Source organism: Micromonospora chaiyaphumensis (genome assembly GCF_900091435.1).
Taxonomy (GTDB): domain Bacteria; phylum Actinomycetota; class Actinomycetes; order Mycobacteriales; family Micromonosporaceae; genus Micromonospora; species Micromonospora chaiyaphumensis.
In genome coordinates this window covers 459,464-502,072 of the sequence record NZ_FMCS01000005.1, presented here as the reverse complement: position 1 = coordinate 502,072, position 42,609 = coordinate 459,464, and the positions used below count along the sequence as shown (strand labels likewise).

The 42,609-nt window shown below is 74.1% G+C and carries 46 protein-coding genes, 1 rRNA gene and 1 riboswitch (1 of these 48 running past the window's edge); of the genes, 10 read left to right on the top strand and 37 right to left on the bottom strand.

The features are described 5' to 3' along the window. Positions 1–113 (bottom strand): 16S ribosomal RNA (locus GA0070214_RS16935); the annotation flags it as partial. Positions 114–728: 615 nt separating this feature from the next. Beyond that, positions 729–2,018, bottom strand: a complete 1,290-nt coding sequence (tyrS, locus tag GA0070214_RS16930; RefSeq protein ID WP_377463717.1) for a tyrosine--tRNA ligase — start codon at positions 2,016–2,018, stop codon at positions 729–731. A 91-nt stretch (positions 2,019–2,109) separates the two neighbouring features. Here tyrS and GA0070214_RS16925 point away from each other — a divergent pair, with 91 nt between their 5' ends. The 4 genes from GA0070214_RS16925 to GA0070214_RS16910 all read left to right on the top strand — a co-directional run bounded on the left by GA0070214_RS16925 (position 2,110) and on the right by GA0070214_RS16910 (position 4,493). Continuing rightward, entirely contained in the window at positions 2,110–2,502 is a 393-nt protein-coding gene (locus GA0070214_RS16925; RefSeq protein ID WP_091263900.1) for a PaaI family thioesterase, read from the top strand. 83 nt (positions 2,503–2,585) lie between these two features. Continuing rightward, positions 2,586–3,812 carry an NRAMP family divalent metal transporter gene (locus GA0070214_RS16920; protein ID WP_091263898.1) on the top strand — a complete coding sequence of 409 codons (1,227 nt, stop codon included), beginning with the start codon at positions 2,586–2,588 and terminating at the stop codon, positions 3,810–3,812. Then, the gene (locus GA0070214_RS16915; RefSeq protein ID WP_091263895.1) at positions 3,809–4,189 is read left to right on the top strand and encodes a hypothetical protein; all 381 of its coding nucleotides are present in this window, start codon (positions 3,809–3,811) and stop codon (positions 4,187–4,189) included. Before GA0070214_RS16920 ends, GA0070214_RS16915 begins: the two co-directional genes overlap by 4 nt. Continuing rightward, positions 4,176–4,493 carry a hypothetical protein gene (locus GA0070214_RS16910; protein ID WP_091263891.1) on the top strand — a complete coding sequence of 106 codons (318 nt, stop codon included), beginning with the start codon at positions 4,176–4,178 and terminating at the stop codon, positions 4,491–4,493. The genes GA0070214_RS16915 and GA0070214_RS16910 overlap by 14 nt, the downstream gene beginning before the upstream one ends. A 3-nt stretch (positions 4,494–4,496) precedes the next feature. Here GA0070214_RS16910 and GA0070214_RS16905 read toward each other — a convergent pair whose 3' ends face one another. The 3 genes from GA0070214_RS16905 to GA0070214_RS16895 all read right to left on the bottom strand — a co-directional run bounded on the left by GA0070214_RS16905 (position 4,497) and on the right by GA0070214_RS16895 (position 7,095). Next, on the bottom strand, positions 4,497–5,828 hold the full coding sequence (locus GA0070214_RS16905; protein WP_091263889.1) for a hemolysin family protein: 1,332 nt from the start codon (positions 5,826–5,828) through the stop codon (positions 4,497–4,499). 126 nt (positions 5,829–5,954) lie between these two features. Continuing rightward, a complete protein-coding gene (locus GA0070214_RS16900; RefSeq protein WP_091263887.1) occupies positions 5,955–6,581 on the bottom strand; it encodes a hypothetical protein in 627 nt (208 codons plus the stop codon). Positions 6,582–6,591: 10 nt separating this feature from the next. Continuing rightward, positions 6,592–7,095 carry a GNAT family N-acetyltransferase gene (locus GA0070214_RS16895; protein WP_091263885.1) on the bottom strand — a complete coding sequence of 168 codons (504 nt, stop codon included), beginning with the start codon at positions 7,093–7,095 and terminating at the stop codon, positions 6,592–6,594. 155 nt (positions 7,096–7,250) lie between these two features. Between GA0070214_RS16895 and GA0070214_RS16890 the strand changes: the two genes are divergently transcribed. Beyond that, positions 7,251–7,505: a hypothetical protein gene (locus GA0070214_RS16890; RefSeq protein ID WP_091263883.1), complete on the top strand. Its 255-nt coding sequence runs from the start codon at positions 7,251–7,253 to the stop codon at positions 7,503–7,505. Here the strand turns inward: GA0070214_RS16890 and GA0070214_RS16885 are convergent. Further along, positions 7,475–7,951, bottom strand: coding sequence for a cyclic nucleotide-binding domain-containing protein (locus GA0070214_RS16885; protein WP_091263882.1), 477 nt, complete (start codon positions 7,949–7,951; stop codon positions 7,475–7,477). The two genes, GA0070214_RS16890 and GA0070214_RS16885, sit on opposite strands and share 31 nt — an antisense overlap. Positions 7,952–8,242: 291 nt before the next feature. On the opposite strand from GA0070214_RS16885, the gene GA0070214_RS16880 reads away from it, so the two are divergent. Beyond that, the gene (locus GA0070214_RS16880; RefSeq protein ID WP_091263880.1) at positions 8,243–9,133 is read left to right on the top strand and encodes a universal stress protein; all 891 of its coding nucleotides are present in this window, start codon (positions 8,243–8,245) and stop codon (positions 9,131–9,133) included. 23 nt (positions 9,134–9,156) lie between these two features. On the opposite strand, the gene GA0070214_RS16875 is transcribed toward GA0070214_RS16880, so the two are convergent. The 5 genes from GA0070214_RS16875 to GA0070214_RS16855 form a co-directional block, all read right to left on the bottom strand. Next, complete coding sequence (locus GA0070214_RS16875; RefSeq protein ID WP_091263878.1) at positions 9,157–9,783, bottom strand: FMN reductase; 627 nt, start codon at positions 9,781–9,783, stop codon at positions 9,157–9,159. Continuing rightward, entirely contained in the window at positions 9,780–10,919 is a 1,140-nt protein-coding gene (locus GA0070214_RS16870) for an LLM class flavin-dependent oxidoreductase (RefSeq protein WP_091263876.1), read from the bottom strand. The genes GA0070214_RS16875 and GA0070214_RS16870 overlap by 4 nt, the downstream gene beginning before the upstream one ends. 127 nt (positions 10,920–11,046) lie before the next feature. Further along, the gene (locus GA0070214_RS16865) at positions 11,047–11,322 is read right to left on the bottom strand and encodes a ubiquitin-like small modifier protein 1 (RefSeq protein ID WP_091263874.1); all 276 of its coding nucleotides are present in this window, start codon (positions 11,320–11,322) and stop codon (positions 11,047–11,049) included. Beyond that, positions 11,323–12,405, bottom strand: a complete 1,083-nt coding sequence (locus GA0070214_RS16860; protein ID WP_091263872.1) for a WD40/YVTN/BNR-like repeat-containing protein — start codon at positions 12,403–12,405, stop codon at positions 11,323–11,325. It lies immediately after the preceding gene. Between the two features lie 81 nt (positions 12,406–12,486). Next, positions 12,487–13,104: a DNA-3-methyladenine glycosylase gene (locus GA0070214_RS16855; protein ID WP_091263869.1), complete on the bottom strand. Its 618-nt coding sequence runs from the start codon at positions 13,102–13,104 to the stop codon at positions 12,487–12,489. A gap of 92 nt (positions 13,105–13,196) precedes the next feature. Here GA0070214_RS16855 and GA0070214_RS16850 point away from each other — a divergent pair, with 92 nt between their 5' ends. Continuing rightward, positions 13,197–13,622, top strand: a complete 426-nt coding sequence (locus tag GA0070214_RS16850; RefSeq protein ID WP_091263865.1) for a DNA-binding protein — start codon at positions 13,197–13,199, stop codon at positions 13,620–13,622. Between the two features lie 94 nt (positions 13,623–13,716). Beyond that, positions 13,717–14,070, top strand: a complete 354-nt coding sequence (locus GA0070214_RS16845; protein WP_091263863.1) for an MmcQ/YjbR family DNA-binding protein — start codon at positions 13,717–13,719, stop codon at positions 14,068–14,070. Positions 14,071–14,109: 39 nt separating this feature from the next. Here the strand turns inward: GA0070214_RS16845 and argH are convergent, their stop codons facing one another. Genes argH through argC form a run of 8 tightly spaced genes read right to left on the bottom strand, consistent with a single transcriptional unit; the run spans position 14,110 to position 22,475 of the window. Continuing rightward, positions 14,110–15,573 carry an argininosuccinate lyase gene (argH, locus tag GA0070214_RS16840; protein WP_091263861.1) on the bottom strand — a complete coding sequence of 488 codons (1,464 nt, stop codon included), beginning with the start codon at positions 15,571–15,573 and terminating at the stop codon, positions 14,110–14,112. An 8-nt stretch (positions 15,574–15,581) separates the two neighbouring features. Then, positions 15,582–16,793 carry an argininosuccinate synthase gene (locus GA0070214_RS16835; RefSeq protein WP_091263859.1) on the bottom strand — a complete coding sequence of 404 codons (1,212 nt, stop codon included), beginning with the start codon at positions 16,791–16,793 and terminating at the stop codon, positions 15,582–15,584. Beyond that, positions 16,790–17,305: an arginine repressor gene (locus GA0070214_RS16830; protein ID WP_091263857.1), complete on the bottom strand. Its 516-nt coding sequence runs from the start codon at positions 17,303–17,305 to the stop codon at positions 16,790–16,792. The genes GA0070214_RS16835 and GA0070214_RS16830 overlap by 4 nt, the downstream gene beginning before the upstream one ends. Beyond that, positions 17,302–18,225: an ornithine carbamoyltransferase gene (gene argF, locus GA0070214_RS16825; RefSeq protein ID WP_091263855.1), complete on the bottom strand. Its 924-nt coding sequence runs from the start codon at positions 18,223–18,225 to the stop codon at positions 17,302–17,304. The genes GA0070214_RS16830 and argF overlap by 4 nt, the downstream gene beginning before the upstream one ends. After that, positions 18,222–19,424 (bottom strand): acetylornithine transaminase, encoded by a 1,203-nt coding sequence (locus GA0070214_RS16820; protein WP_091263853.1) that lies wholly within the window; start codon positions 19,422–19,424, stop codon positions 18,222–18,224. The genes argF and GA0070214_RS16820 overlap by 4 nt, the downstream gene beginning before the upstream one ends. Then, positions 19,421–20,308, bottom strand: a complete 888-nt coding sequence (argB, locus tag GA0070214_RS16815; protein WP_091263851.1) for an acetylglutamate kinase — start codon at positions 20,306–20,308, stop codon at positions 19,421–19,423. The genes GA0070214_RS16820 and argB overlap by 4 nt, the downstream gene beginning before the upstream one ends. Next, on the bottom strand, positions 20,305–21,477 hold the full coding sequence (gene argJ, locus GA0070214_RS16810) for a bifunctional glutamate N-acetyltransferase/amino-acid acetyltransferase ArgJ (protein ID WP_091263849.1): 1,173 nt from the start codon (positions 21,475–21,477) through the stop codon (positions 20,305–20,307). The genes argB and argJ overlap by 4 nt, the downstream gene beginning before the upstream one ends. Continuing rightward, positions 21,474–22,475, bottom strand: coding sequence for an N-acetyl-gamma-glutamyl-phosphate reductase (argC, locus tag GA0070214_RS16805; RefSeq protein WP_091263846.1), 1,002 nt, complete (start codon positions 22,473–22,475; stop codon positions 21,474–21,476). The genes argJ and argC overlap by 4 nt, the downstream gene beginning before the upstream one ends. A 236-nt stretch (positions 22,476–22,711) precedes the next feature. Between argC and GA0070214_RS16800 the strand changes: the two genes are divergently transcribed. Then, on the top strand, positions 22,712–24,427 hold the full coding sequence (locus GA0070214_RS16800; protein ID WP_244167736.1) for a beta-1,3-glucanase family protein: 1,716 nt from the start codon (positions 22,712–22,714) through the stop codon (positions 24,425–24,427). Between the two features lie 50 nt (positions 24,428–24,477). Here GA0070214_RS16800 and pheT read toward each other — a convergent pair whose 3' ends face one another. The 12 genes from pheT to GA0070214_RS16740 form a co-directional block, all read right to left on the bottom strand. After that, a complete protein-coding gene (gene pheT, locus GA0070214_RS16795; RefSeq protein WP_091263842.1) occupies positions 24,478–27,027 on the bottom strand; it encodes a phenylalanine--tRNA ligase subunit beta in 2,550 nt (849 codons plus the stop codon). Positions 27,028–27,067: 40 nt separating this feature from the next. Further along, a complete protein-coding gene (gene pheS, locus GA0070214_RS16790) occupies positions 27,068–28,141 on the bottom strand; it encodes a phenylalanine--tRNA ligase subunit alpha (RefSeq protein WP_091263839.1) in 1,074 nt (357 codons plus the stop codon). A 171-nt stretch (positions 28,142–28,312) separates the two neighbouring features. Beyond that, entirely contained in the window at positions 28,313–29,197 is an 885-nt protein-coding gene (locus GA0070214_RS16785; RefSeq protein ID WP_091263837.1) for a TrmH family RNA methyltransferase, read from the bottom strand. A 33-nt stretch (positions 29,198–29,230) separates the two neighbouring features. Beyond that, positions 29,231–29,623, bottom strand: a complete 393-nt coding sequence (gene rplT / locus GA0070214_RS16780; RefSeq protein ID WP_091263835.1) for a 50S ribosomal protein L20 — start codon at positions 29,621–29,623, stop codon at positions 29,231–29,233. 32 nt (positions 29,624–29,655) lie between these two features. Next, positions 29,656–29,850 carry a 50S ribosomal protein L35 gene (gene rpmI / locus GA0070214_RS16775; RefSeq protein WP_091263830.1) on the bottom strand — a complete coding sequence of 65 codons (195 nt, stop codon included), beginning with the start codon at positions 29,848–29,850 and terminating at the stop codon, positions 29,656–29,658. A gap of 18 nt (positions 29,851–29,868) precedes the next feature. Further along, complete coding sequence (gene infC / locus GA0070214_RS16770; RefSeq protein ID WP_091263828.1) at positions 29,869–30,519, bottom strand: translation initiation factor IF-3; 651 nt, start codon at positions 30,517–30,519, stop codon at positions 29,869–29,871. Positions 30,520–30,827: 308 nt separating this feature from the next. Further along, positions 30,828–31,301, bottom strand: coding sequence for a PH domain-containing protein (locus tag GA0070214_RS16765; RefSeq protein ID WP_208602799.1), 474 nt, complete (start codon positions 31,299–31,301; stop codon positions 30,828–30,830). Then, on the bottom strand, positions 31,298–32,260 hold the full coding sequence (locus tag GA0070214_RS16760) for a DMT family transporter (protein WP_091263825.1): 963 nt from the start codon (positions 32,258–32,260) through the stop codon (positions 31,298–31,300). The genes GA0070214_RS16765 and GA0070214_RS16760 overlap by 4 nt, the downstream gene beginning before the upstream one ends. Further along, positions 32,257–33,102: an ATP phosphoribosyltransferase gene (hisG, locus tag GA0070214_RS16755; RefSeq protein ID WP_091263823.1), complete on the bottom strand. Its 846-nt coding sequence runs from the start codon at positions 33,100–33,102 to the stop codon at positions 32,257–32,259. The genes GA0070214_RS16760 and hisG overlap by 4 nt, the downstream gene beginning before the upstream one ends. Before the next feature lie 44 nt (positions 33,103–33,146). Beyond that, a complete protein-coding gene (locus tag GA0070214_RS16750) occupies positions 33,147–33,410 on the bottom strand; it encodes a phosphoribosyl-ATP diphosphatase (protein ID WP_091263821.1) in 264 nt (87 codons plus the stop codon). Positions 33,411–33,480: 70 nt separating this feature from the next. Next, positions 33,481–34,152 (bottom strand): response regulator, encoded by a 672-nt coding sequence (locus GA0070214_RS16745; RefSeq protein WP_167364280.1) that lies wholly within the window; start codon positions 34,150–34,152, stop codon positions 33,481–33,483. Between the two features lies 1 nt (position 34,153). Beyond that, complete coding sequence (locus GA0070214_RS16740; protein ID WP_091263820.1) at positions 34,154–36,157, bottom strand: sensor histidine kinase; 2,004 nt, start codon at positions 36,155–36,157, stop codon at positions 34,154–34,156. Between the two features lie 190 nt (positions 36,158–36,347). On the opposite strand from GA0070214_RS16740, the gene GA0070214_RS16735 reads away from it, so the two are divergent. Beyond that, complete coding sequence (locus tag GA0070214_RS16735) at positions 36,348–37,055, top strand: hypothetical protein (RefSeq protein ID WP_091263818.1); 708 nt, start codon at positions 36,348–36,350, stop codon at positions 37,053–37,055. Positions 37,056–37,136: 81 nt separating this feature from the next. Here GA0070214_RS16735 and ribH read toward each other — a convergent pair whose 3' ends face one another. The 6 genes from ribH to GA0070214_RS16705 all read right to left on the bottom strand — a co-directional run. Beyond that, positions 37,137–37,637 carry a 6,7-dimethyl-8-ribityllumazine synthase gene (gene ribH / locus GA0070214_RS16730; protein WP_091263816.1) on the bottom strand — a complete coding sequence of 167 codons (501 nt, stop codon included), beginning with the start codon at positions 37,635–37,637 and terminating at the stop codon, positions 37,137–37,139. Positions 37,638–37,639: 2 nt separating this feature from the next. After that, positions 37,640–38,905 carry a bifunctional 3,4-dihydroxy-2-butanone-4-phosphate synthase/GTP cyclohydrolase II gene (locus tag GA0070214_RS16725; RefSeq protein WP_091263814.1) on the bottom strand — a complete coding sequence of 422 codons (1,266 nt, stop codon included), beginning with the start codon at positions 38,903–38,905 and terminating at the stop codon, positions 37,640–37,642. Then, on the bottom strand, positions 38,902–39,597 hold the full coding sequence (pnuC, locus tag GA0070214_RS16720; RefSeq protein WP_091263813.1) for a nicotinamide riboside transporter PnuC: 696 nt from the start codon (positions 39,595–39,597) through the stop codon (positions 38,902–38,904). The genes GA0070214_RS16725 and pnuC overlap by 4 nt, the downstream gene beginning before the upstream one ends. Continuing rightward, on the bottom strand, positions 39,597–40,208 hold the full coding sequence (locus GA0070214_RS16715) for a riboflavin synthase (protein WP_091263811.1): 612 nt from the start codon (positions 40,206–40,208) through the stop codon (positions 39,597–39,599). Before GA0070214_RS16715 ends, pnuC begins: the two co-directional genes overlap by 1 nt. A 1-nt stretch (position 40,209) precedes the next feature. Continuing rightward, positions 40,210–41,271: a bifunctional diaminohydroxyphosphoribosylaminopyrimidine deaminase/5-amino-6-(5-phosphoribosylamino)uracil reductase RibD gene (gene ribD, locus GA0070214_RS16710; protein WP_091263809.1), complete on the bottom strand. Its 1,062-nt coding sequence runs from the start codon at positions 41,269–41,271 to the stop codon at positions 40,210–40,212. Between the two features lie 170 nt (positions 41,272–41,441). Beyond that, positions 41,442–41,614, bottom strand: a riboswitch (FMN riboswitch). Between the two features lie 81 nt (positions 41,615–41,695). Then, a protein-coding gene (locus tag GA0070214_RS16705) for a GGDEF domain-containing response regulator (protein WP_091263806.1) crosses the window boundary here: on the bottom strand, positions 41,696–42,609 show its 3' portion. The gene runs 43 nt beyond the window's last position; only the last 914 of its 957 coding nucleotides appear in the window; its start codon lies beyond the right edge, outside the window; it ends in the stop codon at positions 41,696–41,698.

Here is a 42,609-nt window from a genome sequence, read left to right as displayed (position 1 = left end):
GTGTTACTCACCCGTTCGCCGCTCGAGTACCCCGAAGGGCCTTTCCGCTCGACTTGCATGTGTTAAGCACGCCGCCAGCGTTCGTCCTGAGCCAGGATCAAACTCTCCAACAAAAATCTTTGTTGAACAATCATCCTGACAACAAAAGTGTTGCCAAAGGAATCCCAACCAGCAGACCCTCCCAAAGAAGAGCCAACCAGTCCGGGGTATAAATCAATTTGGCACTGGCTTATCAAGCACCCTGTTGAGTTCTCAAAGAACAACCACACACCATCCGAAAGCCCCACACCGTGGAGCCCCCAGCCGGGGCATTTCGTCCGTTACACCCGCCGCTCTCGCGCCGGGCACTTTTACTACGTTACCCGGTGGTTTTTGCCGTGTCAAACCGGTGTTTCGCGGTTTGTCGTGCATCCAACCCTTTTGCCGGGCACCACAATTCGACCGGCTCGCGCCGGGCGCTTCGTGGGTTTCGGCAGGACGGCCGCCGCGGTTTCCCGCTCGTTCGTCCGCATCCCTGCCGGCCGTCAACCTTACCCGGTCGGTTCCGCCTCGCCAAATCCGCCTCCCGGCGAATCCGGGGCACCGCCCGTATTCGGTCCTGCGCTCCGGCCTTCCAGGTGCTTCGCCCTGTTTCGTCCGTTCCGCGCTGGCAGAGAGAAAGTTACGCGCCCAGCGGATTGATCGTCAAATCCGCTGGGCGCGTCCCGCGTCACACCGTCGACGTGCGGCTATCCGCCCAGCTCAACGCCGGCGAAGTTGCGCTTGCCCCGCCGCAGCACGAGGTAGCGGCCGTGCAGGAGATCCGCCGGTGACACCGTCGCGTCCACCTCGGCGATGCGCACGTTGTTGACGTAGGCGCCGCCCTCGGCGATGACCCGCCGGGCCTCCTTCATGCTCGGCACCAGGCCCGACTCCTTGAGCAGGCCCGCGACATCGGGCAGCTCGTCGAGGTGCACGAGGCCGGCCTCGGTGAGCGCGGCGCGCAGGGTCTCCGGAGCCAGCTCGTCGAGCGAGCCGCGACCGAAGAGCGCCTGGCTGGCCGCGACCGCCTGGGCCATCTCACGTTCGCCGTGCACCAGCGTGGTCAGCTCCTCGGCGAGGGCCCGCTGGGCCAGGCGCGCCTGCGGCCGTTCGGCGGTGGCCTTCTCCAGCTCCTCCAACTCCTCGCGGGAGCGGAAGCTGAAGTACCGCAGGTAGCGGGTGACGTCGCGGTCGTCGGCGTTGACCCAGAACTGGTAGAACGCGTACGGGCTGGTCATCTGCGGGTCGAGCCAGACGGCGCCCGTCTCGCTCTTGCCGAACTTGGTGCCGTCGGACTTGGTGACCAGCGGCGTGGTGAACGCCTGCACCGGGCCGGCGCCGCGCCGCCGGACGTAGTCCACGCCGGCCGTGATGTTGCCCCACTGGTCGGAGCCGCCGTACTGGAGCTGGCAGCCGTGCCGGCGGTGCAGCTCGAAGAAGTCGTTGGCCTGGAGCAGCTGGTAGCTGAACTCGGTGTAGCTGATGCCGCTCTCCAGCCGGGCCTTGACCACCTCGCGCGCCAGCATCTTGTTCACCGGGAAGTGCTTGCCGACGTCCCGGAGGAACTCCACCACCGACATCTCGCCGGTCCAGTCCAGGTTGTTGACCATCTGGGCGGCGTTCTCCCCGGTGTACGAGACGAACGGGGCGAGCTGGTCGCGGATGCGCTGCACCCAGCCGGTGATGACCTCGGGCGGGTTCAACGTGCGCTCGGCGCTCTCCTTCGGGTCGCCGATCTGACCGGTGGCGCCGCCGACCAGCAGCAGCGGCCGGTGGCCGGCGAGCTGGAGCCGACGGGCCATGACGACCTGCATGAGGTTGCCGACGTGCAGGCTGGCCGCCGTCGGGTCGAAGCCCACGTAGAAGGTCATGCTCCCGCCGTCGAGCAGCTCGCGCAGCTCGTCGAGGCCGGTCGAGTCCTGGATCAGGCCCCGCCACAGCAGGTCTTCGGTCAGGGAGTCCCGCCCCTGCGGGAGGTTGCTGTCGGTCACGGTCACCGATTCTCCCCCATCAGCGGTCCCGGCCCGTACCGGGTTTGCCAAGGACGGGCGACTAGGCTGGCGGCTCCACCGACAGGAGGGGGCCGCCGTGGAGGCGCCGGACGTGACCGGGGGCTTCGTGGCCCTGCTGGGGCTGAAGCTCGACGAGGTGAGCGGTGACCGGGTGGTCATCCGCTGGCAGGTCCGTCCCGAGCTGCAGCAGCCGTACGGGATCCAGCACGGCGGGGTCTACTGCTCGGTCGTGGAGACGGCGGCCAGCATCGGCGGCGCCCTGTGGCTGGGCGACAAGGGCAAGGTGGTCGGCGTCGCCAACCAGACCGACTTCCTGCGCGCCGTGCGTGACGGTGAGCTGACGGCGGTCGGCACCCCGATCCACCGCGGCCGCAGTCAACAGCTCTGGCTCGTCGAGATCACCGACGACAGTGACCGGCTGGTGGCGCGCGGTCAGGTACGGCTGCAGAACCTCACCGCCGCCGGCTGATCCCGGGCTGGTCGATTCGCCCGAGATCGGGGATCTGACGCCGATATCGTCGCGTCGATGAGACCACCCGTTCCCGCCCCGGCGTGAGGAAGCTCTTCGCCGCCACGCTCGGCGTACTGTCCGCCGTCGGCGGCTTCGTCGACATCGGCGACCTGGTGGCGGCGAGTCAGGCCGGCGCCCGCTTCGGGATGGCCCACGCCTGGGTGCTGGTCGTCGGGGTGGTGGGCATCTGCGCGTACGCCGAGATGGCCGGCCGGATCGCGGCGGTGAGCGGCCGGGCGGTGTTCGACCTGGTCCGGGAGCGGCTGGGGCCGCGCGTGGCGCTGCTCAACCTGGTCGCCTCCTGGCTGGTCACGGTGATCACCCTGGCGGCGGAGCTGGGCGGGGTGGCGCTCGCGTTGCAGCTCGCCACGGGGTTGAGCCACCTGCTCTGGGTGCCGGTGGCCGCCGTGGCGGTCTGGCTGGTGCTGTGGCGGATGCGCTTCGAGCTGATGGAACGGGTCTTCGGCCTGGCCGGGCTGGCGCTGCTGATCTTCGTGGTCGCGCTGTTCGCGCTGCCGACGGACTGGGCGGAGCTGGGGCGCGGGGCGCTCCGGGTCGACTCCGCCGGTGCCGGCTGGTCGGTGTACTGGTTCGTGGCGGTGGCCCTGTTCGCGTCGACGGTCAGCCCGTACGAGGTGTTCTTCTTCTCCTCCGGCGGGGTCGAGGAGCGGTGGAGCGCCGCCGACCTGGCGCACGCCCGCTCGAACGTGCTGATCGGTTTCCCGGTCGGCGGTTTCCTGGCGCTGTCACTGATCGCCGTGGCCACGGTGGCGTACCACCCGTCGGGGGCGTCGCCGGACACCCTCGACGCGGTCGCCCGCCCGGTGCTGACCGCGCTGGGCGGGGCCGGGCTGGCCGCCGCGGTGCTGGCGTTCTTCGCGGTGACCTTCGGTGCGGCGCTGGAGACCGGCCTGTCGGCCGCGTACGCGGCGTCGCAGTACTTCGGCTGGCAGTGGGGCAAGCGGGTCAGCCCGCGGGAGGCGGCCCGGTTCCACAGCGTGCTGCTGGTCGGGCTGCTGCTCGGGGTACTGCTGCTCATGACGGCCGTGGACCCGATCCGGCTCACCGAGTACATGCTGGTGCTCAGCGCGGTGGTGCTGCCGCTGACCTACCTGCCGATTCTGGTGGTGGCGAACGACCGCACCTATCTCGGCGACCGGGTCAACGGGTGGTGGACGAACCTGCTCGGGGCGCTGTTCCTGCTGCTCATCGTGGCCGCCTCGGTGGCGGCGATCCCACTGGCGATCATCACGAGGATGGGGCGATGAGGATCCAGCTCGCCAAGCAGGTGCTCGACCGGCAGATCGTCGACGTCGACGGCCGGCTGGTCGGCCGGGTCGACGACATCGAGTTCGCCGTCGACGAGGAGGGCTACCCGTACGTGGAGTGCCTGCTCACCGGTCAGGCGGCGCTCGGGGAGCGGATCGGGGGCCGGGTGGGGCGGCTGCTGGTGGCCGTCGCCGACCGGTTCACCGACGAACCGCCGGTGCCGCCGCTGCGCGTGCTGCTCACCCAGGTCGACCGGGTGGACAGCGTGGTGCGGCTGCGCTGCCCGGTGAGCGACCTGCCGCCCTCGCCCGTGGAGTCCTGGCTGCGCCGGCACCTGATCGACCGGATCCCGGGAGCGCACCGTGCGAGCGGGTGAGCTGCTCGGCCGCACCGCCTACGACCTGCAGGGGCGGCGGTTGGGCCGGGTGGTCGACGTGGTGGTACGGGGCGGCTGGCCGCCGGATCGGCTGCGGATCACCGACCTCATCGTGGCCGGCCACTGGTGGACCCTGGTCACCAGCCGGCTGATCGGGCCGGAGCGGCACCCGTCGGGGCCGTGGCTGCTGCGCGCGATCGCCCAGGTGCTGAAGCGCAGCACCCTCCAGGTGCCCGCCGACTCGGTGCAGTTGCGCCCGCCGGTGCCGGGCTTCCCGTTCGGCCCGCCGGCCGGGCGCCGCTGAGGGTCAGCCGCGGGCCTCGTCGAGCACGGGCGCGTCGGCGTCGGCGTCCTCGGTGCGGTCGCGGCGGCGGTGGCGGTGGACGCGTACCTCGGTGATGGCGTGGTGGTCGACGCCGCCCACCGCCAGGTCCCAGCCGTCGACCCGCACCCGCTCCCCCGCCACGGTGGGGATGTGCCCGAGGCAGATGAGCACGAGCCCGGCGATGGTGGTGTAGTCGCCGGGCGGCCGGTTGGGCAGCTCGACGCCGAGATCGGTGAGGTCGTGCACCGGGAAGGTGCCGGGCAGCACCAGCGTGCCGTCCTCCTCGGTGCGGATCGAGCCCAGGTCCCGGTCGGTCTCGTCGTAGATCTCGCCGACGATCTCCTCGAGGATGTCCTCGAGGGTGACGATGCCGTCCACGGCGCCGCGCTCGTCGACCACCAGCGCGATGTGCTGGCGTTCCGCCTTGAACTGGCGCAGCGCGTCGACCACCGGCAGCGAGTCGGGCAGCAGCATGGGCGGCCGGGCGATCTCGTCCACCGGCCGGTCGTCGGGGACGCCGACCAGGTCGCGCAGGTGGATCACCCCGACCGCCTCGTCCAGGCCGCCGTGCCGCACCACCGGCGCCCGGGAGTGGCCGGTCGCCGCGAGGACCAGCCGGGCGGCCTCCGCGGTCGTCCCGCTGTCGAGGGTGAAGACCTGCAACCGGGGTACGAGCACCGCGCGCAGTTGCCGGTCGGCGATCTCGACGGCGCCGGCGATGATGGTCCGCTGTTCCTTCGTGAAGCCGTGGTTGCCGGCCACGATGTCGCGCAGCTCGTCGGGGCCGATCTCGTCCGGCTCGTGCTTCGGGTTCAGCCCGAACAGGCGGACCACCAGGTCGCTGGTGGCGCCGAGGGCCCAGACCGCCGGCCGGGTGACGCTGGCCAGCAGGTCGAGCGGGCGGGCCACGACGAGAGCCCAGCGCTCGGCGGACTGCATGGCGATGCGTTTCGGGGCCAGCTCGCCGAAGACCAGGGTCACGAAGGTCAGCGCCAGGGTGACCGCGACGATGGCCACCGTCTCGGCGGCGTCGCCGAGCGCCCCGAGCAGCGGGACGAGGGGCTTCGCGAGGGACACCGCCGCCGCGGCGGAGGCCAGGAACCCGGCCAGGGTGATCCCGATCTGGATGGTGGCGAGGAACCGGTTGGGGTCCTTGGCCAGGCGGGCCAGGGTTCGGCCGGCGCGGCTGCCGCGTTCGAGCCGCTGGAGCTGGCTGTCGCGCAGCGACACCAGGGCCATCTCGCTGCCGGCGAAGGCCGCGTTGACGATCACCAGAACTCCGACCAGGGCCAGTTGGCTCCAGTAGCTCTGCACGCCCGCTTCTCTCCCTCGACCCGACCCGGCGGGCCGCCGTGGCCCAGCCGCGCGCCGCCCGGGGTCCGGCCGGCGTAGGCCCCTCAGTGCCCCGCGGGCGGGCCGGTGAATCCTCCGGGCGTGCGGTCAGGTGGTGGCGGGCAGGTCGAGCACGTACGCGTCGCCCTCGGGGCGGAAGCCGAGCCGGTGGTAGTAGGGGGCCACCATGCCGCGAGGGCTGACCACCCGGCGGAAGCCGCGGTCGGTGAACAGCCGGCTGCGCCGGTAGACGAACTCGCCGGGGGTGAAGTCGCGGAAGGGCGGGGTCACGTAGTCCAGGTCGATCTGGGCCACACCGCCGGCCTCGGCGTGCGAGACCACCACGCCGACCACCTCGTCGGCGCGGACCACCAGGAAGGCCGAGCGGTCGGCGGCGGCAGGGTCCCAGCGGAAGTCGGGGTTGAACCGGGCGATGTCGGCGGCGTGCACCCGCAGGGTGTGGGCCAGGAAGGCGTCGCCGGTGCCGACCTCGACCACCTCGTAGGTCTGCGCGTCGTGCCGGGTGGCGAGCATCTTCCGCAGGTACCAGACGTTGATCACGGCGAGCACCACGTTGAGCCCCACCATGGGCCACACGTGCACGGCGGCGTTGTAGCCGATGAGGATGAGGCAGCCGAGAAGGTTGAGCGCGCGCAGCCGCAGGATCCGGGTCTGCAGGAGCGACCAGACCAGCAGCGCGGAGCCGGCCCAGCCGACGAGTTCCAGCCAGTTCACCCCGGGGAGACTAGTGGTCGGCCTGGTCAGCCGCCCCGGCGGGCAGCTCCAGCACGTACTCCTCGACGTCGGTGCCGCGGCCCGCGGCGTATCCCGAGTCCTCGCCGATCACGACGAAGCCGCACTTGCGCAGCACGGCCAGGGAGGCGGCGTTGTCCTTGGCGGCGCGGGCGTGTACGGGCCGCTGCGGCAGCTCGCGCAGCAGCGCGGCGAGCGCGGCCGTGGCGTGGCCGCGGCCCCAGCGGGCCGGGTCGATCCAGTAGCTGACCTCGGTGCGCTCCCCCACCGGGAAGGCGGCCACGCGACCGACCACCGCGCCGTCGACGGTCACCGTGCGGTTGACGATGCGCGGGTCGGCCCGGATGCGGGCCCAGTGGGCGTCGAAGGCGGCCCGGTCGGCCGGGTCCTTCGGGCCGAAGGCGGCCATCCAGGTGGCCTGCGGGTCCTGCTCGTGGGCGAAGAACGCGGGCAGGTCGTCGTCGCGCACCGGGCGGAGCCGGACGTCACTGGTCATCGCCGGAGGATACGCGGGGCCACCGACAGGACCGGGGCGATCACGTCACCCGGCCGGTGGACCGGCGCCGGGATCGCCGCCGGACGCACCGGGTGGGAGCAGACGATCCACGGGTGAACAGGATGCTCCAGCGCCCGCGGAGCCGGGCACTTCCGATGCGTACCGTCCGAGGTCGCGTCGTCGGCCCGACGGCGGCCGGCCCGCGTGCCCTGGGTCCCACGGCGGCCGCGCCGCTGGCGCTCGCCGTGGCGGCGATCGGCGCGGTGGCGATCGGCCGGCTGGTGATCGCCCGCCTGGCCGTCCGCCGCGCGGTGATCCGGGAGCTGCGTATCGGCCGGCTGGAGGTGGACGACCTGGTCGTCCACCGGCACACGGTGGGTCAGCCGGTGGGCGGCAGGGCCGTCGGGTAGCCGTACAGATCCAGGAGCCGCACCCGGGACGCGTGCAGCCGGTCCACCACGACGCTCATGAAGCGGGTGGTGAGCTGCCGGCCGAGGGCGTCGTCGGACTCCATGAGCCGGCGTACGCCCGCGGCGTTGAACTCGACCGCCGTGCTGCGCTGCGCGGCCACCGCCCCGAACTGCCAGCGGTAGGGCGGGAAGAGCCACGACCAGCCGAGCACCCCGCCCGGGCCGATCGTCTCGATTCCCACGTCGCCACGGCGGGGCACCGGGAAGTCCAGCGCCACCTGGCCGCCGCGGACCAGCCAGAACCGCTCGGCCGGCTGCCCGGCCTGGAACAGCCGGTGCCCGGGGTGCCAGACCACCGGGCGGGCGTAGCCGGTCAGCGGGGGCAGCCACTCCTCGGGCAGCCCGGCGAGGAAGGGGTGTGCGCGGAGCATCTCCAGCGGGGTCATCGTCGCCTCCCACGGGACCTGGGTCGTCCCCTACCCCAGTGCACACCCGCCGGGCCCGGAGCGACAGGGCCGTTGGTCCCGGGCCGGCCGGGCGCATCACCTCTGCCGGCCGGCCCCGCACCGGAGCAGCGTGGAGGTGACGAAGGAGGACGTGATGACCGACAGATCCGGCGCCCCCGTCGTGTGGGCGTGGACGCGCCGGCCCTCATCTCCCCTCGGTCGGCGCGGACGGCCGTGTTCGTGCTCGGGCGGCGGGGTCGTCGTCGACAATGGGCGGAGCCGACCGGAGGGATGCCGATGAACCGACCAGTCGTGGTGGGCGTCGACGGATCGTCGACCAGCCTCACCGCCGCCGAGCACGCCGCGCGGGCCGCCGTGGCGCGGTCCCGGCCGCTGCACGTGGTGCACGGCTACCTGCACCCGCTCGGCTACGGCGTGCCGCTGAACCCGTACGACCTCGGGGTGCCCGCGCCCACCGAGGAGTCGCGGAAGATGGTGGAGCAGGTGGCCGCCGATCTGGTCGACCGGCACCCGGGCCTGCGGGTGGAGGTGCGCCAGGTGGCGGGCGGCCCGGGCGTCACCCTCATCGAGGAGTCCCGCCGGGCGGAGCTCGTGGTGGTGGGCAGCCGGGGCGTGGGCGGCTTCACCGGGCTGCTGCTCGGCTCGGTCAGCAACCAGGTGGCGCAGCACGCGCACTGCCCGGTGCTGGTGGTCCGACCGGCGGAGCAGCCGATCCCGGTGCGCGGGCCGGTGCTGGTCGGCGTGGACGGCTCCGAGTCGGCCGGGCACGCCGTGCGGCTCGCCGCCGACGAGGCGGTCCGCCGGGACGCCGACCTGGTGCTGGTGCACGTCCGCACGCCGGAGCGGGGCGCCGTGGCGCCGGACGCCGCGGCGGAGGCCACCGCGGCCGCGCAGGCCGAGTCGGCGGAGCTGCTGGCCGGGGCGGCCGCCCGGATCCGCACGGACCATCCGGTGCTGAGCGTGGTCGAGCGGCCCCTGCGGGGGGAGTCCCCGGAACAGGCGCTGATCGAGGCGAGCGGCGAGGCCGCTCTGGTGGTCGTCGGCTCCCGGGGCCGGGGTGGCTTCGCCGGGCTGCTGCTCGGCTCGGTCAGCCAGGCGCTGGTGCAGCACGCGCACTGCCCGGTGCTGGTGGCCCACCCATACGAGCCGGCCGACGACTGAGGGTCGCCGGCCGGCGTCGGGGGTCAGGCGGGGTCGCGGCCGGCGAGCAGGTCCTCGAAGCTGGTGGTGAGTGCGAACGGGTCGGCCGGGCCGGTCGCCGCCGGGCGGCGGTCCACCTGCTCGGCCAGCTCGATGCCGGCCCGCCGGACCCGGGCCCGCAGCGCGCTGTCGTCGCCGTCGCCGGCCCAGTCCTCGGGCGCGGCGAAGACCGCCGTGGGCACCACGACCGCCCGCAGGTACGCGAACATCGGCCGGACCGCGTGCTCCAGGGCGAGCGAGTGCCGGGCGGTGCCGCCGGTGGCCCCGATGAGCACCGGCCGGCCGGCCAGCGCCTCCTTCTCGACCACGTCGAAGAACGACTTGAACAGGCCGCTGTACGAGGCGTTGAAGATCGGGGTGACCGCGATCAGCCCGTCCGCGCCCGCCACGGCGTCGAGGGCGGTCCGCAGGGCGGCCGGCGGGAAGCCGGTGAGCACGTGGTTGACCACGTCGTGGGCGTACTCCCGCAGGTCCAGCGTCTGGATCTCCACCTCGGCGCCGCGCCGGACCAGCTCGTCGCGGGTGGCCCCGGCGAGCTGGTCGGCGAGCAGCCGCGTCGACGAGGGCTGGCTGAGTCCGGCCGAGACCACGGTCAGCGTGCGGCGGGTCATCGGTCCTCCTCGGGTGCCTTGCCGGTCACGTCGTCGACGGCGTGGACCGTGCTGTCCTTGGCGCCGCCCGCGGCGGCCAGCAGCGAGGCGTGCGTCGGCGCCTCGGGCACGTGCGCCGGGCGCAGCGAGTCGAACTCCTTGCGCAGCACCGGGACGACCTCCTCGCCCAGGAGGTCGAGCTGCTCCAGGACGGTCTTCAGCGGCAGCCCCGCGTGGTCCATGAGGAAGAGCTGGCGCTGGTAGTCGCCGACGTACTCGCGGAAGCCCAGGGTGCGGTCGATGACCTGCTGCGGGCTGCCCACGGTCAGCGGCGTCTCCCGGGTGAACTCCTCCAGCGACGGCCCGTGCCCGTAGACCGGGGCGTTGTCGAAGTACGGCCGGAACTCGCGGACCGCGTCCTGGGAGTTCTTCCGCATGAAGACCTGCCCGCCGAGGCCGACGATGGCCTGGTCGGCGGAGCCGTGGCCGTAGTGCGCGAAGCGCTGCCGGTAGAGGGCGACCATCCGCTGGGTGTGCTCCTTGGGCCAGAAGATGTGGTTGGCGAAGAAGCCGTCGCCGTAGTACGCGGCCTGCTCGGCGATCTCGGGGCTGCGGATCGAGCCGTGCCAGACGAACGGCGGCACGCCGTCGAGCGGGCGCGGGGTCGAGGTGAACGACTGCAGCGGGGTGCGGAAGCGGCCCTTCCAGTCGACCACGTCCTCCCGCCACAGCCGGTGCAGCAGGTCGTAGTTCTCGATGGCGAGCGGGATGCCGTTGCGGATGTCCTGCCCGAACCAGGGGTAGACGGGGCCGGTGTTGCCGCGGCCCATCATCAGGTCCACCCGGCCGCCCGACAGGTGCTGGAGCATCGCGTAGTCCTCGGCGATCTTCACCGGGTCGTTGGTGGTGATCAGCGTGGTCGAGGTGGACAGCAGCAGCCGCTCGGTGCGGGCCGCGATGTAGCCGAGCATGGTGGTCGGCGACGACGGCACGAACGGCGGGTTGTGGTGCTCGCCGGTGGCGAACACGTCCAGCCCGACCTCCTCGGCCTTCTGCGCGATGGCCACCATGGCCTTGATCCGCTCATGCTCGGACGGCGGCCGCCCGGTGGTCGGGTCGACCGTGACGTCGCCGACGGTGAAAATCCCGAACTGCATGACCAGCTCCTCGCGTGGGGGTCCGGGCCCCCCGGCCCGGAATCGCTCCGCACAACATATTTGACGAAGCAACTATTCCACGCGCGGGCGGCCCCCGCGTGGCCCACCTCACCCGCCGGTTCGGGGGTCAGCCGCCCGCTACCGAGGGCAGGATCTGCACCTCGGCGTTGTCGGGGACCGGGGTGTCGAGGGCGCCGGTGTGGCGGCAGTCCTCGCCGTCGACGTAGACGTTCACGTACCGGCGGAGGTCGCCGCGCTCGTCGCGGATCCGGCGGGCCAGCCGGGGCCAGGTGGCGGCCACCTCGTCGAGGACCGCCCGGAGGGTGCCGCCGGCGGCCACGGTCAGCCGGCTCTCCCCGCCCGCCTCGGACCGGAGCGGGCCGGGCAGCAGCACGGTGACCACTCAGACCTCCGCGGCCCGGACGCAGAGCACGTCGGGCAGGTGCGCGGCCACCAGCGACCAGGAGTCGCCCTCGTCGGCGCTGGCGTAGACCTCGCCGGAGCGGGTGCCGAAGTAGACGCCGGCCGGGTCATGGTCGTCGGCGCACATGGCGTCGCGCAGCACCGAGGGATAGAAGGGACCGTCGGGCAGGCCGGCGGTGAGCGGCTCCCAGCTCCCGCCCGCGTCGGCCGAGCGGTAGACCCGGCAGCGCCGGTCGGTGGGAAACCGCTCGCCGTCGGCGGTCAGCGGGAAGGCGTAGACGGTGCCGGGGCGGGACGGGTGGGCGACGATCGGGAAGCCGAAGTCGCTGGGCAGGCCGGCGGCGATCGAGGTCCAGGTGCGCCCGTCGTCGTCGGAGCGGTAGACCCCGTGGTGGTTCTGCGCGTACAGGCGTTGCGGGTCGCCCGCGTCCCGGGCGATCTTGTGGACGCACTGGCCGAACTCGGGCCACTCGTCGGGCAGGAAGTACGCCCGGATCCCGGTGTTGCCGGGCGCCCAGGTCGCGCCCGCGTCCTCGGTGCGGTAGACCCCGCCGGTGGACATCGCCACCGCCATCCGGCCCGGGTCTCGCGGGTGCGGGAGCACGCTGTGGACGGCCTGGCCGCCGAAGCCGGCGCCCCACCGCTCGCGGTGCGGATGGTCCCAGAGCGCCCGGACCAGGCTGAAGCTGCGCCCGCCGTCGTCGGAGCGGAACAGCGCGGACGGTTCGGCCCCCGCCCACACCACGTCGGGCTGGTCCGGGCCGGCCGGCGTGAGCTGCCAGACCCGCCCCAGGCTGGTGCCGGTGTCTTCCGGGAACGCCACCGGGGCCGTTTCCGGCTCCTGCCAGGAGCCGCCGAGGTCGTCGCTGGTGGCCACGCTGGGGCCGAAGTGCGAGCTGGTCATGCCGGCGAGCAGCCGGGGCCGGCCGGGGCGCTTGTCGACGGCGACCGCGTAGACCCCGGTCATCGGGAAGTGCGGGCCGCTCACGGCCCAGTCGCGCCGGTCGGGGCTGGTGGCCAGGAAGAGTCCCTTGCCGGTGCCGATCGCGAGCAGCGTCGTCATGCCGGTCCTCCCTCGTCGACGGGTGCCGTGATTATCGCCACACCCACCGACAGGATTCCCACCCGGCGCGCCGAGCGCGAGTCAGCGTCGCGTCCGGGGCACGTGCCGCCGGTAGGCGCTCACCGTCGGGTCGCCCGTGATCCAGAAACGCCAGGGCACGTCGTGGGCGCCCGTGACGCCGACCCGGGGGCCGGCCGTGACCGCCGCCTCGGCCACCGGCGCGAGCGGGGGCCGCAACCGCACCGGGCCGTCGCCGAGCAGGTCGGCGCCGGAGACGGACCGGTCGATGCCGAGCGCCGCGCAGAGCCGGGCCGGCCCGCGGGCGAGATCCACGTCCCGCCGTACGGCGGGGCGGCGCTCCCGGGCGGCGTCGAGGCCGTCGACCACCTCGCCGGCCCGCAGCAGCACGGCCGAGGCCTCGCCGTCGGGCCCGGTCACCACGTTCACGCACCAGTGCATGCCGTAGGTGAAGTAGACGTAGGCGTGCCCGGCCGGGCCGAACATCACCGCGTTGCGCGGGGTGCGGCCCCGGTGGGCGTGCGAGGCCGGGTCACCGGCGGTGCCCGCGTACGCCTCGACCTCGGTGATCCGGACGGTGACCCCGTGCCCGGTGAGCCGGCAGCCGAGCAACCCGCGGGCGGCGGGAACCACCGGGCCCGCGAGCAGGTCGGAGAGAGCGGAGAGGTCGGTCGTGGTCACCCGGAAACCCTAGCCGGATCGCCGAAGGTGAGCACGAATTGCTTTCAACGGGGTGTTGACAAAATGCCGTTCAAGGGTGTGGGATCGACGGCATGGTCACGATGGACAACGACCCGTTCACCGCTCCGGATGCTGCCCAGGCCCGGGCGCACCGCAACTACGCGGCGCTGCTGCGGATCGCCGAGCGGCACGCCGGCACCGACGCCCGCCGCCGGCGCTACGCGCACCCCGACGTCCCCGACGCCTACGAGGCGGCGACGCTGGTGATGGCGCTCGCGGGCGGGGCGGAGCTGACCGAGGGCGAGGAGCCGGTCGACCAGGCCGACCTGATGGCCGCGCTGACCCTGATCCCGCACGTCCGCGCCGAGGTCGACGCGCTGGAGGCGGGGCTGCTGCAGGTGGCCCGCGGCCGGGGCATGACCTGGCAGGCGATCGCCTTCGGGCTGGGGCTGGGCAGCGCTCAGGCGGCCCGGCAGCGCTACGAGCGGCTCACCGTGCGCACCGGCACCGGCGACTGACCGCGGTCCACCGGGTACCGGCGAGGTGGGGGTGCCCGGCGACTGTCACAGCGACGGGTGAGACTGTGCCGGTGACCGGCACGGGAGGGATGCGATGACGCGCGAGGAGATGCTGTCCTACTGCCTGGCCAAGCCGGGCGCCTGGCTGGACCGGCCATGGGAGGGCGACGAGGTGGTCAAGGTCGGCAGCCGGATCTTCGCGTTCCTCGGCTCACCCGAGGGCGAGGCCCGGGTGGGGCTCAAGTGCGGGCCGTCCCGGGAGGTGGCCGACGAGTGGCTGCACCGGTTCCCCGACGACGCCCGCTCCTCCCCCTACATCGGCCGCTCCGGCTGGAACACGCTGCGGCTCGACGGCGGCATCCCGGACGACGAGCTGATCGAGGCGGCCGACGGGTCGTACGACGCCGTGGTGGCGAAGCTGCCCAAGCGCGAGCGGCCGACGGCCTGACCCCGCGCGGCGGCCGGGCCACCGCGCGGGGCGTCGGGGTCAGCGGGGCACGACCCGCTCGGCGGCCCAGTCCCGCCAGCCGGTCAGCTTGTCCGCGGCGGTGGCGAGCTGGTCGGCCACCGGCCCGGGGCCGGTGGAGCCGGGGGTGGTCCGGGCGGCCAGGGCCGAGCGCACCGAGAGCACGTCCCGCACCGAGGGGTCGAGGTGCGCGCTGACCGCGGCCAGGTCGGCGTCGGAGACCTCGTCCAGGGCGCAGTCGCGAGCCGCGCAGAGCGCCACCAGCCGGCCGGTGATCTCGTGCGCGTCGCGGAACGGCACGTTGCGCCGGACCAGCCAGTCGGCGACCTCGGTGGCGAGCGAGAAGCCCGACGGCGCGGTGGCCACCAGGCGGTCCACCCGGACCGTCATCGTGGAGATCATCCCGGCCAGGGCAGGCAGCAGCAGCTCCAGGGTGTCGACCGCGTCGAAGGCGGGCTCCTTGTCCTCCTGCATGTCCCGGTCGTAGGTCATCGGCAGGCCCTTCAGCATGGTGAGCACGCTCATGAGGCCGCCGACGAGCCGGCCGGACTTGCCCCGGGCCAGCTCGGCGATGTCCGCGTTCTTCTTCTGCGGCATGATCGACGACCCGGTGGCGAACGCGTCGTCCAGCTCGACCCAGCCGAACTCCTGCGACGTCCAGAGCACCACCTCCTCGCCGAGGCGGGACAGGTGCACGCCGATCATCGCGGTGACGAAGAGGAACTCGGCCACGAAGTCCCGGTCGGCCACCGCGTCCATCGAGTTGGCGAAGGACGTGCGGAAGCCCAGCTCCTTGGCGACCGCCACCGGGTCCAGCGGCAGGCCGGAGCCGGCGAGCGCGCCGGCGCCGAGCGGGCTGACGGCGCACCGGTGGTCCCAGTCGCGCAGCCGCTCCAGGTCCCGCAGCAGCGGCTGCACGTGGGCGAGCAGCCAGTGCCCGAAGGTGACCGGCTGGGCGTGCTGGAGGTGGGTCATGCCGGGCGCGGCGGTGTCCACGTGCCGCTCCGCCTGCTCGACCAGGGCCTCGGCCAGCTCGACCAGCCGGGCGGCCACGCCGCGGGCGTGGTCGCGCAGGTAGAGCCGCAGGTCGGTGGCAACCTGGTCGTTGCGGGAGCGGCCGGCGCGCAGCTTGCCGCCGAGGCTGCCGAGCCGCTCCAGCAGGCCGCGCTCCAGCGCGGTGTGCACGTCCTCGTCGTCGACGGTGGGGCGGAACGTCCCGGCGGCGCAGGCGGCCTCCAGGTCGTCCAGCGCGGCGAGGATCCGCCCCAGCTCGTCGGGGTCGAGCAGGCCGGCGCCGGCCAGGACCCGGGCGTGCGCCCGGGAGCCGGCGATGTCGTACGGGGCGAGACGCCAGTCGAACTGGACGCTCACCGACAGCCGTGCGAGCGCCTCGGCGGGGCCGCCGGCGAACCGGCCGCCCCAGAGGCTCGTCCGGTTGGCGGGGGCGCTGTTCTCGGTCAGGCTCTTGTCGTCCACCCCACCCATTGTGAAGGTCAAGACTGCGGCCCGCCGAGCCGGGCGTCCCGCGCGGCGGCCATCTTGCTGGGCAGGCCCCAGAGCTGCACGAAGCCCTTGGCGAGGGACTGGTCGAAGGTGTCGCCGGTGTCGTAGGTGGCCATGCCGAAGTCGTAGAGGCTGGCCTCGGAGCGCCGCCCGGTGACGGTGGCCCGGCCGCCGTGCAGGGTGAGCCGCACCTCGCCGGAGACGTGCTGCTGGGCGTCGTCGATGAACGCGTCGAGCGCCTTCTTCAGCGGCGAGAACCAGAGGCCGTCGTAGACCAGCTCACCCCAGCGCTGGTCGACGCCGCGCTTGAACCGGGCCAGGTCCCGCTCGACGGTGACCGCCTCCAGCTCCTGGTGCGCGGCGATCAGCGCGATGGCGCCGGGGGCCTCGTAGACCTCGCGGCTCTTGATGCCGACGAGGCGGTCCTCGACCATGTCGAGCCGGCCGACGCCCTGGGCGCCCGCACGCCGGTTGAGCTCCAGGATCGCCTGGTACGGGGTGACGGTCTCGCCGTCGACGGCGACCGGCACGCCCGCGTCGAAGGTGATGACCACCTCGTCGGCGTCGCGCTCCTGCGCCGGGTCGGCAGTGTAGGAGTAGAGGTCCTCGATGGGGCCGTTCCAGATGTCCTCGAGGAAGCCGGTCTCGACCGCGCGGCCCCACAGGTTCTGGTCGATGGAGTACGGCGACTTCGCCGACACGTCGATCGGCAGGCCCTTCTCCTCGGCGAAGGCGATCGCCTTGTCCCGGGTCCAGGCGAAGTCACGCGCCGGAGCGATGATCTTCAGGTCGGGCGCGAGGGCGTTCAGGCCGACCTCGAAGCGGACCTGGTCGTTGCCCTTGCCGGTGCAGCCGTGCGACACGATGGTGCCGCCGTGCTTCTGCGCCGCGGCCACCAGGTGCTTGACGATCAGGGGCCGGGACAGCGCGGAGACCAGCGGGTAGCGGTCCATGTAGAGGGCGTTGGCCCGGATCGCCGGCAGGCAGTACTCGGCAGCGAACTCGTCGCGCGCGTCGACCACCTCGGACTCGACGGCGCCGCAGTCCAGCGCGCGCTGCCGGATGGCGTTCAGGTCCTCGCCGCCCTGGCCGACGTCGACCGCCACGGCGATCACCTCGGCGCCGGTCTGCTCGGCCAGGTAAGGGATGGCGACGGAGGTGTCGAGACCCCCGGAGTACGCCAGGACGACCCGCTCGGTCATGGGGTGGTGCTCCCTTCAACGTTCTCTTCCCGGCGGGCCCACGCGGCGAGCTTGTCGCCCAACGCGGCGCCGCCGTCGGCCTCGCGAGCCACGACGAGGATGGTGTCGTCGCCGGCGATGGTGCCGACGATCTCGGACAGGCCTGCCCGGTCCAACGCGCTGGCCAGGTAGTGGGCCGCGCCCGGCGGGGTGCGCAGCACGGCGATGTTGCCGCTGGAGTCGACCCCGTTGAGCAGTTCGCGCAGCAGCCGGACGAGGCGGGCCGGTGCGGCCTCGGCCTCCCGCAGCGGCCGGTGGCCGTCCTCCGGGATCAGGTAGACGCCCCGCCCGTCGCCGCCGCGCGCCGTGACCGCTCCCAGTTCCTTGAGGTCCCGGGAGAGGGTGGCCTGGGTGACCTGGATGCCGTCACCGGCGAGCAGGTCGGCCAGCTCGGTCTGCGAGTGGATGGCCTTGTCGCGGATCAGCTCGACGATGCGGGCGTGCCGGGCCGTGCGGGTGAGCGGGGCGGTCATGATGCCTCCAGGAGAAACGTCAGCAGCGCCTTCTGGGCGTGCAGGCGATTCTCCGCCTGGTCGAAGACGGCGCTGTGCGGCCCGTCGAGCACCTCGTCGGTGATCTCCTCGCCCCGGTGGGCGGGCAGGCAGTGCAGCACGATCACGTCGGCCGCGGCGTGGCCGAGCAGCGCGTCGTTGACCTGGTAGGGCAGGAACGGGGTGATCCGGTCCTGGCCGTCGGACTCCTGGCCCATCGAGGTCCAGGTGTCGGTGGCGATCACGTCGGCGGCGCGGACCGCCTCGACCGGGTCGGTGAACACCCCGACGGAACCTCCGGTGCCCGCGGCGATCTTTTCGGCCCGCGCGACGATCTCGGGGTCCGGCTGGAAGCCGACCGGGCCGGCGATCCGCACGTGCATCCCGGCGGTCGCCCCGGCCAGCAGGTAGGAGTGGGCCATGTTGTTCGCCGCGTCCCCCACGTACGCCAGGGTGCGGCCGGCGGTGGCGCCGAAGCGTTCCCGGACGGTGAGCAGGTCGGCGAGGAGCTGGCAGGGGTGGTAGGTGTCGGTGAGCGCGTTGACCACCGGCACGGTGGCGTGCGCGGCGACCTCGGCGATCCGGTCGTCGCCGTGGGTGCGCAGCACGATCGCGGCGACGTAGCGGGAGAGGACCCGGCCGGCGTCGGCGAGGGTCTCGCCCCGGCCGAAGTGGGTGACCTGGGTGTCCACCACGAGCGGGTGCCCGCCCAGCTCGGCGATGCCCGCGTCGAAGGAGATCCGGGTGCGCAGGCTCTGCTTGTCGAAGAGCACCGCCACCGACCTCGGGCCGGCGAGGGGCTTGTGGGCGTACCGGTCGGCCTTCATCCGCGCGGCGAGGTCGAGCACGGCGGCCTGCTCGGCGGGCGAGAGGTCGTCGTCGCGGAGGAAGTGCCGGGTCATGCGGGAACCTCCGTGGCGGTGGGGACCGCGGCGGGCGCCGCGGCGTCGAGGGCGGCCGGCAGCGCGGCCAGGAAGGCGTCGACCTGGCCGGCGTCGAGGATCAGCGGCGGGGCGAGCCGGACCACGCCCGGCTGCACCGGGTTGACCAGGAAGCCTGCCTCGCGCAGCGCGCCGGCCACCGCGCCGGAGACCGGCGCGTGGAGCACGATGCCGAGCAGCAGGCCGGCGCCGCGGACCTCGGTGACGAGCGGGTGGCCGAGCCCCTCGACGCCGCGCCGCAGCCGCTCCCCGATCCGCTTCACGTGGTCGAGCAGCCCCTCGTTGGCAATGGTGGCGACGACGGCGAGCGCGGCGGCGCAGCTGACCGGGTTTCCCCCGAACGTGGTGCCGTGCGAGCCGGGCGTGAGCAGGTCGGCGGCCCGCCCGAAGGCGAGGCAGGCGCCGAGCGGCAGGCCGCCGCCGAGCCCCTTGGCCAGGGTGACGACATCCGGCTCGACGCCGTCGGCCTGGTGGGCGAACCAGTGCCCGGTGCGGCCGACACCGGTCTGCACCTCGTCGAGCACCAGCAGCGCGCCGTGCGCGGCGGTGATCCGGCGGGCCTCGGCCAGGTAGCCGGGCGGCGGGACGACGACGCCGTTCTCCCCCTGGATCGGCTCGACGATCACCATGGCGGTGGCGTCGCTGACCGCCCCGGCCAGGGCCGCCGCATCGCCGTACGGGACGTGGGTGACCTCGCCGGGCAGCGGGCGGAACGGGTCGGCCTTGGCGGGCTGGCCGGTCAGCGCGAGGGCGCCCATGGTGCGGCCGTGGAAGCCGCCCTGCGCGGCCACCACGTGGGTGCGCCCGGTGAGCCGGGACAGCTTGAACGCGGCCTCGTTGGCCTCGGCGCCGGAGTTGGCGAAGAACACCCGGCCCGACCGGCCGGCCAGCGCCAGCAGCAGCTCGGCCAGGGCCACCGGCGGCTCGGCGACGAACAGGTTCGACACGTGCCCGAGGGTGGCGACCTGCTTGGACACGGCGGCCACCACGGCCGGGTGGGCGTGGCCGAGGGCGTTGACCGCGATGCCGCCGAGGAGGTCGACGTACTCCCGGCCGGTCTCGTCGACCACGACGGCGCCGGAGCCCGCGACGAGCGCCAGCGGCGGGGTGCCGTAGTTGTCCATCATCGTGGCGCTCCACCGCTGCACCAGCGTGCTCATGACGCGATCACCATCGTTCCGAACCCTTCCGAGGTGAAGACCTCGAGCAGCGTGGAGTGGGCGACCCGGCCGTCGACGACGTGCGCGGCGGGCACTCCCCCGCACACCGCCCGCAGGCAGGCCTCCATCTTGGGGACCATCCCCGACTCCAGGGACGGCAGCAGCTTCGCCAGGTCGTCGCTGCTGATCTCGCTGACCAGGCTGGCCGTGTCGGGCCAGTCGGCGTAGAGGCCGGGCACGTCGGTGAGGACGACCAGCTTGCGCGCGTCGAGGGCGACGGCCAGCGCGGCGGCGGCCGTGTCGGCGTTGAGGTTGTGCAGCACCCCGTCGGCGTCCGGCGCGACGGTGGAGATCACCGGGATCCGGCCGGCCGCGATGAGGTCGGCCACCGCGGAGACGTCCACCGACTCCACGTCACCGACCTGGCCGACGTCCACCGGCTCCCCGCCCACGTACGCCGGGCGGCGCACCGCCGTGAACAGGCCGGCGTCCTCGCCGGAGAGGCCGACGGCGAACGGGCCGTGGGCGTTGATCAGCCCGACCAGCTCGCGGCCGACCTGGCCCACGAGGACCATCCGGACGACGTCCATGGCCTCGGGGGTGGTGACCCGCAGGCCGCCCTTGAACTCGCTGGCGATGCCGAGCCGGCCGAGCATGGCGGAGATCTGCGGGCCGCCGCCGTGCACGACCACCGGCTTGAGGCCGGCGTACCGGAGGAACACCATGTCCGCGGCGAACGCCCGCTGGAGCTCGGGGTCGACCATGGCGTTGCCGCCGTACTTGACCACGACGGTGGCGCCGGAGAAGCGGGCCAGCCAGGGCAGGGCCTCGATCAGCGTCTCGGCCTTGACCTGGGCCCGGGTGAGGTCGGCGGTGAGGCTCATGTGGAGTACGCCGAGTTCTCGTGCACGTACGCGTGCGACAGGTCGTTGGTCCAGATGGTCGCCGCCGCCTCGCCGGCGTTCAGGTCGATGCCGATGGTGACGTCCCGGCCGCCGAGGTCGACCTTGGCCCGGTCCTCGGCGGCGGCGCCGCCCCGGCACACCCAGACCCCGTTGACCGCGACGTCCACGCCGTCGGGCTCGAACGCGGCGGCGGTGGTGCCGACGGCCGCGAGGATCCGGCCCCAGTTCGGGTCGTTGCCGAACAGCGCGGTCTTGACCAGGTTGTTCCGGGCCACCGAGCGGCCCACCTCGACCGCGTCGTCCTCGCTCGCGGCGCCGACCACCTCGATGGCGATCTGCTTGGTGGCGCCCTCGGCGTCGGCGATCAGCTGCTGGGCCAGGTCGTGGCAGGCCGCGGTCACCGCGGCGGTCAGCTCGGCCTCGGTCGGCTCGATGCCGGAGGCGCCGCTGGCCAGCAGCAGCACCGTGTCGTTGGTGGACATGCAGCCGTCGGAGTCGACCCGGTCGAAGGTGACCCGGGTGGCGGCCCGCAGGGCGGCGTCCAACGTCTCCGGCCCGGCCACCGCGTCGGTGGTGAGCACGCAGAGCATGGTGGCCATGCCCGGGGCGAGCATGCCGGCGCCCTTGGCCATGCCGCCGACGGTCCAGCCGCTCCCCCGGGCCACGGTGGTCTTGGGCCGGGTGTCGGTGGTCATGATCGCCGCCGCGGCCGGGTGACCGCCGTCGCGGGACAGGCCGCGCACCGCGTCGCGGACGCCCGGGAGGAGCTTCTCCATGGGCAGTCGCTCGCCGATGAGGCCGGTGGAGCAGACCGCCACCTCGCCGGCGCCGACCATGAGCCGGGGGCTGCTGGCGGTGAGCGCCGCGGCGGTGTGCTCGGCGGTGGCGTGGGTGTCCTGGAAGCCGGCCGGGCCGGTGCAGGCGTTGGCGCCGCCGGAGTTGAGCACCACGGCGCGGACCACGCCGCCGCGGACGACCTGCTGCGTCCAGAGCACCGGGGCGGCCTTGACCCGGTTGGTGGTGAAGACTCCGGCGACCCCGGCGTCGGGGCCGTCGTTGACGACGAGGGCGACGTCGCCGGCGCCGCTGGACTTGAGGCCGGCGGCCACACCGGTGGCGCGGAAGCCTCGGGGGCTGGTGACGGTCATGGTGCTACTCCAAACCCGGAGAGTCCGGTGATCTCGGGGTGGTCGAACATGAGGTTGGCGTTCTGCACGGCCTGGCCGGCCGCGCCCTTGCCGAGGTTGTCGATGGCGCTGACCACGATCACGCGACCGGAGTCGGCGTCGACGGTGGCCTGGAGGTGGCAGGAGTTGCCGCCCGCGGTGGCGGCCGTGTGGGGCCACGTCCCCTCGGGCAGCAGGTGCACGAAGGGCTCGTCGGCGTAGGCGGCCGCGAGCACCTCGCGCGGGTCGGCCGCGCCGGTGGGGACGGCGGTGACGGTGGCCAGGATGCCCCGCGGCATGGGGGCCAGGACCGGGGTGAAGGAGAGGCTTGTCGCGCCGGTGGCCTGCTTGATCTCCGGCACGTGCTGGTGGGCGCCGACCTTGTAGGGCGACAGGTCGCCCATCACCTCGCTGCCGAGCAGGTGGGGCTTGGCGGCCCGGCCGGCGCCGGAGGTGCCGGAGGCGGCCACCACCACCACGTCGGTGGGGAGGACGGCCCCGGCGGCGATCAGCGGTGCGAGGGCCAGGGTGGTGGCGACCGCGTAGCAGCCGGTGCTGGCGACCCGGGTGGACGCCGCGACGGCGGCTCGCTGGCCGGGCAGCTCGGGCAGCCCGTAGGTCCAGGCGCCGGCGTGGTCGCCGCCGTAGTAGCGGGCCCAGGCGTCGGCGTCGCGCAGCCGGTGGTCGGCACCGAGGTCGACCACCTTGACGGTGCTGGGGAGGGCGGCGGCGAGGGCCGCCGACTGGCCGTGCGGCAGGGCCAGGAAGACCAGGTCCGCGTCGGCCAGGGTGGCCGGGTCGGTCGCCCCGAAGACCAGGTCCAGCCCGGCGAGCTGCGGGTGCACGGCGGCGACGGGCCGGCCGGCCGAGGCGTGGGCGGTGGCGGCGACCAGGTCGAACTCGGGGTGCCCGGCGAGGAGCCGGAGCAGCTCGCCGCCGGCGTACCCGCTCGCGCCCGCGACCGCTACTCGGATGCCCATACCTACCTCCGCATGACTATGCAACGAAGGCTAGCAGCGATGATCCGCCCCTGCAAGTTCATGCGGTGTGGCGCATGAAACTACACCCGATCGTGTTGCATATTGACAGTCGCTTATGTGTGGCCGATGCTGAGAGAGCGCTCTCACGGGCCGTCCCACCCGCGTCCGCGCGGCTCCACCACGCCCACCACCACCCCGCGCCCGCCGCAGGCCGCGGCGGGTGGAAGGAGTCTCCCGTGCCCACCCCCAGGACACTGCTGCGCGCCCTGCTCGCGCTCGCGCTGGCCACCACCGGCGCGGTGGCGGCCGCCTCGCTGGCGCGCGCCACCGGTCCCGCCCTGCTCCCGCTGACCGTCACCAACGCCACCGGCCGCACCGAGCCCACCTGGCTGTACGTCCTCGGCACCGACCTGGCCACCGGCCGGCTCGGCTACGTCACCGCCGGCGGCGCCTTCACGCCCTGGCCGGCCGGCGGGCTGCCGCCCACCCCCGCACCGGACGTCGCCGTGCCCGGCCCGGCCAACGGTGCGAGCACGGTGCTGCGGCTGCCCCGCAACCTCTCCGGCCGGGTCTACTTCTCCTTCGGTGCCAAGCTCAAGCTCTTCCTCACCCCGGACGGCCTGGTCCAGCCCGCGCCCTGGGCGGCCGGCGACCCCAACCGGGACCTGCTGTTCGACTGGTCCGAGTTCACCTACAACGACGCCGGGCTCTGGCTCAACAGCTCACAGGTGGACATGTTCGCCGTGCCCCACGCGGTGAGCGTCACGGGCGCCACCGGGACCACCCGGCGCACCGGGCAACCGGTCGACGACGGGCGCAACAGGGTCATCGCCGCGATCCGCGCCCAGTCGGGCTGGAGCGGCGCCGTGCAGACCCGTTCCGACGGCACGGTGCTGCGGGTGCTCGCCCCCGGCAAGGCCGCCGACGCCGGTCTGTTCAGCCGCACCTACCTCGACCCGTACATCGCCTCGGCCTGGCAGGCGTACGCGACCCGGACCCTGACCGTCGCGCCCTTCACCGACCAGCCGGGCGTGCGCTACTACGGGCGGACCAGCGGCGACGTGCTGGCCTTCACCGACGGCAGCGGCCGGCAGGTGGCCACCTTCCGCCGGCCGTCCAGCGCGGACGTCTGGGGCTGTGACGGCGCGCTGGCCGCCCCCAACGACCTGGTGGTGGGCCCGATCGCCCGGACCCTGTGCGCCGCCCTGCACCGCTCCACGCTGGGCACCCTCGACCTGCAGCCCTCCGGCGGGCCGGCCGACTTCTACCGCGGCACGCTGACCAACCACTACTCGCGGATCGTGCACGCCAACATGGCCGACGGGAAGGCGTACGGGTTCGCCTTCGACGACGTGCTGGCCCAGGAGTCGCTGGTGCACGACGGCGATCCCCGGTCCGCCGGCATCACGCTCAGCCCGTTCGGCCCCGGCGGCGGTCCCAGCCCCACGCCCAGCCCGTCGACCACGGCCACCCCGGGCCCGTTCAGCGCCACCCGCTACCTGCGGACCGGCGGCGGGCTCGACCCGGCCACCGGCGCGCCCGGCACCGTGAGCCTGGCGGCCGCCGGGGGCAACCACGACGGCACACCCACCAACCCGCACGTCTTCACGGCGCGGGGTGTCACCGCCCGGTGGACGGGCGGGGCCACCGCCTTCGACCTCTCCGTCGACGCCGGCACGGCGGTGGGCGACGGTGTCCAGGTACGGGTCTCGTACGACCGCACCGGCGACGGCGGCTGGGACCGGGTGGAGACGTACGCCTACTTCGCCACCGACCCGGTGCCCGGCTGGGAGCACTACCGGCAGACCCAGGGGCTGCGCTCGGCCACCGGCACCCTCGGCGACCTGACCGGCGGCACGGTACGGGTCGAGGTGTGGAACGCCATCGGCGGCACCCCGACCACGCTGGGCGTCGGCGACTCCTCCCGGATCACGCTGCCGTACACCGGCTGAGCGCGCGGACGGGCCCCACCCGTAATGGGTGGGGCCCGTCCGTTCCGTCGTCAGGCGCCGCGCAGGGTCGCGCCGAAGCGGCGGGCCGCCTCGGCCACCGCCGCGTCGCGGGCGGCCACCGCCTCCTCGCCCGCGAGCGTCCGGTCCGGGGCCCGGAACGTCAGCTTGTACGCCAGCGACCGGCGGCCCGCGCCGAGCTGTTCGGACGCGTAGACGTCGAAGAGCCGGACGTCCTCCAGCAGCGGGCCGGCCCCCTCGGCGAGGGCCCGCTCCACCTCGGCGGCCGGGACCGACTCGTCCAGCACCAGCGCCACGTCGATGAGGGCGGGCGGGAAGGTGGAGACGGCCGGACCGGACACCACCGGCGCTTCGGGCAGCGCGTCCAGGTTCAGCTCCATGGCGCTGGTCCGCCGGGGCAGCTCCAGCGTGGCCACCACGGTGGGGTGCAGTTCACCGGCGTACCCGACGGCGGTGCCGTCCACCAGCAGCTCGGCGCAGCGGCCGGGGTGCCAGGGGGCGCGCTCGGCGGCCCGCACGGTGACCCGGTCGGCCGGGATGCCGGCGGCGGCGAGCACCGTCCGGCCCGCCTCGACGGCGTCCGCCCAGCCGGCCGCGCGGCCCGCGCCCCACCAGCCGGTCGGCTCCATCTCCCCGGTCAGCACCACGGCGACGTGCCGCGGCTGGTCCGGCACCACGGCGTCGGCGAGGGCGAACTCCTCGTCGGTGGGGCGCCGGTCCACGCCCATGGCCGGGGGGGCGCCCGCGCCGGGACGCGGGTGGAACACCACGCCGATCTCGTAGATCGCCACGTCGCGCTGGCCCCGGCCGACGTTGCGCCGGAGGATGCCGAGCAGCGGGCCGAGCAGCGTGGTGCGCAGCAGCGGCTCCTCCTCGGACAGCGGGTTGGCCACCCGCACCGCGGGGCGGCGCGGGTCGTCGGCCGGCAGGCCGAGCTGGTCGGCCAGCTCCGCGGAGACGAACGGATGCGCCAGGACCTCGACGTACCCGCGCTCGGCGAGCGACCGGGCGACCGCCCGGCGGCGCTGCTGCGGCGCGGTGAGGCCCCGGCCGGGCGGCGCCGTGGGCAGCACCGACGGCACCCGGTCGTAGCCGTCGAGGCGGACCACCTCCTCGACCAGGTCGGCCGGGTCGGTGAGGTCGGGCCGCCAGGTCGGCGGGGTGACGCTCAGCACGTCACCGCCCGCCGCCGCGGCGACGCCGGTCTCGCCCGGGTCGTCGCCAAGCCGGTCGGCGCCCCGGGTGACCGCGCAGCCGACCTGCTCCAGCAGCTCCACGACCCGCTCCGGCGGGTACGCCACGCCGACCCGGCGCGACGGCAGGTCCACGGGCAGGGTCACCGGGGTACGCGGCCGGACATGGTCGAGGTCGAGGATCTCGGTGCCGACGGTGCCGCCGGCGTGCTCGGTGAGCAGCCGGACCGCCTTCTCCAGCGCGACCAGCGGCAACGCCGGGTCGACGCCCCGCTCCCAGCGCTTGGCCGCCTCGCTGAACAGCTTGTGCCGCCGCGCGGTGCGCCCGACCATGGCCGGGTCCCAGTGCGCCGCCTCGAACAGCACGTCGGTGGTGCTGGCGACGACCTCGCTGGTCTCGCCGCCCATCACCGCGGCCAGCGAGATCGGTCCGGTGTCGTCGCAGATCACCATGTCCTCGGGGACCAGCGTGCGGGTGACACCGTCCAGCGTGGTCAGCTTCTCCCCCGCCTCGGCGCGGCGGACCACCAGCGGGCCGCTGATCCGGTCGGCGTCGAAGGCGTGCATGGGCTGGCCGAGTTCGAGCATCAGGTAGTTGGTGATGTCGACCGGCAGCGAGATGCTGCGGACGCCGGCCACGGTGAGCCGCCGGGACATCCAGCCCGGGGTCTGCGCGGTCGGGTCGACGCCGCGGACCATCCGCGCGGCGAACCGGTCGCAGCCGACGGTGTCGCGCACCTCGACCGGGTACGCCGGCTCGGCGGTCGCGCCGGGGGCCGGGATGTCGGCCGGGTCGCGGAACGGCACCCCGAGGGCGTGCGACAGCTCGCGGGCGATGCCCCGGACGCTGAGCGCGTAGCCCCGGTCCGGGGTGATCTCCAGCTCGACCACGACGTCGTCGAGGCCCACCACCGGGCGGGCGTCGTCACCGGGCTTGGCCGGGGTGTCCTCGGGCAGCACGATGATGCCCGAGTGGTCGTCGCCCAGGCCCAGCTCCTTGGCCGAGGTGATCATGCCGTTGGAGTTGCGCCCGTAGGTCTTGCGCGCGCCGATGTGGAAGTCGCCGGGCAGCACGCCGCCGGGAAGGATCACCACGACGCGGTCGCCCTGGGCGAAGTTGCGCGCACCGCAGACGATCTCCTGCGGCTCGCCGGTGCCGTTGGCGGCGCCGACGTCCACCCGGCAGAACCGGATCGGCTTCTTGAAGCCGGTCAGCTCCTCGATCTCCAGCACCTCACCGACCACCAGCGGCCCGGTGACGGTCTCCCGCAGGTCCACCACGGAGTCGACCTCGATGCCGAGGTCGACCAGAGCCTGCTCCAGGTCGCCGGCGGGCAGGTCGGCCGGGAGGTCGACGTACTCCCGCAGCCAACTGACAGAAACTCGCATGACTGTTAAACCACCGTCTCCGTAACTCGTGCCCGCACCGTCAGACCCCGAACGCGCGGGTGAACCGCACGTCGCCCTCGGCCATGTCCCGCATGTCGCTGACCCCGTGCCGGAACATCACCGTCCGGTCGATGCCCATGCCGAAGGCGAATCCGGAGTAGACCTCCGGGTCGATGCCGCAGGCGCGCAGCACCCGCGGGTTCACCATGCCGCAACCGCCCCACTCGACCCACTGCGGACCGTCCCGGTGCTCCGGGAACCAGACGTCGAACTCGGCGGACGGCTCGGTGAACGGGAAGTAGTGCGGCCGGAACCGGGTCTTCGCGCCCTCGCCGAACATGGCCCGGGCGAAGTGGTCCAGCGTGCCGCGCAGGTGTGCCATGGTGATGCCCTTGTCGACCACCAGGCCCTCGACCTGATGGAAGACCGGGGCGTGGGTGGCGTCCAGCTCGTCGGTGCGGTAGACCCGGCCCGGCACCACCACGTAGATCGGCGGCTTGCGGGTCAGCATGGTGCGCGCCTGCACCGGCGAGGTGTGGGTGCGCAGCACCAGGCCCGAACCCTCCGCGCCCTCCGAGGGGGCGATGTGGAAGGTGTCCATGAGCCCGCGCGCCGGGTGGTCGGCGGGGATGTTCAGCGCGTCGAAGTTGGTCCACTCCAGCTCGACCTCGGGGCCCTCGGCCACCTCGTAGCCCATCCCCACGAACAGGTCGCTGATCTGCTCCATGAGGGTGCTCAGCGGGTGGCGGGCGCCGCGCGGCCGACGGTCGTAGGGCAGGGTCACGTCGACCCGCTCCTCGACCAGCACCCGCTCGGCCTGCTCGCGCTCCAGGACCTCCTGCCGGGCCGCGTAGGCGGTCTCGATGGCCCGGCGGGCCTCGTTGACCCGCTTGCCGGCGTCGGACTTGGCGGCCGGCGGCAGCGCGCCGATCTCCCGGCGGGCCAGCGACACCGGGGACCGGTCCCCGAGGTGCGCCGGGCGCAGCGCGGTCAGCGCGTCCGGGTCGGCGGCGGCGGCGAACGCCTTCTCGGCGTCGGCCACGGCCGCGGCCAGGGCGTCCGGGTCGAGCAGGGCGACCTGCTTCGGGTCGTACGGATCGTTGCGGTAGCTCATGGCGTGCTGGCACTCCCTCACGGCGGCGCCGGCCCTCACGGGCGGCTAGGCGAGTCTACGGACGCGCGGCTTCGCCGCAGCCCGCCGGTGGGAGATCGCGCAGGAGGAAGGGTCAGGCCCGCCGCCCGCCGACACCGGCGGGCTGGCTAAACGAACGCCGAGGCGCGTTCATCATCCGGCTGACTCCCCTGCTGTGTGGCCGCGCGGACCCGCGGGTCGGCGCAGTGCTCTGGCTGAAGCGTACAGGCAGACGGCCGCGGCCGCAGCCAGGTTCAGGCTCTCGGCGCGCCCGTGCAGCGGCACCCGGACCCGGGCGTCGGCCGCGGCGGTCAGCTCCTCGCGCAGCCCGTGCGCCTCGGAGCCGAAGAGCCAGGCGGTCGGGGCGGCCAGCCGGCCCGCGTCGGCGAGGTCGTCGAGGTCGCTGTCGCCGTACCCCGTGGTGGCCAGGACGGTGAGCCCGGCGGACCGCAGCGCCGCGACCACGGCGACCGGGTCGGTGGCGCGGACCACGTCGACGTGGAACAGGCTGCCGGCGGAGGACCGCACGCACTTGCCGTTGTAGGGGTCGACGGCGTCGCCCGCGAAGACCACGGCGCCGGCGCCGGCCGCGTCGGCGGTGCGCAGCACGGTCCCGGCGTTGCCCGGGTCCCGGATCTCGGCGAGCACCGCGACCAGGCGCGGCCCGCGCGCCAGGGCGGTGTCCAGGGGTACGTCGAGGTGCCGGCAGACGGCCACCAGGCCCTGTGGCGCGACCGTCTCGGCGAGCGCGGCGAGCCCCTCGTCGGTGACCTCGGAGACCGGCACGTCGGCCCGGGCCGCCAGCGCGGCGAGGTCGGCGTGCCGGTCGAGGGCGGCCGGGGTGCCGAACAGCTCGACCACGGTGCCGGCGCGGGCGAGCGCCTCGCGGACGGCCTGCGGACCCTCGGCCAGGAACCGGCCGGTGGCCTCCCGGTCCCGCCGGCGCTGGAGCCGGCGGGCGGCGACCACCCGCGGGGTACGCGGGGTGAACGGGCCGGGAACAGCGTCGAGGCGCCTCCCGTGCGGTGCTGACGGCATGGGAGACGCCTCGATCTGCTTGGTACGGGTGGGTCAGGCGGCCTGGGCCGCGGCGCCACCGGTGCCCTCGGCCGCCACGGCGGCGCGGGCCAGCTCGACGATCGCGGCGAACGCCGCGGCGTCGTTGACGGCCAGGTCGGCCAGGATCTTGCGGTCGACCTCGATGCCGGCCAGGCGCAGGCCCTGGATCAGCCGGTTGTAGGTCAGGCCGTTGGCCCGGGCGCCCGCGTTGATCCGCTGGATCCAGAGCTGCCGGAAGTCGCCCTTGCGGTCGCGACGGTCCCGGTAGGAGTACTGCATCGAGTGCAGCACCTGCTCCTTGGCCTTGCGGTAGAGCCGGGAGCGCTGACCGCGGTAGCCGCTCGCGGTCTCCAGCAGGGTACGACGCTTCTTCTGGGCGTTCACAGCCCGCTTGACGCGTGCCATCTCAACTCCTTCTTCGGTTCAGGTGGCGCGCGTCAGCGGCCGAGCAGCTTCTTGATTCGCTTGGTTTCGGCCTTGGCCAGTTCGACCGTGCCGGTCAGCCGCCGGGTCTGGGTGGAGGCCTTCTTCTCCAGGTTGTGACGGAGGCCGGCCTGCTGGGCAACGATCTTGCCCTTGCCGGTCACCTTGACCCGCTTGCCCATACCCGTGTGGCTCTTCATCTTCGGCATGTGGAACGTCTCTCCCTGTTACTGGCCGCTGGTGTCAGCGGTCGGGCCGGTCTCACCGGCTGCTGCGGTCTCGCCGGCCGCCGGGGTCTCGCCACCTGCCGGGGCGGCCGACTCCTCCGCCGCGCGGTCGCGGGGCCCGCCGCGGGACGCCGTGGCGGCGACCGCGGAGGCCTTCACGGCCCGGTGCGGAGCGAGAACCATGATCATGTTTCGGCCGTCCTGCTTCGGCGCGGCCTCGACGTATCCCAGGTCCGTGATCTCGGACTCGAGCCGGCGCAGGAGCCGGTAACCCAGCTCCGGGCGGCTCTGCTCGCGACCGCGGAACATGATCGTCACCTTGACCTTGTCGCCCGCCTTCAGGAACCGCACCACGTGACCCTTCTTGGTCTCGTAGTCGTGCGGGTCGATCTTCGGCCGGAGCTTCATCTCCTTGATGACGGTCTGCTGCTGGTTACGCCGCGCTTCGCGCGCCTTCAGTGCGCTCTCGTACTTGAACTTGCCGAAGTCCATGAGCTTGCACACCGGCGGGCGCGCCATCGGCGCAACCTCGACCAGGTCCAGGTCGACGTCCGCGGCCAGCTGCAGGGCGCGCTCCAGCGGGACGATGCCCACCTGCTCACCCTCAGGGCCGACCAGTCGGACCTCACGTGCCCGGATCTGCTCGTTCACGCGTGGTTCGACGCTGATGGGGCCTCCTCGAGTCGAGTCTCCTACGGTGCCGACTCCGCGGGCTCCCGGACGGGAGCCGACCCGGAAAGCAGAAGGCCCCGGCGTATGCCAGGGCCCACTCGACCGGTCGGCACGATCACAGGATCGCGCATCCGGGACCGGGACGTGCCCGGAACCGGGAGACCGGGACCCGGCCACCTACGGGGGCGACTCGGGTGGGAGCAGGCGCTCCGCTTCAGGACCGCCCGCAGGGCAGTCTGGTCGACCCCGCAACACTACACCCTCGGCCCAGCCCGCCCCAAACCGGGTCAGCGCGGGGCGGCCGGGTCACCGGCCAGGGCGGCCAGGTGGGCCTGGTGCAGGCGGCGCAGGGCGCGGACGGCCTCCACGGCCCGCTCCTTGTCGGCGGCCTGGAGCGCGACCATCGGCAGCAGGTCGTCGTCGTGCAGCTCCAGGCTGGCCCACGGGGCGCCCCGGTCGAACCGGACCCCGCGGATCACCTCCCACGGCAGCTCGTAGGAGCTGATCACGTTGCGAACCCGGACACCCCGGACATCCGCCACCACCCGGGGACGGGTGAAGAGCAGGAAGCCGAGGGCCCCGAAGACACCCAGACCCACCATGGCGAGCTGGTCGCCCCGCTGGAAGCTGCCGTAGCCGTCGCCGGTCGCGCCGGTCAGGGAGGTGGCCACCAGGCTGAACACCACCAGCAGCGTGACGGCCGACGCCCAGCAGACCACCCGGACCCGCCGCGGCCGCACGGTCACCACCGAATCGCTCACGGGACCAGTCTGCCATCCGGCTCGGGCTCGCGTTCCGCCGCCACACGGCGCGGGGCGCGCCGCCGCACGCCGGCCACCACCACGGCCACCCCGGTGAGCACCGCGCCGGCCAGCACCGGCAGGCGCACGCCGGGCCCGCCGGGGACCGCCACGTCCAGCACCAGGGCCCCGCCGAGCTGCCCGGCCACCAGCGCCAGGCCGGTGCGCAGCACCCCGGCGGCGCGGACCCCGACCAGCAGGGCGAGGACGATGCCGACGCCGAACAGGCCGCCGACGTAGAGCCACCACTGGGCGGGCCAGTTCGGGCGGGTGGCCAGGGCTCCGGCCAGCGCCGCCACCGCGGCGATCACCGTGGTGCTGACCGCGAAGTTCAGCGCCAGCCCGGCGGCCGGCCCGATCGCGGCGGCGACCCGGCCGTTGAGCGCGGACTGCAGCGCCACCGCCAGGCCGCCGACGACCGAGAGCAGCACCAGCCCGACCGCCAGGTCGCCGACCGGCCGGCCGAGCTGGGCCATGGTGACCGCGCCGATCCCGAGCAGCGCACCGACGACCCGGGGCGCGGTGAGCGGCAGCCGGCCCGTCGCGGCCAGGCCGGCCCGGTCGACGGCCAGCCCACCGAGGCTGCCCCCGGCCACCTGGGCGATCGTGAAGACCGCCACCCCGAGCGCCGGCACGACGATCGGGCCGATCACCACGATCGCGGCGCCGCCCAGCCCGCCCAGGTAGGCCCACCAGGGCAGGCCGGAGTGGCGCAGCCCGGCCAGCCCGGCACGCATGGCCGGGACCGTGATCAGCCCGAGCAGCACGATGAGGCAACCGCCGAGGTTGTTGACCATGGCGCCGACGAGCGGGTCGCCCGCCCGCTCCCCCAGCTCGGCGTTGACCACGCCCTGCGCGGCCGAGGCCACCCCGCCCAGGACGACCACGGTCAGGGCGGCCGGGACCGGCAGCGGCCTCACAGGCGGCAGGCGTGGATGTTGGTGACCAGGATGGCCCGGGCGCCCAGCTCGTACAGCTCGTCCATGATCCGGTGCACGTCGTCGAGTTGCACCATGGCCTGCACGGCCACCCAGCCCTCCCGGTGCAGCGGGGAGACGGTCGGCGACTCGATGCCCGGGGTGAGCGAGCTGGCCCGGTCCAGCAGGCCGGCCGGCACGTCGTAGGCGAGCATCACGTAGCGGCGGGCGACCAGCACGCCGTGCAGCCGGCGCAGCAGCTGCTCCTGCTGGGCGCCACCGGGGGCGCCGGCCCGGCGGACGAGCACCGCCGAGGAGCGCAGCAGCGGTTCACCGAAGACCACGAGGCCGGCCTGGCGCAGCGTGGCGCCGGTCTCCACCACGTCGGCGACCACGTCGGCCACGCCGAGCCGGATGGCGTTCTCCACGGCGCCGTCCAGCCGGATCACCTCGGCCTTGACGCCCAGCTCGGCCAGGTGCCGCTCGACCAGCCCCGGGTACGCCGTGGCGATCCGGTGCCCGCCGAGCTGCTGCACCGAGTCCACGTCGTCGGGGCGGGCGGCGAACCGGAAGGTGGCCCGGCCGAAGTTGAGGTCGACGACCTCCTCGGCCGGCGCGCCCGAGTCGACCAGCAGGTCCCGCCCGGTGATGCCGACGTCCAGGTCGCCGGAGCCGACGTAGGTGGCGATGTCCTTGGGGCGCAGGTAGAAGAACTCGATGTCGTTGGGCTCGTCCCGGCAGACCAGGTCCTTCGGGTCGGTGCGCTGGCGGTAGCCCGCCTCGCGCAGCATCCCGGCGGCCGACTCGGCCAGGGCGCCCTTGTTGGGTACGGCGACACGCAGCATGGGAGTGCTCCTTCGATCGACGAGGTGATCAGCGGACGGGGCACTCAGAGATGTCGGTAGACGTCCTTCAGCTCGAGACCGGTGGCGAGCATCAGCACCTGGGCCTGGTAGAGCAGCTGGGAGATCTCCTCCGCGGCCCGCTCCGGGCCCTCGTGCTCGGCCGCCATCCACGACTCGGCCGCCTCCTCGACGACCTTCTTGCCGATGAAGTGCACGCCCTTCTCCAGGGCGGCGACCGTGCCCGAGCCCGGGGCGCCGGCGGCGGCCTTGGCCTGCAGCTCGGCGAACAACTCCTCGAACGTCTTCACGGAAGGCGATTCTTCCAGCCGCCCCGGGTGACACCTCCCCCCGGGTCGGCCGGTTCCCGGAGGATGGCCTTCAGGTCGTTGCCGGTCGGCCTGGCAGTTGTCCCAGCCCGGCGGCTCGGGCGCGGGCCACGGCCTCGCCCCGGTCGGCCGCGTGCAGCTTGCCGAGGATGGTCGACACGGTGTTGCGGACGGTCTTCGGGGCGACGGAGAGCCGGCGGGCGATCGCCTGGTTGCCGAGCCCGTGCGCCACCAGGTCGAGGATCTCCATCTCCCGGGGCGTGAGCTCCGGGAACGGCCGGGCCGACGGTGACCGGGGGCCCTCGGCGAAGAAGCGCAGCACCCGCTGGGCGATCTCGGTGCCGAAGACGGCCTCGCCGGCCGCCACGGCGGCCACCGCCCGCGTCACGTCGCCCCGGGCGGCGCCCTTGAGCAGGTAACCGGCGGCGCCGGCGCGGATGGCGGCGTAGACCGACTCGTCGTCGGCGTGCATGGTCAGCACGAGCACCGCGGCGTCGCCCCGGGCGGTGATCCGCCGGGTGGCCTCGACTCCGCCGATGCCCGGCATGGCGAGATCCATCAGCACGACGTCGGGGCGCAGCTCCCCGACCGCGAGCAGGGCCGTCTCGCCGTCGGCGGCGGTGCCGACGACCTCGATCCCGGGCAGCCCGTCCAGCGCCGTGCACAGCCCGTCCAGGAAGATCGGGTGGTCGTCCACCAGGAGCACGCGCACCGCGTCCGGCATGTCAACTCCTCCCGGCCGCGACGGGCACCGGCAGTTCGGCCCGGACCGTCGTACCGCCGCCGGTCCGCGGCTCGACGACGAACGTGCCGCCCAGCTCGTCGGCCCGCTCCCGCATCGACGACAGGCCGACACCGTCCCGGTGCGGGACGTCCAGCCCGCACCCGTCGTCGGTGACCTCCAGCCGCAGCCGGCCGTCCCCGAGGGCCATCCGGACCCGGCAGGTGGTCGCGCGGGCGTGGCGGGCCACGTTCGTCATCGCCTCGGTGACGATGCGGTAGGCGGCGACCTCGACGGCCGCGCTGCTGACCCGCAGCTGGTGGTCGCAGTCCACCTCGACGTCCAGACCGGTGGCCCGCAACGCGGCGGCGTGCTCGCGGACGACGCCCGGCAGCCCGAGGTCGTCCAGGGACGGCGGGCGCAGTCCGTGCACGATCTCCCGCACGTCCGAGACGGACTGGCCGATCACGGACTTGATCTTCGTGGCCAGCGGGTGCGCGGCGGGGTCCGCGGCGACCCGCTCGGCGAGCACGTCGACCTGGAGACTGGCCGCCGCGAGCAGCGGCCCCAGCCCGTCGTGCAGGTCCCGCCGCAACCGGCGCCGCTCCTCCTCGCGGGCACGGACGATGCGCTCTCGCGACTCGCGCAGGTCCTCCTCCAGCCGGGCCGCCCGCACGGCGACCGCGATCTGCCCGGCGAGGTCGGCCAGCAGGTCCAGCTCCCGCGCCTCGAACGGCGCCCCGCCGCTGCGCCGCCCGACCAGCAGGATGCCCTCCTGCCGGCCGTTGCTGACCAGCGGGAACGGCTGCGCGTCGGCCGGCGGGTCGACCCGGTCGCCGGGCACGACCCGGGCGTACGGCACGCGCAGCATGGTCGTCAGGGTCTCCGTGACGGCCTGCAACAGGTCCTCCAGGGCCTCGGTGCGGGACAGCCGCTCGGCCAGCCGGGTCACCACCTCGTACGGGCGGTCCCGGTCGCCGAAGAGCAGCCGGTCGATCCCGCTCATCAGGCGGTCCTTCACCGGGTTGAGGGAGACCGCGACCACGGCGGTCGCCACCAGCGCGGAACCCCGGCTTCCGGCCGGGTCGAGCAGCGCGGAGGTCACCGCGAGGCAGCCGAGGTAGGTGACGACCACGATGGCGGACAGGGCGGTGTAGGTGAGCGTGCGGTCGAGCACGGTGGCGATGTCGAACAGGTTGGCCCGGAGGACGGCCATCCCGGTGGCCACCGGCAGGGCCGCGATGCCGAGGCCCTCCAGCAGGGCGCCCACCCACGGCGCGGTCCACCGGTCGACGAGCAGGCCGACCAGCGTCGTGCCGATGAAGATCAGGGCGGCCAGCGCCAACCAGGCCAGCCGGCGGCGGTCCACGCCGCCGGCCCGGCGCCAGCGGACGATGAACGACGCCATCGCCACCAGGGTCAGGGCGAGCAGCGCGAACAGGGTGAGGTTCGTGACCAGCGGGGCGACGCCCGCCAGCGCCGGCACGCCGAACGGGTTTGCCGCCGCGTCGTCCTCCGTCACCCGGCCCGGCGTGACCACGACCGAGGCCACGAGGACCACGAGCGCGACCGTCGTGGCGGAGCGGACCCAGCTCCAGCGCGGCGACGGCGGACGGCCGTCCGGGAAGAGCAGCAGAGGGTACGTGGTGGCGCAGACCCACGCGACCGCGAACAGCGCGTTCTGCGCGAGGACCAGCATCGGGCCGGTCGGGCAGCCCGGACAGGCCGCCAGGGCGTGCTGCGCGAGCCCGTCGAGGATCGCGGCGCCGAACTGGAGCACACCGACGGCGAGGAAGAGCCAGCCGACGCCGTTGGCCGGCCGGTGCACCGCGATCACCGCGCCCACCAGCGGGAAGGCCAGGAACCCGGTGAACCAGACGAGGTCCGCGGCGGTCGGCGGGGTCACGCCGGAGACGAAGGCCGCCCCCACCGCGGTCAGGCCGTAGCAGGCGACCGACAGGGCGAGGCTGCCGACGGCGACGGCACGGGCGGCGCCGCGACCTGCCACGGGACCCTCCTCGCTTCCGGCGGTGCGGACGACCCTAACGTCGCCGGCGTCCCGGTGTCGCGGGACGTTCGTCCCGTTCCGTCCGGGTGATCGGCGGGCACGGCGGGGACGGGCGTCCATCGCGCCCGGGGCGCGGACCGGCGAAGAGTCGGGGGGCAGGCAGAACCCTCCTCACCACGTTGGAGATCGCATGTCCACGATCACTACCGGCGCCGGCGTCGAACCGGTCACCCCGCAGGCTCCGGCGCGAGCCGGCCTGGGCGTCGCGGCCGGCGCCTCGCTGGCGCTGTTCGCGTTGATGTTCGGCACCTGGACCCCCGAGTCGCCGGAGGTGGGCCGGACGGACCCCGCCGGCATCCGGGCCTGGGCCGCCGATGCCGCGTCCACCCTGCAGCTCAACGCGTTCGCCGGGGTCCTCTCCGTCGTCGCGCTGCTGGTGCTCACGGCGGCGCTCGCGAACCTGATCCGGCAGGCCGCGCCGAACTCGGTGCTCGGCGGGATCACGCTGCTCGGTGGCGGTCTGCTCGCCGCCATCAACACGCTCGTCACCGGCTTCACCCTGCTGTGGGTGCTGCCCGACCTGACCACGCTGGACGACGCCACGGTGCAGACCTGGTACGCCACCGCACACGTCGGGCAGATGCTGGGCGAGGTCGCCGTGGTGGCCCAGTCGCTGCTCATGGGCGCGTTCTCGCTGGCCGCCCTGCGCGGGCGGATCGTGGCCCGCTGGCTGTGCTGGCTCGGCATCGTCCTGGCCGGCGCCGGTCTCACCAGCGTGGCCGGGGTGGTCGTGCCGTCGCCGGTCTTCCAGACCACCTGGCTGGTCGGGCTCTACGGCTGGGTGCTGTGGCCGCTGCTCGCGTCGGTCACGTTCGCGGTGCGGCTGCGCCGCCGGTAGCGGCGCCGACGTTCGCGGGGAAACGCCGACGGGCCGCCCGGGGAGGGCGGCCCGTCGGTCGTGCGCGCGGACGGAGGTCGCTCAGGCGCCGAAACCCACCCGCTGGCCGTTCGTGGCGTCGAGGCCGCGGATGGCCAGTGCGGCGTCGAGCGCCGCCACGGTGGCCGCCCAACCCTTGTCCTCCGCCGAGCCGGGCAGCCCGGCCCGGTCCCGGGCCTGCTCGATGGTCTCCACGGTGAGGACCCCGTGTGCCACCGGCTTGCCCTCGTCCAGCGCCACCCGGGTCAGCCCCTCGGTGACCGACTGGCAGACGTAGTCGAAGTGGGCGGTGGCGCCCCGCACCACCACGCCGAGGGCGACCACCACGTCGTACCGGCGGGCCATGGCCTGGGCCACCACGGGCAGCTCGACCGAGCCGGCCACCCGGGCCACCACGGCCCGCGCGCCGGACGCCTCGGCGGCGGCCACCGCCCGGTCGACCATGTGGTCGGTGAGGTCGCCGTGCCAGCGCGCGGCCACGATGCCGACGGTCAGCCCGCCGGCGTCCACCGCGGCCACGCCCGGTTCGCCGAATCCCGCCATGTCTACGCTCCGATCTCGTCGCCGGCCACCGGGCGACCCATCGGCGCCTCGGTCACCTCGTCCAGCCCCTCCAGGAGGTGGCCCATCCGGTCCCGCTTGGTGCGCAGGTAGCGCACGTTCTCCGGGTTGGACCGCACGGGCAGCCCCTCCCGGCCGCTCACCGTGAGGCCGTACCCCTCCAGGCCGGCCCGCTTGGCGGGGTTGTTGGTCAGCAGCCGCATCGAGCGGACGCCGAGGTCGTAGAGGATCTGCGCGCCGGTGCCGTAGTCCCGTGCGTCGGCCGGCAGGCCCAGGTCGAGGTTCGCGTCCACGGTGTCCCGGCCCTGGTCCTGGAGCTGGTACGCCTGGAGCTTGTGCAGCAGGCCGATGCCGCGCCCCTCGTGCCCGCGCACGTAGAGCACCACGCCCCGGCCCTCCTGCGCCACCCGGGCCAGCGCGGCCTGCAGCTGGGGACCGCAGTCGCAGCGCAGCGAGCCGAAGACGTCGCCCGTGAGGCACTCGGAGTGCACCCGCACCAGCACGTCCCGCCCGTCGCCCAGGTCACCCATGACCAGCGCCACGTGCTCGGCGGGGTCGTGCTCGGCGCGGTAGCCGAGCGCCCGGAACACCCCGTACGGGGTGGGCATCCGCGCCTCCGCGACCTGCTCGACCTGCTTCTCGGTGCGCCTCCGGTGTGCGATCAGGTCCGCGATGGTGACCAGGGTCAGCCCGTGCTCGGCGCAGAACTTCTCCAGGTCCGGCAGGCGCATCATGGTGCCGTCGTCGTTGACCAGCTCGCAGAGCACCCCGGCCGGGCGCAGCCCGGCCAGCCGGGTCAGGTCCACGGCCGCCTCGGTGTGCCCGGGGCGGCGCAGCACCCCGCCCTCGCGGGCGCGCAGCGGCACCACGTGCCCGGGACGGGCCAGGTCGGTCGGGTCGGTCGACGCGGCGGCGAGCAGCCGGATGGTGTGCGACCGGTCGGCCGCGGAGATCCCGGTGCTGATCCCCTCCCGCGCGTCCACGGTCACCGTGTACGCGGTGCCCCGGCGGTCCTGGTTGGTGTGGTGCATGGGCGGCAGGTCCAGCCGGTCGCACTCGCTCTCGGTGAGCGGCACGCAGATGTAGCCGGAGGTGTAGCGGACCATGAACGCGACCAGCTCCGGGGTGGCCAGTTCGGCCGCGAAGATCAGGTCGCCCTCGTTCTCCCGGTCCTCGTCGTCCACCACCACGACGGGCCGGCCGGCGGCGATGTCCGCCACCGCCTGCTCAATGCTGCCGAAAGTGCTCATGCCACGGCCTCCGAGTACGTCGGCGGAATCGGGGTGCGGGCGGGCGGGGTGGCGCGGGAGGTGCGCCACCAGGCGTACAGGCCGGCGGCGCAGAACCCGCCGTAGACCAGGTACATGGCGGCCGACGGGTAGAAGCCGCCCTGCAGCAGCAGCGGCACGCCGACCGCGTCGACGGCGATCCAGATCAGCCAGAACTCCACCCAGCCGCGGGCCATGCCGTAGGTGGCGAGCAGGCTGCCCACCAGGATCCAGGCGTCCGGCAGCGGCCCCCAGGAGCCCAGCGCGGCCAGCACCGGGTAGGCGGCCGCGGTGCCGACCGCCGCGGCGGCGAGCAGGCCGAGCCGCTCGCGCCAGGTGGCCCAGCGCGGGACGACCGCGGGCTGCTCCCCGCCGCCCGCGCGGCGGTTGCGCGACCAGCGCCACCAGCCGTAGACGCTGACCGCGAAGAAGAAGACCTGCCGGCCGGCCTGGCCGTAGAGGTCGTGCGCCTGGGGGGTGGCGAACACCCCGCCGAGGAAGACGGTGAACAGCAGCGCGTTGCCGATCATGCCGACCGGCCAGGCCCAGACCACCCGGCGCAGCCCGAGCAGCGCCGAGGCGAGGCCGAAGACGTTGCCGACGATCTCCCGGACCAGCACCGGCGACCCGGCCACGTGCACCTGGGCGTCGAGCAGCCAGCCGAGCGGGCCCATCACCGGTCGCCTCCCGCCACGCGGTCGCCGAGCAGCCGCTCGACGTACTTGGCCAGCACGTCCACCTCGAGGTTGACCGGGTCGCCGACGCCCCTGGCGCCGAGGGTCGTGAGCTTGAGGGTGGTGGGGATCAGCCCCACCGAGAACCAGTCGTCGCCGACCTCCGCGACGGTCAGCGAGATGCCGTCGACGGTGATCGAGCCCTTCTCCACCACGTACCGGGCCAGCGCGGCGGGGAGCCGGAACCGGACCGTCTCCCACTGCGCGGCCGGCTCCCGGCTGAGCACCTCGCCGACCCCGTCGACGTGTCCCTGCACCAGGTGGCCGCCGAGGCGGCTGTTCAGCGCGGCGGCGCGCTCCAGGTTGACCGGGTCGCCGGGGCGCAGCGCGCCGAGCGCGGTGCGGCGCAGCGTCTCCCCCATCACGTCGGCGGTGAAGGTCCCGCCGTCGACGTCGACCACGGTGAGACAGACCCCGTTGACCGCGATGGAGTCGCCGTGCCGGGCGTCCGAGGTGACCAGCGGGCCGCGGACCGCGACCAGCGCCGAGTCACCCCCGGTCTCCGTGGTCCGGACGATCTCGCCCAGTTCCTCGACGATGCCGGTGAACATGTCAGGCCTCCCTCTTCCGGGGCAGCGCGGTGATCCGCAGGTCGGGACCGACCTGCGTAACGTCGGTGAGCTCCAGGTCGATGGCGTCGGCGATGGTGGTCACGCCGGCGTCCAGCAGCGCGGTCGGGCCGGCGCCGAGCAGCTTCGGCGCGACGTACCCGACGATCTTGTCGACGAGGCCGGCGGCGAGGAACGCGCCGGCCAGGGTGGGGCCGCCCTCCAGCAGCGCGGCCCGCACGCCACGGTGGTGCAGCTCCGCGAGCAGGGCCGCGAGGTCGACCCGGCCGTCCCGGCCGGCGCCCACCTCCGCGGCGGTGGCCACCCAGGTCCGGGCGGCGCCGTCGCGGACCCGGGCCTCGGCCGGGGTACGCCCCGAGCTGTCCACCACCACCCGCAGCGGCTGCCGGATGGCCAGGGTGCCGTCGCGCAGGTTGCGGGCGGTGAGCCGGGGGTCGTCGGCGAGCACGGTGCCCACCCCGGCGATCACCGCGTCGACGGTGCCGCGCAGGGCGTGCACGTCGATCCGGGCCGCCTCGGAGGTGATCCACATGCTGGTGCCGTCGGCCGCCGCGGAGCGCCCGTCGAGGGTGGCCGCGTACTTCCAGATCACGTACGGCCAGCCGCGGCGCATCGAGGTGAGCCAGGCGACGTTGCCGGCCTCGGCCTCCTCGGCGCGTACCCCGAGCTCGACCTGGATGCCGGCGGCGCGCAGGGTGGCCGCGCCGCCGGAGGCGACCGGGTTGGGATCCGGGACGGCGACCACCACGCGGGCGACGCCGGCCGCGATGAGCGCGTGGCTGCAGGGGCCGGTGCGGCCGGTGTGGTCGCAGGGTTCCAGGGTGACCACGGCGGTGCCGCCGCGGGCGCGCCTGCCCGCCTGCGCCAGCGCGACGATCTCGGCGTGCGGACCGCCCGCGTACGCGTGGAAGCCCTCGCCGGCGACCTCGCCGTCGGCGTCCAGCAGGACGCAGCCGACGACGGGATTGGGGCTGGTCGCGCCGAGGCCACGGGCGGCCAGCGCGATCGCACGACGCATCGCCTCGTCCACGGAGACGCTCGCCATCGCCAGCCCTGCCCTCTCGCTCGCCGGTCGCGCGCGGGCGGGCCAGGGAGCGGTGCGGCACGGGTGCCGCGGACACGCGGCGGCGGAGGTCCGGGGACGGCACAGCCGACCCCGGGGAGCCCACGCGGCGGCTGAGGGTGCTCAGCGCCCGGCAGGGCCCTCCCCGTCCCGCGCGCTGTCTCCCATCCGGACTGTCTGGGGGCGGACGAGCCGCACCCCAACCGTCGGCCCCGGATTCTCACCAGGTCCACCGTCCGGCCGAAGCCGTCCGGGTCGCGGGCTTACCACGGTCGGGCCGTGGATCACCGCCGGTTCGGAATTTCACCGAGCCCCGCCAGCGCGTGGTGGGTACACGGGAAGTCTTACACGCCGGGCGGGGGGTCACGCCACAGAGGCGAGGTACCTCACAGGGAACTGAGCACGATCACGTAACTCCGCGGCGGCGGTCCACCGCCACGTACGAGCCGGGTTGGCTCTTGGCGACCGTCTTCATCTCGGAGGCGACGGCGATCGCCTCCAGGGGATCGGTGAACCGTTTGCCGGAATCGGACAGGGAGACGCCGATGGAGAGGGTGACCAGGGCGGCGCGGCGGATGTTGCCCCGCCGGTCCTTCAGCTCGACGAAGCCGCGCTCACGGTCGGTCGGGTCGTAGAGGGCGTCGGCGGCCTTCTCGAAGTCGACCACGGCCCGGCTGGTCAGCGGCCGGACCTGGGACGGGGTGCAGACGATGACGAAGTCGTCGCCGCCGACGTGGCCGAGGAAGGCCGGCGGCAGGCCGATCGAGACCACCGCGCGGTGCAGGCTGCGGGCCAGCGCCGAGATGAACTCGTCGCCGCGGACGAAGCCGTACCGGTCGTTGACGCTCTTGAACCGGTCGATGTCGATGTAGCCGACGGCGTAGTCGACGCCGCTGCGCACCCGGTCGCTGATCTCCCGCCGGATCCGGCTGTTGCCGGGCAGCCCGGTCAGCGGCGAGACCTCCCGGAACTCCTTGTTGCGGCGCAGCGTGGAGCTGACCCGGGCGACCAGCTCGGCGGTGTCGAAGGGCTTGACCAGGTAGTCGTCCGCGCCCGCGCTGAGGCCGTTGACCTTGTCGGACGTCATGCCCTTGGCGGTCAGCATGATCACGGGCAGGGCCGAGGTCATCGGGTCCGCGCGCAGCCGGCGGGTCAGTTCCAGGCCGTCGATCCGCGGCATCATGAGGTCGACCACGGCCAGGTCCGGCCGGTGCCGCTCGATGACCTCCAGGGCCTCCTGGCCGTCGCCGGCGTGCAGCACCTCGAACCCGTGCAGCCGCAGGTTGAACTCGACGAAGCGGGCGATGTCCTCGTCGTCGT

Coding starts and splice junctions, on each gene's coding strand:
- GA0070214_RS16915 (WP_091263895.1), top strand. CDS start 3,809: ATGAGGATCCAGCTCGCCAAGCAGGTGCTCGACCGGCAGATCGTCGAC.
- GA0070214_RS16895 (WP_091263885.1), bottom strand. CDS start 7,095: ATGACCAGTGACGTCCGGCTCCGCCCGGTGCGCGACGACGACCTGCCC.
- GA0070214_RS16890 (WP_091263883.1), top strand. CDS start 7,251: ATGCGTACCGTCCGAGGTCGCGTCGTCGGCCCGACGGCGGCCGGCCCG.
- GA0070214_RS16885 (WP_091263882.1), bottom strand. CDS start 7,951: ATGACCCCGCTGGAGATGCTCCGCGCACACCCCTTCCTCGCCGGGCTG.
- GA0070214_RS16880 (WP_091263880.1), top strand. CDS start 8,243: ATGCCGATGAACCGACCAGTCGTGGTGGGCGTCGACGGATCGTCGACC.
- GA0070214_RS16875 (WP_091263878.1), bottom strand. CDS start 9,783: ATGACCCGCCGCACGCTGACCGTGGTCTCGGCCGGACTCAGCCAGCCC.
- GA0070214_RS16870 (WP_091263876.1), bottom strand. CDS start 10,919: ATGCAGTTCGGGATTTTCACCGTCGGCGACGTCACGGTCGACCCGACC.
- GA0070214_RS16860 (WP_091263872.1), bottom strand. CDS start 12,405: ATGACGACGCTGCTCGCGATCGGCACCGGCAAGGGACTCTTCCTGGCC.
- GA0070214_RS16850 (WP_091263865.1), top strand. CDS start 13,197: ATGGTCACGATGGACAACGACCCGTTCACCGCTCCGGATGCTGCCCAG.
- GA0070214_RS16845 (WP_091263863.1), top strand. CDS start 13,717: ATGACGCGCGAGGAGATGCTGTCCTACTGCCTGGCCAAGCCGGGCGCC.
- argH (WP_091263861.1), bottom strand. CDS start 15,573: ATGGGTGGGGTGGACGACAAGAGCCTGACCGAGAACAGCGCCCCCGCC.
- GA0070214_RS16835 (WP_091263859.1), bottom strand. CDS start 16,793: ATGACCGAGCGGGTCGTCCTGGCGTACTCCGGGGGTCTCGACACCTCC.
- GA0070214_RS16830 (WP_091263857.1), bottom strand. CDS start 17,305: ATGACCGCCCCGCTCACCCGCACGGCCCGGCACGCCCGCATCGTCGAG.
- argF (WP_091263855.1), bottom strand. CDS start 18,225: ATGACCCGGCACTTCCTCCGCGACGACGACCTCTCGCCCGCCGAGCAG.
- GA0070214_RS16820 (WP_091263853.1), bottom strand. CDS start 19,424: ATGAGCACGCTGGTGCAGCGGTGGAGCGCCACGATGATGGACAACTAC.
- argB (WP_091263851.1), bottom strand. CDS start 20,308: ATGAGCCTCACCGCCGACCTCACCCGGGCCCAGGTCAAGGCCGAGACG.
- argJ (WP_091263849.1), bottom strand. CDS start 21,477: ATGACCGTCACCAGCCCCCGAGGCTTCCGCGCCACCGGTGTGGCCGCC.
- argC (WP_091263846.1), bottom strand. CDS start 22,475: ATGGGCATCCGAGTAGCGGTCGCGGGCGCGAGCGGGTACGCCGGCGGC.
- pheT (WP_091263842.1), bottom strand. CDS start 27,027: ATGCGAGTTTCTGTCAGTTGGCTGCGGGAGTACGTCGACCTCCCGGCC.
- pheS (WP_091263839.1), bottom strand. CDS start 28,141: ATGAGCTACCGCAACGATCCGTACGACCCGAAGCAGGTCGCCCTGCTC.
- GA0070214_RS16785 (WP_091263837.1), bottom strand. CDS start 29,197: ATGCCGTCAGCACCGCACGGGAGGCGCCTCGACGCTGTTCCCGGCCCG.
- rplT (WP_091263835.1), bottom strand. CDS start 29,623: ATGGCACGCGTCAAGCGGGCTGTGAACGCCCAGAAGAAGCGTCGTACC.
- rpmI (WP_091263830.1), bottom strand. CDS start 29,850: ATGCCGAAGATGAAGAGCCACACGGGTATGGGCAAGCGGGTCAAGGTG.
- hisG (WP_091263823.1), bottom strand. CDS start 33,102: ATGCTGCGTGTCGCCGTACCCAACAAGGGCGCCCTGGCCGAGTCGGCC.
- GA0070214_RS16745 (WP_167364280.1), bottom strand. CDS start 34,152: ATGCCGGACGCGGTGCGCGTGCTCCTGGTGGACGACCACCCGATCTTC.
- GA0070214_RS16735 (WP_091263818.1), top strand. CDS start 36,348: ATGTCCACGATCACTACCGGCGCCGGCGTCGAACCGGTCACCCCGCAG.
- ribH (WP_091263816.1), bottom strand. CDS start 37,637: ATGGCGGGATTCGGCGAACCGGGCGTGGCCGCGGTGGACGCCGGCGGG.
- GA0070214_RS16725 (WP_091263814.1), bottom strand. CDS start 38,905: ATGAGCACTTTCGGCAGCATTGAGCAGGCGGTGGCGGACATCGCCGCC.
- pnuC (WP_091263813.1), bottom strand. CDS start 39,597: ATGGGCCCGCTCGGCTGGCTGCTCGACGCCCAGGTGCACGTGGCCGGG.
- GA0070214_RS16715 (WP_091263811.1), bottom strand. CDS start 40,208: ATGTTCACCGGCATCGTCGAGGAACTGGGCGAGATCGTCCGGACCACG.
- ribD (WP_091263809.1), bottom strand. CDS start 41,271: ATGGCGAGCGTCTCCGTGGACGAGGCGATGCGTCGTGCGATCGCGCTG.